Genomic DNA, 57,058 nt, shown 5'->3' on the forward strand with positions numbered 1-57,058 from the left:
CGTCGATCTGGAAGACCTGAACACCTCGGCGATTCCGGCTGACGCGCAGAAGAAGGTCGCCGCGAAGCGCGACGAACTGGCGGGCGGCAAGTGGGATGTGTTCGCCGGTCCGATCAAGGACCAGTCCGGCACGGTGAAGGTGCCGGCCGGCAAGACGCTGACCGATCCGGAACTGCAGCGTCTGAACTGGTACGTGGAAGGTGTGGACGGTTCGTTGCCGAAATAACGCGCTACATTGCGGCGGGCCCCCGCCGCATGAAAAGACTGCCGGAGCCGCGTCCGCTACGGACGCGGCTCTTCCGGTTTCAGTCGGGCGCTGTCCGGCGGCTTTACGTCGCCGGCGTTAGCCGCATCAATCGTCGATGCGCAAGCCCACTTTGATCGTCACCTGCCAGAAGGCGACTTTGTCGTTTTCGATCTGGCCCCGGGTTTCCGTCACTTCGAACCAGTGCAGATTGCGCAGCGTTTTCGACGCCTTCGCAATGGCGGTGCTAATGGCGTCGTCAATCGATTTCGGCGATGAGCCGGTCAGTTCGATCTGCTTGTAGACGTGGTCTGACATGAGGTCTCTCCTTTGATCTTCGTTGGCGTTCAGAAAGTATAGGTAACGCGCGCGGGTAAAACGTCAGTCGCGTGACGATCCGATGTTGCACGGCGCGTGCCCGCTCAACGAGGCCGGAAGGGCCGATGGTCGCTATTTGCTGCGCACCTGGTGCCCGCTGAACGTGTTGAACCGTGCGCCGACAGGCCGACGCAAGCCGGTTTCGGCGTTCATCGACATTTTGCAGACGCCGCGCGCCGTCACCGGCCGGCCACGCATCGCGCGTGGGCTGGATTCGCGATAACCTGCTAAAATATCGGGTTTTTCGCCGATATCACATTCAAAGGGACGCGCCGTGCTGTCTACTGCCAACATCACCATGCAATTCGGGCCAAAGCCCCTGTTCGAGAACATCTCGGTCAAATTCGGGGGAGGGAACCGCTATGGCCTGATCGGTGCAAACGGCTGCGGCAAGTCCACCTTCATGAAAATCCTGGGTGGCGATCTGGAGCCGAGCTCGGGCAACGTGATGCTCGAGCCGAACGTGCGCCTCGGTAAATTGCGCCAGGACCAGTTCGCGTATGAAGACGTGCGCGTGCTCGACGTCGTGATGATGGGCCACGCAGAAATGTGGGCCGCCATGACCGAGCGCGACGCGATCTACGCGAACCCCGACGCGACCGACGACGACTACATGCACGCCGCCGAACTGGAAGCGAAGTTCGCCGAATACGACGGCTATACCGCCGAGGCGCGCGCGGGCGAACTGCTGCTAGGCATCGGCATCGCGATTGAAGACCACAACGGCCCCATGAGCAACGTCGCGCCTGGCTGGAAGCTGCGCGTGCTGCTCGCGCAGGCGCTGTTCTCGAAGCCGGACGTGCTGCTGCTCGACGAGCCGACCAACAACCTGGACATCAACTCGATCCGCTGGCTGGAAGACGTGCTCAACCAGTACAACTCGACGATGATCATCATCTCGCACGATCGACACTTCCTGAACCAGGTCTGCACGCACATGGCCGACATGGACTTCGGCACGCTGAAGGTCTATCCGGGCAATTACGACGACTACATGCTGGCCAGCACGCAGGCGCGCGAGCGTCAGCAGAACGCGAATGCCAAGGCGAAGGAGCGTGTCGCCGACCTGCAGGACTTCGTGCGCCGCTTCTCCGCGAACAAGTCGAAGGCGCGCCAGGCAACCAGCCGTCTGAAGATGATCGACAAGATCAAGATCGAGGAATTCAAGCCGTCGTCGCGGCAGAATCCGTTTATTCGCTTCGAGTTCGAAAAGAAGCTGCACAACATCGCGGTGGTCGCGGACAGCATCTCGAAGAAGTACGAGCGCACCATCTTCAATAATTTCAGCATCAGCGTGCAGCCTGGTGAGCGGATCGCAATCATCGGCGAGAACGGCGCAGGCAAGACCACGCTGTTGCGCTCGCTGCTCGGCAATCTGCAACTCGATCACGGCACGGTGAAGTGGGCCGAGAACGCGAACGTCGGCTACATGCCGCAGGACACGTACGAAGAGTTTCCGAACGACGTCACCCTGATGGACTGGATCGACTCCTATCGCAAGGAAGGCGACGACGAGCAGATGGTGCGCGGCACGCTGGGCCGTCTTCTGTTCAATGCCGACGACATCCGCAAGTCGGTCAAGGTGCTGTCGGGTGGCGAGAAGGGTCGCATGATCTGGGGCAAGCTGATGCTGGGCCGCCATAACGTGCTGCTCATGGACGAGCCGACCAACCACATGGACATGGAATCGATCGAGTCGCTGCAAATCGCGCTCGACAAGTTCGAAGGCACACTGATTTTCGTGTCGCACGACCGCGAGTTCGTGAGCGGGCTGGCCAACCGGATCATCGAAGTGAAGACCGACGGCACGCTGAACGACTTCGGCGGGAATTACGAAGACTTCCTGGCGAGCCAAGGCGTGCAGTAACTGTCCCAAAGCGCCCATTCATGTGACGCCATTGTCCCACGGATTTGTCCCACTGGGACAATGGCTGACTGAGCACGTCCTGCCGTTCCAATCGCATGCTGTCGGAATAAACTAAAAGAGGGCGCGATGATCGCAAACGGCAACGCAGGCGGTAGGACTAGTTGACCCACACACTCAAGTCTGCTTGAACTAGACCAAGTCGGCGGGCATTGGCGTGCGCGACGGCCATACCTACGGCAGTCACGACGACCTGTCTCATGGGTGTCGAATTCCAAAGCCGTACCAGTCGAGCACCGTTCGGTCCCATCCCGGAAACTCGGGCATCGATTTCCGCCTCGGGCATCAAATTTTGGCTTTGCAGTCCTACGAGCTCTACGATTGTTTGTTCAGACAATCCTCGCGCGTTGGCTGCCTCTCGTAGCAGATTCTCATCTCCGCCAGTCACATGTTTAAGCGCCAAATCTGCTGGACATGGAGCGACAAACTGCGCGGCTGCGGGTTCGCGGGCAAGCAGCGCATCAAAATGGTTGGAGTCAAGGCCCCTCGCCAGCATAGTTGGGTAAACTTTATGTAAGAGTTGACTAAAGCGAAATTCGCCTAGCTCAACAGTGACCGCTCCGGTGTAGGCCAGGTACGTGTAGACACCCTGCGTATCGGGAATGCTAGCTGCCAAAGGCAACACAGCATGTCGCAGATACTCCCAGAGCGCTGCTTCGTGTGGAAACTGCCCCCGACAATGTCTCAGTAAGAAGATAAGCGTTAGAAGGGAAAGCTGCTCGGCCGTCAGCCGAGACATAACAATGATCGCTTCGTTTAGCACAACTTGACGAAGGCTTCTGTTCGGTTCGCCAGCCCTTTCCGTCAGAAGACTGACAAGCGTTTCTTCTTGGTTAGCGTCTCCAGATCGCGCGAAGCTCTTCTGCGCTTCGAACAGGGAGTGCTGAAAGTCGGGGTTAGCTACTTCCGGGGGCAGCGCCTCGGCGTGTGCCTTTCGCATTTCGGTCAGGAATCGCTCGACCAAATGCTCTGCCCTTGTTCGAGCGGTCTCTTGCGCAATCCCTTGGAGTTCAAGCGCGTTGGCACGATACACGTCCAGAGCGATCTGACGTGCATCGGCGTACGTGATGCCCTGTTGCACGATGACATCTCGCCCCGCCTGAGCATTTACGGCGTTATCGCCGCCTTGCTGGCTTTGTTCTTTATTCAGCATCGCTCTACCGGTCCTTTCTATTTATGTCCCCGACGTGTGCGTCCCGTCCGGCTTGCACGTTTACGGAATTCGCGCCGCCTCGCTGGCGCTGCGTTGCAGATTCATGCCGCCTAAAAACCCGACTGGCAAGCCAGCCGAGGAGGGCGACCGCAAGTGCCCCGCCAATCCCGTCGAAAAGCCATTGACTGTTATCAGTTATCCACTTGAGCATGTTGGAACTTCAGAGCAAGGTTTTAAGGTAGTTCACGAACCCAGTACAGGCAATCAGGAAGTACTTCGCTTCGTCGGAAGTGAGGTTTTGCTCGTCCATCAGCGCGTGACGAATGCCGTTCGCGTCACTCGTGTAGCCATACAGAGCCGTATAGCCCTTACGTAGTGCGCCGTGCAACTTGCCCGTCTTCTCCAGCGCGCCTAACGCCTCGCCAAGTTCGGCCTTGTCTTTCCCGCTGATGATCTTCGCCATTGACTCAACCGCTGAAATCGACTCCTTTATGGAGTTGCGATAGTCCGGGTTTTGATCCCCATTCTTTTTTCGTGTCCACCAGCCGTCCTGCGCGCTTCTCAAAGTCGATCCCACGTAAGCGCCAGCATCTCCGACTGCCGCATGGCCGTTTCAATGGCGACGATAACGGCGTGCTCCTGATAGGGCGCTCTGGCGGCACGTCACTCGGTGAGCAAGACGGCTTCATCGCCGGAATGTAACCGCCTTTAGCCGGCCGCGCATGCTCAAAGGCGGTTACGTCCCGGCGATGACAGTAGAGACGTCAGTCAAGTTTCTTGGCTAGGTCTTCGGCGCGCAGGTGGGTGTAGCGCCGTAAATGCTTAAGGTTTTTGTGCCCGGTGATCGTTGCCACTTCTATGACATTCAGTCCCTTTTCGAACAGACGGCTCGCCGCCTCGTGGCGCAGATCGTGAAAGTGCAAATTGCCAAGGCCGCATTGCTCTCGCACGCGGCTGAACGCGTACTTCATGGCTGACTGCGTTAGCTTGAACACACGGCCCGTATGCGGAGGCGGGCACCACGTCAAAGCCTCGACGGCACGGGTGGAGAGTGGCACCTTGCGTGCCGTCCCGTTCTTCGTCATTGGTAAGAGAGCGGTGCGCGCTTCCATGTCAATGTTCTCCCACCGAAGCTTCGCGATCTCGCCCTGACGCATGGCCGTCTCGATGGCGAGGATGATGGCCGGAGCGATTTCGCGGTTGAAGTCGATGGCCTTCTCGATCAACCTCTCGTCGTCTCCCGCCAGTAGCCGCATGTCACGCGGCAGGGGCAACTTTGGTCTACGAAGGCCGCGTACCGGGTTTGCGGTCAAGCCCATGTCCCATTCATCGATGGCTACCTTGCACACTGAGGAGATTGCATCGAGTTCACGCCCGACTGTGCTGCCGAGCACTTCTGTCACTCGGCGGTCGCGCCACTCTGCAAGATGCGGCTTACCGAACCCAGTCACCGGGACTGCACATAAGGCTTTCTCTCGCTTGAGGATCCGTTGCAGGACCCGCCGTTCCCATTCTCCCGATCTACGATGCGGCGCTACCTGCGCGATGTACTTCTTGAACAGGTCACCGACTGTCGGCCCAGTGTCAGCTTTCTCATGTTCCGCCGCCCATCTGAGCGCTTCCTGCTCCGTCGCGAACGTTGCGGACAGTTGCGGCTGTCCCTTGCGACGAATCTTTACCTGCCATTTTGTCCCACGCACACTGATTGAGGCCATTCACGTTCTCCAAGTGGTTGATTTTGAACATGAATGGGCGTCGTGTCGCACGACCGCGAGTTCGTGAGCGGCCTGGCCAACCGGATCATCGAAGTGAAGACCGACGGCACGCTGAACGACTTCGGCGGGAATTACGAAGACTTCCTGGCGAGCCAAGGCGTGCAGTAAGCATCTGACAAGCAGGGTTGGCGAAGCCATTGACCGCCGGGTGTGCCCGTCGGAAACATGGCTTCCAAGAACGGCGGTCCGGCATGCCTGTGCATGTCGGACCGCCGTTTTTCATTTGGCCGGCGGCTGGCCCGATGACAGGATTGTGCTTAGTTTCGTGCCACCTATCGATTCGCAATCCGCCTGCCTCGGTTCCGTCCATTGCACGGCGACGCCGCGCACTACGGGGCGGACCATCCGCCACGGCCAGAAGCCGAAGCGCTGCGAACCGCTGTACTCGACGATCGCATCGGCTCCGCGCAGTCGCGCATACTCCGCCATTTTCGGAAGGATGTCCGCGACGCCGCCGTAGGTGCCCTTGCCGATCTTCACATTCTTGATGACCTTGTACTTCTGACTCGCCGGCGGCAGCCGTGCAAAGAAGCAGAAGTTGCCAAGGCCGGCGGGAAGATCGGCCACTGGATGCGCGGCCTCTTTCGTGAGGTCCAGTTCGGCTTCAGATGCCGCGTCCGGCGCGGATTCCGCCGCGCGCGCGGTGCCTGCCGTCACGGCGATAGCAATCAGCGCTGCGATCAGCGAAAGTTTCGGATGTCGTGTGGGGTTCATGTTGGTCTCGACGTCTAACGCCACGGGGCGGGCGCTTTCTTTTGAAGCCGGATAGTAAGCGAGCGCGGCGCTATTGGCTACCCGGATTCCAGACCAGGGCGGCGGCGCGTTCGTCGCGACGCTGATTACAATAGGACCATTAATGTCCGCAGACAGAGGCCGACCATCATGAAGACCTACGACAAACTTTATATCGACGGAAAATGGATTGCGCCCTGTGGCACCGGCACGATCGACGTGGTGGATTCGGGCACCGAGGAAGTCATGGGGCGCATCCCCGAGGGCGTCGAAGCCGATGCCGAAAGCGCGATTGCCGCCGCCCGCGTGGCCTTCGACGGCTGGGCCGCGACGCCCGCTGCGCAGCGCGGCGAGTATTTACGGCGCATTGCCGAAAACCTGAAAGCGCGCACCGATGAACTGGCTGCGCTGATCGCGGGCGAAGTAGGCATGCCGCTGAAGCTCTCGCGTGCCATTCAGGTGGGCAGCCCCGTGTACAACTGGAACGCGTATGCGAAGCTCGCCGGCGAGTTCGAATTCGAGACGCGCGTCGGCAATTCGCTTGTCGTGCGCGAACCGGTCGGCGTGGTCGCCGCCATCACGCCTTGGAATTACCCGCTCAATCAGATCACGCTGAAGGTGGCGGCGGCGCTCGCCGCCGGTTGCACGGTCGTGCTCAAGCCTTCGGAAATCGCGCCTTTGAATGCCTTTGTGCTCGCCGAGGCGATTCACGAAGCCGGGCTGCCTGCCGGCGTGTTCAATCTGGTCAGCGGTTACGGACCGGTCGTCGGCGAGATTCTCGCGAGTCATCCATCGGTCGATATGGTGTCGTTCACCGGTTCCACGCGCGCGGGCAAGCGTGTGTCGGAACTGGCGTCGGCGACGATCAAGCGCGTTGCGCTCGAACTCGGCGGCAAGTCGGCCTCGGTGATTCTCGACGACGCCGACTTCGCCGCCGCGGTGAAAGGCACCGTCGGCGCGTGCTTCCTGAACTCGGGGCAAACGTGCTCCGCACACACACGCATGCTGGTCCCCGAGGCTCGCTACGACGAAGCGCGAGCGCTCGCGAAACAGGTGGCCGAGACATATGCAGCCGGCGATCCGCGCGACGAGAAAACGCGCCTCGGGCCATTGGCATCGGCGGCGCAGCAGGCGCGTGTGCAGCAATACATCGCGAAAGGAATCGAGGAGGGCGCCGAACTGGTGACCGGCGGCGCGGGGCTGCCCGACGGCGTGTCGAAAGGCTTCTTCGTCAAGCCTACTGTGTTCGGCCGGGTGCATCCCAAAGCGACGATCGCGCAAGAGGAGATCTTCGGCCCGGTCTTGTCCATTCTGACTTACAAGGACGAAGAAGAGGCGATTCGGATTGCCAACGATTCGCCGTATGGACTGGGCGGCGCGGTGTGGTCGGGCAGCGACGAGCGGGCCCAAGGTGTTGCGCGCCGCATCCGCACGGGCCAGATCGACATCAACGGCGGCGCATGGAATATGGCCGCGCCGTTCGGCGGCTTCAAGCAATCGGGCTTTGGACGCGAAAACGGCGTCTACGGGCTCGAGGAATATCTCGAACTCAAATCGATGCAATTCAAAGTTTGATCCGGATGACCGGCGTCAAGCACCCGGCGCGCGCGCGAACGTCATTCGCGCGCTGCTTGACCTGACGCAACCCCGGCTGCGCCCGACGGACGATGATCGGCGATTCGCTAATCGTCCGTCGGATCAGTCATGCTCCAGTCTCACTCCTTTTCACCGCTAGTTATCCGCGGCCGCTCGCTACTGCCGATCGTGCAGGGCGGCATGGGCGTCGGTATCTCAGCGCACCGGCTCGCAGGCAGCGTCGCACGCGAGGGCGCGCTCGGCACCATTGCCAGCATCGATCTGCGCCATCACCATCCGGACCTCGTCGAGCGTTGCAGCCGGTCGGCCGACCACGCCACGCTGGAACAGGCCAACCTCACAGCGCTCGCACGCGAAATCCACGCGGCGAAGGAGCTTAGCGAAGGCCGCGGCATGATCGCCGTCAACGTGATGAAGGCGGTCAGCGCGCAGGCCGATTACGTGCGCGTGGCTTGCGAAAGCGGCGCCGACGCAATCGTGATGGGCGCGGGTCTGCCGCTCGACCTGCCGGAGATGACCCAAGGCTGCGATATCGCGCTGATTCCGATCCTGTCGGACAGCCGCGGCGTTGCGCTCGTGCTGAAAAGGTGGATGAAGAAAGGCCGCTTGCCCGACGCTGTCGTAATAGAACATCCGGCGCACGCGGGTGGTCATCTGGGCGTCGCGAACATCGCCGATATGAACGATCAGCGCTTTGACTTCATGCGGATTCTGCAGGAGCTCGACGCCGTATTCGTCTCTCTCGGGCTCGATCGCAAGCAGGTGCCTTTGATCCTCGCGGGCGGCATCAATAGCCATGAGGCCGTGCGCGCGCTGCTCAACGCGGGTGCGAACGGTGTGCAACTCGGCACGCCGTTCGCCGTGACCGAGGAAGGCGACGCGCATCCGAATTTCAAGCGCGTGCTCGCCGATGCGGCGCCGGAAGATATCGTTGAATTCGTCAGCGTGACGGGCTTGCCCGCGCGCGCGGTGAAAACGCCGTGGCTCACGCGCTATTTGCGGCATGAAAGCAGGATTCGCGACAAGGTCGGCGCGCTCAAACACGCGTGCCCGACGGCGCTGGAGTGTCTGAGCGTGTGTGGCTGGCGCGACGGCGTGGAGAAGTTCGGCCATTTCTGCATCGACACGCGGCTCGCGGCGGCCTTGCGTGGCGACGTAGCGAATGGTCTCTTTTTCCGCGGTAAAGAAGCGCTGCCGTTCGGCCCGGCGATTCGCAGCGTGCACGATCTGCTCGAACTGCTGCTGACCGGCGTGACGCGACCGGCTGTCGCAGGGCGCTGTGCTTTCTCGCCCGGTTGACGGGAGTCAACTTGCCGCGCGGCTAGAGCTTCGACAATCCCCGCACATGACCAACAATCGGGGAAGTAGATGAAACTCTCGCTCAACAGGATCAGGACCGCCGCCATTGCATCGAGCCTGCTATGCGCGGCCGCGGTAGCGCCCCGGGCACATGCTGCCGGCGACGACACACTGAGCGGCATTCACGCCGGCGATGTGCTCGTGCGACTACGCGCGATCAGCATCGTGCCGAACGTGGACACGACCGGCACGCTGTCGGCGCTGAACGTCGGCGTCAACAACGCAACCGTGCCTGAACTGGATCTGACCTACATGATTCGCGACTATCTCGGCGTCGAATTGATTCTCGGCACGTCGCGTCATCAGCTCACGTCGAGCGTCGGCGGTCTGGGCGGCGTAAACGTATTGCCGCCGACATTGCTGCTGCAATATCACTTCAATCACGCAGGGCGCGTGCGTCCGTATGTCGGCGCGGGTCTGAACTACACGCTGTTCTACAACAACGGTCTGCACGTCGGCGCGCAGCCGGTGTCGATCAGCAATCACAGTTTCGGTCCGGCGTTGCAGGCGGGCGTCGACGTCCAGGTGACGAAGTCGTTCTTCGTGAACGCGGACATCAAGAAAATCTGGATGCACACGGACGCGTCGCTCAACGGTCAGCCGCTTGGCCGCGTGAGCATTGATCCGGTGGTGGTGGGGCTAGGTGTGGGTATGCGCTTCTAGTCGCTTCTGGGCGCTTCCAGTCGCATCGTGCTGGCATCGAGCAAGCTTTGCCGGAACATTCGGCATGACTATTCCGGTGAAGTTTCAAAGCTTGTCGTTCTGAAAGCGCATGGCTGTGCCTTCCTGCTCGATGCGTACCCACACGGCCCGCTTTTCTTCGTCGCTGAGAAAAACCCAGTTCGACACTTCGCCGGCGGTGCGGCCGCAACCTTTGCAGATGTCGTCGAACAGCGTGGAACACACGCCGATGCACGGGCTGTCGGGAAGAGCGTGGAGATTGGAAGCCATCGGAAACCTTGCAGCAGGGAAGCGGAGTTCCGCTATGTTAACCGATACGAAGCATGAGACCCGCCGAGCCGGGCAGTGCATCGAAAAGTGCAGTCAGTTGCACGTCGACAAGCGTATCGACAAGCACAGCGGCCCAAGCGCGCCGCTGCCTGATCCACAGTGTTACCGCGCAATGCTGTAACCGATGCGCGCCATCCAGTGCTGACGGTTGTTGTAGTCGAGCAGGTCTTCGCCGTAGCCATTGAAGTAGCCAATCCACAAATAGCCGCCCCACGCGCTGTTCAGCAACTTTGCGAGCGGATAGGTGAATTGCGTATCCACGCTGCCGTACCAGTGCTTGGTGCCTTTGCGCAGCGTGGTCGCAAGCTGCCAGCCGTCGGGGCTGCCGTATTTGACGAGCAGATCGACATAGCCCCGATAGTCCGCGATGTCGGGGTTACTTTCCTTGCCGAAGTAATAGTAGATTTTCGGCGACACCGTCAGATGGTTGGCCGTCAGATCGCCGAATTCCCACGTCGGGCGGATGAACGGCATGTTGATGCTGCGCGAATCGGCTCCACCCTTGCCGTTCGATTCATGCGCGACGCCTGCGGCGAAGCCCATCCGCGTAAAGAGCGGACTGCGCCAGCCTGTGTCCGGCACGTAGTAGAACAGTTGCGGCGAGTAGGTGGTGTCGCGGAACGGCCGGGATTCGGCGGACAGATCCCATATCGACGTCTGCGTGTACGCGAAGTACAGATTGTCGATGAACGCCTTCGAGCGCAGGTCGTCGGGAATGCGCAATCGATACTTGAAGCTCAGTTGCAGCCGCGCGTTGGTGTCGCCGTTGTGGCCGACGGCGAAGTACATCGGCTCGTAGTAGGAGACGTGCGCGAACACGCCGCGTCCGGTGGTCGACAGAGAGTCGCCGGGCGGCGAGATGGCGTCGCCCGTGGGGCCGTCGAGCGCCGCCGCCGTCGCCGCAGCCTGCGCGGGCGTGCTCGCCTGGGTCTCGGTGCGCTCGGCCTGCGCAATCGCCTCCTGCTGCGGACCGCGATTGATCACGACGAGCGCCGGCGATGCATCGAAGCCGACCGGATCGATACGCATCTCGCCGCGCGCCGATTCCGGCCACGGCGCTGAAAAACGCACTTTACGAAACTGCCCCGGCCGCAGACGCAGCGTGTCGGGCACGCCCGCTTCCCGCGCGAGTTCGAGCGGCTGCGGCGCTTGTTCGCCGCCGGTCAGATTCACGCGCAAGGTTTGCGGCACGGTGACGGTTAACGGGTGGCCGTCGTCGGCGGAATAGAGCAGCGTGAGCTGCAACGGCTCACGGGCCGCCGCGATGCGCGCCGGTTGCAGCATCGCGACCGTGGCGGCAGCCTCGCCCGGCAACGCGCCTGACAATGCGAAGACGGCGAAAGCCAGTGTGAGTCTGTTGCGGCGTGGCAAGAGATGAGCGCGGCGAATCGTCACGAAGATGCGGCGAGCAAAACGGTCGAATGAAGCAACAAGGTGCATGGGCTGTCGTCCAGGAGCGAGGCTGCGAGCGAAACGGCGCGGCGCGTCTCGAATGAGATCAAGCGCGGCGCCTGCTTTCGCCGCCGCGTCGATGCGAGAGGCGAGGAGGTGGCAAAAGAATGGCTGCCGGGCGGCTACGGGAATCGCAGGCAGCCACCGTGATTCACAGCAGCACGGCGCGGCGCCTCGGCAATCGGCGGCGCCGCACAGGTTGAAATACTAAAAGATTATTTACAAGTTGACTGCAACCGTCGGCGAAGTTGCATTACAAGCGGGTCTAACGCCGAGGCGCCCTCAATTGCCGAACGCGACCTGCCAGAGCAGCGCTCCGTTGAGCATGATGATGAAGGTGGCCGACATCCACGCCAGCACCAGCGCTACGCCGTGCACTCGCCAGCCGCGCATTAGACGTGCATCCGATGCGTAACGGATCAACGGTACGACCGCCAGCGGCAATTGCAGGCTCAGCACGACCTGGCTTGCGACCAGCAGCTGGTTGGAGCCTTCCTGACCGTACATCGTCACGGCCACGAGCGCCGGCCCGATGGCCAGCGCGCGCGTGAGCAGCGCGCGTTTCCAGCGCGGGAGGCGCAGTTGCAGGAAGCCCTCCATGACCGCCTGGCCCGCCAGCGTGCCGGTCACGGTCGCGCTCAGGCCGCACGCCAGCAGCGCCGACGCGAACAGAATCCCGGCCCAGTGCGTGCCCAGCAGCGGCGCAATCAGGCGGTGAGCGTCCGCGAGATCGGTGACGTCGCGATGGCCGCTCGCATGAAACACGGCCGCCGCGACGATCAGCAGCGCCGCATTGATCACGAAGGCAAAGAGGAGCGAGCCGATGGTGTCGATATTGACCACATGCAACGCGGCCTTGATCTGCGCGTCGCTGCTGTCGGGCGCGTGATGCTTGACGAGCGACGAGTGCAAATAGAGGTTGTGCGGCATCACCGTGGCGCCGACGATGCCCGCCGCGAGCCACACCATCCCCGCGTTGCGCAGTAGCTCGATGCTCGGCGCCGTGCCCGCCAGCGCCGCATGCCAGTCGGGCCGCGCGAGCGCCAGTTCGATCACGAAGCACAAACCGACGAAACCGATCAGCGCCGCAATCACCGCTTCCAGCTTGCGGCCGCCTTTCTGCTGAAGCGCGAGCAGCGCGAATGTGCAGACAGCCGACATCAGCACGCCGACAGTCAGCGACACTCCCAGTAGCAATTGCAGCGCGACGGCGCTGCCAACGACCTCGGCGACGTCGCAGGCGATGATCGCGACCTCGCTCGTCAGCCACAGAAAGATCGTGCGCCGCCGCCCCGAATGTTCGCGGCAAACCTGCGCGAGGTCGCGCCCGGTTACGACGCCCAGGCGCGACGACAGCCATTGCAGCAGCATTGCCATCATGCTCGCGAGCACGACCATGCCCAGCAACTGATAGCCATAGCCGGCGCCCGCGCCGAGCGCCGTGGCCCAATTGCCAGGATCGATATAGCCGACCGCGATCAGCGCCCCGGCGCCGACGAACGAGAACCAGTGCGCGGGTCCTTTTTCGGGTAGACGTCGACGGCGGTTAGGGCGCAGCGCGAACGGATTGGTGTTCATGGATGCCTGAGGTCAAAGACTGCCTGTTTCCGCAAGGGCCGTGCCCGCGGGGCTTGTGTGAGCCCCCAAGCCTGCAACGCGGCGAGCCTCGCAGAGAGGCTTGCCGCGCGCTGCCGGGTCTCGCGGACGGCCGCACGCACGCTACCGGGAGTCAGCCGCCGCGATCTGCGCCTGTCAGCCATTGTGCTCCGTCGAACGGCATTGCGCCGCCGGGCGATGCCGCCGTAAAGCCGGCGGCATTGCGGCGTCCGGCCAGGCGGCGCGAAGCGCCCGCGCTGGCCGGCCCGCAGCCTTACTCCGGCGGCAACTTTGCAGCGTGCCGCGCGCCGGGGTTTTTTTCGGGTAGACACGCGCTCATAACCCGCTAAAATTGCGCCCATTTTCCGGCGGCGCGGCATACGCTGTACCGTTTGCGCGACAATGCGGCGTTTTTTTTGGACCGCGCAATAATTGGTGGTAGTTTTCGGGTTTTTCAGGGGAGCCGTGGGGCGCTGCGTTCGCACCGCGCCGCGGCATGCGTGAGGACGGCCGGTTCGGACCGGTCAGGATCGGAGAACGGGATGAAAAGACGGGTAGTGGGGCAAGTGGCTGCGCTGGTCTTGTGCGCGGCGCCGTGGCTGACGGCGGCAGCGAAGGATACGCAGCTCAACGTGTATAACTGGTCCGATTACATCGCCAAGGACACCATTCCGAACTTCACCAAGCAGACCGGCGTCCAGGTCAAATATGACAACTACGACAGCGACGACACGCTGCAAGCCAAGCTTCTGACCGGCAATTCCGGTTACGACATCGTCGTGCCGACGAGCAATTACGCGGGCAAACAGATCGCAGCGGGCATCTTCTCGCCGCTCGACAAATCGAAACTGCCGAACCTGAAGTACCTCGACCCTTCGCTGATGTCGCTCGTCGCGGGCGCGGATCCGGACAACAAGTTCACGGTGCCCTGGGCTTATGGCACGACCGGACTTGGCTACAACGTCACGAAGGCACAGCAGATCCTCGGCAAGAATGTGCCGCTGGATAACTGGGACATTCTGTTCAAGCCGGAAAACATCTCGAAGCTGAAGGCGTGCGGCGTGTCCGTGCTCGACGCGCCGGATCAGATGTTTGCCGCCGCGTTGCACTACATCGGCAAGGATCCGATGAGCACGAACCCGGCCGACTACCGCGCCGCGCTCGCCATGCTCAAGAAGATCCGTCCGTACATCACGCAGTTCAACTCGTCGGGTTATATCAACGACTTGGTCGGCGGCGACGTGTGCTTCGCATACGGCTGGTCGGGCGACGTTGTGATCGCCAAGCATCGCGCGATCGAAGCGAAGAAAGCGTACAAGATCGAGTACTACATTCCGAAGGGCGGCGCGCCCGTGTGGTTCGACGTGATGGCGATTCCGAAAGACGCGAAGCACAAGGAAGCCGCGCTGGAGTGGATCAACTACATCGAAACGCCGCAGGTCCACGCCGCGATCACCAACGCCGTCTACTATCCGAGCGCGAATCTCGAAGCGCGCAAGTACGTGGACAAGGACGTCGCGAACGATCCGGCTGTCTACCCGCCGCCCGACGTCATCAAGACGTTGTTCCTGCTCAAGCCGCTGCCGCCTGAAGTCCAGCGGCTGCAGACGCGGCTCTGGACCGAGTTCAAGTCCGGCCGCTAACCCGGCCAGGTGAATGGGTAAGCATCATCAAGAAGCCCTCGGTGTCCACCGGGGGCTTTGTTCGTCAAACGCCGGAGTAAAGCATTGTGATGAGTAGTGAGCAGTCGGGCGCGCTGGACCGGGTGGCCGCGCCGTCCGCTGGCGGCAACGCCGCGATGAACGACGCAGCCGAGAACTTCGTGCAGATCGTCGACGTCGTGAAAAAATTCGGCGAGACCGTGGCGGTCAAGCAGGTCAATCTGTCGGTGAAGAAGGGCGAGTTGTTCGCGCTGCTCGGCAGTTCCGGCTGTGGCAAGTCCACGTTGCTGCGTATGCTGGCGGGACTCGAAACCGTGACCTCCGGCAAGATCCTGATTGACGGCGAGGACCTTGCGCAATTGCCGCCGTATCGCCGGCCGGTCAACATGATGTTTCAGTCGTATGCGCTTTTTCCGCATATGACGGTCGAATCGAACGTCGCGTTTGGTCTGAAGCAGGAAGGCGTGCCCAAGGCGGAATTGAAGGACCGCGTGCAGACTGCGCTCGAACTCGTGCAGATGGGCCGCTTCGCGAACCGCAAGCCGCATCAGCTTTCGGGCGGGCAGCAGCAACGTGTCGCGCTGGCGCGCTCTCTCGTGAAGCGGCCCAAGCTGTTGCTGCTCGACGAGCCGATGTCCGCGCTCGACAAACAGATCCGTCAACGCACGCAGATTGAACTCGTCAACATTCTCGACACGGTCGGCGTGACCTGCATCATGGTGACGCACGATCAGGAAGAAGCCATGACGATGGCGGGCCGCCTCGCGGTGATGAGCGAAGGCGAGATCGTGCAGCTCGGCACGCCGCACGAGGTGTACGAGTATCCGAATAGCCGCTTTTCGGCGGAGTTCATCGGCTCGACGAATCTGTTCGAAGGACATACGGTCGAAGACGAGCCCGATCACGTCTTTATCGAAACGCCCGATCTCACTTGCCGCCTGTATGTCAATCACGGCATTACCGGTCCGCTCGGCATGCCGGTGACGATTTCCGTGCGGCCCGAGCGCATTGCGCTGACGCGCAAGCCGCCTGAGGGTGCATACAACTGGGGCAAGGGCGTCGTCACCAATATTGCTTACATGGGCGGCTATTCGCTGTACCACGTGAAGCTCGACAGCGGCAAAACGGTGATCGCCAATGTGACGAGCCTCGCGCTCACCGAGATCGATCCGCCGACCTGGGGCGACGAGGTGTACGTGCGCTGGAGCGCTTCGGCCGGTGTGGTGCTCACGTCATGAAGCGCCAGTTCAATTCGTTGTTCAACTGGCCGGTGCGGCGCTTCAACCTGACTGGCCGCACCGCGGTCGTGGCCGGTCCGTTCGTCTGGCTGCTGCTGTTTTTTCTCGTGCCGTTTCTGCTGGTCGTCAAGATCAGCTTTGCCGATCTGCAGCTTGGCATTCCGCCGTACACCGAACTGACGAGTTTCGTGGACGGCGCGATCAACCTCAAGCTCGACCTGTCGCATTACGCGTTTCTCGTCACGGACAGCCTGTACTTTGCGACGTACGTGAATTCGGTGGTGGTTGCCGCGATCTCGACGCTGCTGTGTCTGCTGATCGGCTATCCGATGGCGTATTACATCGCGCGTTCGGATCCGGCGCGCCGCAATCTGCTGATGATGGCCGTGATGCTGCCGTTCTGGACGTCGTTCCTGATTCGCGTTTATGCGTGGATCGGCATTCTGAAGAACAACGGCTTGCTGAATAATTTTCTGATGTCGACCGGTCTGATTCATTCGCCGATCGAGCTGTATCACACCAATACCGCCGTCTATATCGGCATGGTGTATTCGTATCTGCCGTTTCTCGTGATGCCTCTGTATGCGCACCTGGTGAAAATGGACATGACTTTGCTGGAGGCCGCATACGACCTCGGCGCGAAGCCCTGGAAAGCGTTCTGGCAGATTACGTTGCCGCTCTCGAAGAACGGCATTATCGCCGGTTGCCTTCTCGTGTTTATTCCGGCGGTGGGCGAGTACGTGATTCCGGAATTGTTGGGCGGCGCGAATACGCTGATGATCGGCCGCGTGATGTGGAATGAGTTCTTCGACAATGCGGACTGGCCAATGGCTTCCGCTGTGACGTGTGCAATGGTGCTGCTGCTGTTGGTGCCGATGGCGTTTTTCCAGTATGCGCAGGCGAAGGCAATGGAGGAAAGACGCTAATGAAGCCGAACCGGATTTTGCAGTTCACCGCGTTGGCGTTGGGCTTTCTGTTTTTGTATGTGCCCATTGTGAGTCTGATCGTCTACTCGTTCAATGAATCGCAACTGGTCACCGTATGGACGCGCTTTTCGACGCGCTGGTACGCGGCGTTATTGCAGGACGACGAGTTGATCGCTGCGGCGTGGCTCTCGTTGAGGGTGGCGGTGCTGACGGCGTTTGCGTCGGTGATTATCGGCACATGGGCGGGCTTCGTGCTCGCGCGCATGGGGCGTTTTCGCGGCTTCACGCTTTATACCGGCATGATCAACGCGCCGCTGGTGATTCCCGAGGTGATTCAGGGTATTTCGTTGCTGTTGCTGTTTATCGAAATGGCGAAGTGGCTCGGATGGCCGGCCGGGCGCGGCATATTCACGATCTGGATCGGACACGTGATGCTGTGCATTTCGTACGTGGCGATCATCGTGCAGTCGCGCGTGAAGGAGTTGCATCCTTCGCTGGAGGAAGCGGCGCTCGATCTCGGGGCGACGCCGCTTCGCGTGTTTTTCTCGATCACGTTGCCGTTGATTTCACAGGCGCTGGTGTCGGGGTGGCTGTTGTCGTTTACGTTGTCAATCGACGATCTGGTTTTGTCCGCGTTCCTGTCGGGGCCTGGGTCGACGACTTTGCCGCTGGTGGTTTTCTCGCGCGTGAGGCTCGGCTTGAATCCGGAGATGAATGCGTTGGCGACGCTGTTTATTGCGGTGGTTTCCGTTGGGGTCGTGGCGGTTAATTATTTTATGCAGCGGGCGGAGAGGAGGAGGGTGCAGGTTGCCGTCTAGCGTTTGCCTGTGTCTGATTTTTTGTTGGCCTTTCCTTGAAGACAAGGAAAGGCCGGGAACAACGGTAAGCACAAAGCGAAGGCGCCTGAATCCTAGACCCTATACCCGATCCTGACTCCTCCCCAATGCCGCCCGCGGACGAAAACGGGCGCCGACGCATCTTTCATCAAAACGAACTCTCCGCCTCCCATATCGCGCCGATAAGTCTGAAGCAGAAACTTCTTTGTATGCGATCCGGCAGCAAGTCCCGTCCGGTCATTGAAAATGCGCCGGTTGCGGCAATTGGCCATGTTCCAGACGACATCGTCGCGTTGCGGCAAGGAGAACTTCAGATTGTGTGTCGGCAGGTAACCGCGCACGTCGATTGCCGCAGAGAACGCCACGCGTGGATCGAGATCGAGTAACGGCTCCTGAATCGCCGGCAAAACGCGATCGGTGAACGCAGTGAAACGCGTCATGAACTGTGGCGGATTAGTGCCCGGCACGGGCACGTAGTGTTGATCGAAAAGATCGTCGAGAGAAATATCGCCGTGCGCGACAGCCGCCTCGAATACCTTGCTTACTTTGGCCGCTGCCTCCTGAACGGCTTCAATAAAGCGTGTGTCAGCGGTTTCGACGCCCGCCGCCGCTGTCAACTCGATCAACGTCTCCGACACGCCCAGCAAGTTGCCGAGACGATTCTTCGCCTGCACGAAGTTCTCGCTCGAATCTTCGACTCCGGTCGCCATTTCGAGCACTTGCGCCTCGAGCCCGTCGCACTGCGTTTCGATCTCGCCGGTCAATGCCGCGATCTGCTCGGCCTCGTTGTTCAGATGCGCGATGGCGTCGCCCGTTGCATGCACGACGTCACCGATCTTGCGCGTGCCCTCACGCACCCGGTGCGCGCGCTCCGTATTCACCGAGCCTTCGTTGATCAGCTGTTCGGTCTGCTGCGTGAGTTGCGCGAGCGTCGTCTCGATCTGACCGGTTGCCTGCGCGGTCTTTGCCGACAGGTTCTTTACCTCGGCCGCCACGACGGCGAAACTGCGACCGGACTCGCCGGCGCGCGCCGCTTCGATCGCGGCGTTCAGCGCGAGCAGATGCGTCTGCCGCGCGATCAAGGAGATTTCCTCCGAGACGCGGCTCACGTGTGCAAGCGCGCTGCGCAGCGCGCCGATCTGGCTTTCGATCACGGTCACCCCTTCCACCAGGCCGTGGATGTCGGCGAGCGATGCCTCCAGCGTCTCCTGCGATTCCTGCACGCCGGTTGCCGCATGCGCCGAGACTTCGCGCATGCCTCGCGCAGCGGTCGCTATCCGATGATTGCCCGCGAGCGTCCGCGCGGCGGACTCGCGCAACGCCTTGCAGACTTGGGCCTGATGCTGCACGCGCGCGGCGACTTCATCGACGTGGCCGGACACATCGCAAATTTCGATACCCAGTTTGCCCGCCTGCGAGGCAATATCGCCGACCACCGCCTCGGAGCGGGCCGGCCGGCGAAAGCTGAAACGCGACATGGACGTCTCCTTTGACGCTAACGGCGCTGGCGGTTGGCGCACAGCGTCTTCTCAACGCGTTTACGGCGGGCTTTCGGTGGACTTGATACGGGGTATCCCGCAGTCGCTATCATGTGCGGTTTGGCGTCGCGACAGCCGCAATCAGGCGTGCGGCCGTGACCATCCCTTTTTTCGACGGTAACGATGTACGACTCCTTAGCGCGCGTTTCGGGCTGGCAACAGCTTTATCATTTGTGGGAGCTGATCGTCATGCTCTGCAAGTTTCTTTGGAGCTTGTTGCGCTTTCTTGGGGGTGGGGGGTAGGGGTGTGCGGGGGGAACGGAGGTTGTGAGAGTGGGAAGACTGGATTGGTGACTGCCGGGATTGTCCGTTCGGCGAATCGACGGCGGGGCGATTTATCTGCTATTAGAAGACGCCAAGTTGCTGGTACATGGTAAGCGTGGCACCAGCGACGTCTTGACGGGGATCGTGATTGTCAGGCTGGACTGCGGAGCTGATCGGCGACGACCCACGGTGTGAGTTCGTGAACGCGATTGATCGCATGGTCAGCGATGCGTGCGAGCACGTAGCGCAGATACGCCTCAGGATCGATGCCATTGAGTTTTGCGGTGCCAACCAGGCTGTAGATGGCGGCGGCACGTTCGCCGCCAGAGTCTGCTCCAGCGAACAGATAGTTGCGGCGCCCGATGGCCACTCCGCGTAGCGCGCGCTCGACTGGCAGGTTATCAATTTCGAGCTGGCCATCATCGCAGTAGCGTGTGAACGCTTCCCATCGGTTCAACGCATAGAGGATCGCCCGACTCGTGTCAGATTTGCGCGAGAGCGTTTCGAGAGTCGTCGTGAGCCACGCATGGAACTGGTCAAGTAACGGCCGTGCGTGCTCGTGGCGATAAGCGCGGCGCTCGTCGGGCGGTTTGCCTCTGATCGTTTCCTCAATCCGGTATAGCGCGCCGATACGCTCGAGCGCTTCGGTGTTCAACGCATTGGGGCGCGCTGCGTGTAGTTCATAGAACTGTCGTCGGGCGTGCGCCCAGCAAGCTGCCTCCGTGACACACCCGGTTTCGTAGATGGCCTGGTAGCCACCGTATGCATCGGCTTGCAGTGTGCCGTTGAACGATCTGAGGTGCTGCTGCGGATGGATACCCTTGCGATCCGGCGTGTAGGCAAACCAGACCGCCGGCGGCGTGATGTCGGCCGATGCACGATCATCGCGCACGTACACCCACAAGCGACCGGTCTTCGTCTTGCCGTTGCCCGGAGCAAGCACGGGAACCGGCGTGTCGTCGGCATGCAGTTTCGTCGCCGACATCACGTGAGCACGCAGTGTTTCAACGAGTGGCTGCAGCAGCGTCGCCGCGTGACCGACCCATTTCGCAAGCAGCGAGCGATCAAGCTCGACGCCTTCTCGCGCGTACATGACTGACTGCCGGTAAAGCGGTATGTGGTCGGCGAACTTCGAGACCAGCACGTGCGCCAGCAGCCCTGGGCCGGCGAGACCACGCTCGATGGGACGGCTCGGTGCAGGTGCCTGAGAGATGTGGTCGCAACACACGCAGGCAAACTTCGGACGCACATGACGGACGACCCGGAAGCTTGCCGGTACGTACTCAAGTTGTTCGGCGACGTCTTCGCCCAGCGACTTCATCAGGCCACCACACTGCGCGCACTTCCCGGCGGATTCGGGCAAGTGCGTCTGGATCTCGCGCGGCAGATGCTCGGGCAGTGGCTTGCGCGGTGTCTGTTGCACAGCCGTGCGCGGTGTCTTCGGGATTTCGACCGGTGCCGCGCCTTCATCAGTCTCAAGCTCTTCGAGACGCAGTTCCAGCTGCTCGATCTGACGATCCAGCTTCTCCGACTTGCGACCGAACTGCATACGGCGCAGCTTGGCAATAAGCAGCTTCAGGTGTTCGACTTCGGCTGCGCGCGAAGCCAACGCGGCTTGTTGCGAGTCGACTGTTTCTTGCAGTGCGAGCACCTGAGCGTCACGCGCGCGAAGTGCCGCCTCCTGGCTGAGCAGCATGGCCTTCAGCGTTTCGACATCGTCGGGAAGTGGGTTCGCGCGCGTCATGCAGGCAGTTTACGCGCCGGCAACGACGTTTACAACGCTGAGGTCGGTCGTGCTGTTCTCGTCGGTTGCCGCCAGTCGATGCCTTCCAGCAGCATTGATAGTTGTGCCGGACTCAGGCAAATAACGCCACCGTCGGCTTGAGGCCATACGAAGCGCCCCTTCTCGAGTCGCTTCATCAGCAGGCACATGCCATCGCCGCTCCACCACAGCACTTTCAGCAGGTCGCCGCGCTTGCCGCGAAACACGAAGACATGTCCGCAGAAGGGATCTCGCTCAAGCACGGTCTGCACCTTGGCGGCGAGACTGTTGAATCCGGCCCGCATGTCGGTCACGCCGGCAGCCAGCCACACACGCGTGCCGACAGGAAGACCAATCACGTTTCAGCCTCCACGGCGGCACGCAAAGTACGCAACACAACACGCAGCGTGGCTGCGTCGAGCGTGCCCTCAATCCGCACGCGTGCGATGCCGACGCAAATCTCGATCACTCCCGCGACGACGGGCTGGGCCTTGCTCTGCGACTGAACGGGCAATGCAGCCACGTTCTCAATCGTGCGTCCCTCGGGCGCCACTTCTACCGGCAACAGTATCGGCGGCTCATACTGTCCGGCCTGATAGGCTCGGCGCCATTTGAACAACAGATTCGTGTTGAGCCCGTGTTCCAGAGCCAGTCGCGCGACCGAGACACCCGGTTCACATGCCAGCTTTGCGAGTTCTCGCCGGAACTCGATGGGATGGTTGGGGGTACCTTTACGTGTCCGTCTGGCTGCTGTTGCAATCTCAGGTGACAAAGTAGTCTCCACCACTCGTTTGGTGGGGCCTACTTTGTCCACTTTGGCGCCATCGGTCTAGACGGTGCGCAAGCAACGCTTACGGTACATGACCAGCAGGGCAGTGACGTACTCACGGATGCAGGTCTTGCGGTGGCGGAACGAGTCAAACCGACCCGAAGCGACAGTCGCGCCGACTGGATACGGTCATTGGCTATTCGTTGACTAGTCAACGTGTTAGCAGTCGTCGGCCAGATGGAAGCGGGCACGCATTAGCTCCGTTGCGATGACCGCCGCATTCTCATCCTCTCCTTGATCTCGAATGCTTGTAGTTCGCGAACGCGCTGTTGGCCCCACCACGTTGAGAAAGCCGGAGAATCTTTCGCGCGCTGCAGCCATACGCGGAGAAGTTCGAGAATCGGTTCGAACTCAGTATCCGAGGGACTGAGCTTGTGCAAAAGCTGTTTGGTTGTCGCGAAAAAGCTTACGTATGGGTGTTCGTATGCGTTGCCATTATCGACAGCCAGGTTGCATGCAGTTGTCAATGCCTCTTCGGCTTCGAAGTAGTACTTCAACGCTTCTATCCGGTTCCTCTCGAATAGCTTCAGGCTGTGACGCATGCATATTGTGCCCAAGCTCGTATATGCAAAGGCATGCTGCTCGAGCGAAATCGCCTTCTGTGAATACGAATACGCCTTGGAAAAGTGGCTTTCGACGCGAGATTCAAGTAAAGCCCGTTGATCCCAATAACGGGAACTCCATCCGAGGTAGGGTTCGTGCTCTTCGTAGAAGTCCAAGGCTTTGCTGCCAATACTCTTTGACACATGCTCTTGGTCGAGCACCTCGCGAAGGATCAGATGCTCAATGCCTTTTGCACGAATTACGGCCGGGTTGACAAGCGGAGCAAGGGCCGCAACGATCGCCGACATTGCATCGTAGCGTTCTTGCTCCGTGAAGAAGTCGGTCCACGCATATTCACTTAAAATGCGGTGACGCAAACGAAGTCCTCGGGGCTCACGGACGAGAATGCCTTCGGCTTTTAGCTGATCTGTAATTAGATTGCCGAGCTTATCGAGTTGCACACCCGTTGCCATGAGAGTCACACGCATCGGAAGAGCAAAACCAAACCGGTGGACGCAGACAATTCGAGCGAGAAGCGTTCTCAATTCGCCGGTTGACATTGCCGCGAGCACAATCTTTCGCACCCGTTCCCGAAGCGGTTCCGAAAACTCGATGTAGGAAACGGTCTCCAGCAGTTCTGATCTGCACCTATCCTTGATATCTCGAATGATTTCCGAGTCCTTTCTTCCAACGTGTTTTCCTAATCGTGACGCAAGCCGCCGCTTTTGGACAAAGTGAGCAGCATCGCGAAGTGGCAATGGACCGAGTTTGAATTCATGACGGAACTCGTCCGCGACATCGATCCGAAAGCCGCGGACCCTAGCGCTACGAAGGGTTAAAAAGATCCTTGCGCCTTTTTTAGACGCCTTGCAGTGCTTAAGCACCTTTCCGATGGCTTCGAGATAGTTCGACGCATCATCGATAAACAAGATCGCACGATCATCCTCCGATAGATAATCTGCGACAACATCTGCGTTGATTCCCTCTTCATGTCGGAACCAGAAGGGCTTAAAGCCCTTAATCAGAGCGAGCCGGGCCAACCGCAACAACCCCACAGTTTTTCCAGAGACACGATCCCCGTGCAAGAGGACTGCGTAACACTCAGACGGATGATCGAGCAGAGTGGACGCCTGCTCTGTTGCAGTGAAAGTTGTGTCAAGATTGTCGAGAATATCTTTCCAGGTGGGTTCATCACCACCGTAGAAGTCTGTTCCCTCGATCGCGTTCGTCGAATCGTCGCGGATATCAAGTCGACGGAACTCACCAAGAAAACGTTCGTAAGTACCGGGTTTCAGTCGCGATGCAACTGCTTCAGCCGTCTTTTTATACTCCCCGAGTTCTCTGAGAACGGCCGCAAAAAACTCGTCTAATGGGCAAACGATCGGCACGAGGTTGAAACGTCGCATGCGTTCTTTTTGAGCGTCGTCAAGCGAGAACGACACGATAAATGACGGAAACCCGTTCGCACGCGAAAGATTCTTTGTTCGGATCGCATCGGCCAGATCAACTTCTTCGGCAAGGCTAGCGCCGCACACGATGAATGGCTTTTCCAGGTAGTGCGTCCGAAAACTTGTATGCCACTGCTGAGGCGAGCGCGTAGCGTGCGCGTATTCGGGTATGGAAAACACCAGTCCGTCTAACTGCCGCCCCAAATCTCGGGCTCGCCCATGCAGATGCACGAGTTGCAAGGCATTTGGCGTGGCGTCGAGAGGTTCAACTTTCTCCTTCCAGTCGCGGCTTGCAAGGTACTTGAAAACGCTTTTCGAGTCTCCCTTCTCGAATGCGTTATCTAGGACGTCGTCTATATTGAACGTCCATATGCGCTCCCAGTGGATTTGGAAAAGTAGATGTTGCCAAGTTGACTGGCATCCGACGAAGCGCGCTCGCAGCCAACTGCGAAGAGCCGACCTGTTCGTGCTTTCGGCTTCCTCGTATGTAAGCGGTAGCTTTTCGGCCTCACTGTCATTCAACCCAAGTCTGAAATGTGCGTTGATCTCAGTTGATAGTGTTGCCCCGTCCCTTAATTCCTGGCCATCGCCGCCCGCGCATCCGTAGCTCGCCCCCGCACCGAGAAGCAGATTGTATTTACCTTCATGCAATCCACTTAAAAGGCGGTCTCGATCTTCTTGCGAAATTCCAAGCTCGACTAGCGTTTTCATCCGACTCCCCGTACCAGACCTATTAGCTGTTAACTTTCACCACTAAGTGTTGTTGCTCTCGAATTGTCGACGATTTGGATCCATTGGTCGATCGTCCGCTCCTGGCCGCACTCCGCCTTCCACCAACCGGCGCAACCCGGGCGCACACTCCGGCAAAACCAACCAATTCGCGTCACAGATCCGCTGAGTCGAGTTTATCCGGTTCCGCGTCAAAGACGCATGACCGAATTCGTTACTAAGTCCGTGACCTCGCAATCAGGCCGATTCCAACCCACCCCGTTTCCCCCCAGCGCGCCGTCCCGCTGCCCCTACACCGACGCGCGTCGCGAGCCTCCTTCTCGGAGCAGCAACTCGTCACCGTTGCTCGCATTCCCGCCAAGAAAAGCCCGCAAATCGGCAAGCACGCGCTCGGGCGCTTCTTCCATTGGAATGTGTCCAAGACCCGGATACATGACCGACTTCGCGCCCGGAATGCGCCGGGCGAATTCGGCGGCGTGCGCAGTGGGAATCCAGCGGTCCTTCGCGCCCCACAAGACAAGCGTGGGAACCACGAGCGTAGTCAGCACGTTTGTATCGAGTTTTTCGAAATCGAGCGTCGGCACCATCTTGCCGATCGCGGCGCGCGTGCCTTCGCCGTGAAAAAAGTCCACGTAGCGCCGCAGCGTGATGGCGTCGAGCTTGCGCGGATCGCCATACACGTTGCGCACGGCGCTTTTGATGATGATTTCCGGCAGCCATCGCGGCGAACTCGCGCGGACCAGCGCGTGATTGAATAGATCGATGTAGATGGGTAGCTTCATCGGGAAGCCGGCCGAGTCGATCAGTACCAGTCGCTCGACCGCGTCGCGATGACGCACCGCGTAGTCCCACGAAATAAGCCCGCCAAGCGAATTGCCGATGAATACCGCACGTGAGACGCCGAGCGCCTGCAGGAACGTATCGATGAAGCGCCGGTAGGTCGGCAGGTTCATCGTTTCAATGATGCCTGTACTGGAGCGCAGCGGTCCTGTCACGCCAAACGGCGGCAGGTCGAGACGAATCACGCGGTGGGCGTGCTTGAGTTCATCGGCGACACGGTTCCAGGTGTGCAGCGAAGACGCGAAACCATGAATCATCACGATGGTGTCGCCACTGCCTTCGTCGACGTAATGGACATCTGCGCCCATGATCTGGACGAACCTGGAGCCGCTTTGCGTGTAGCGCCGCCGCAATTCGTCGCGCGGCACACTCGTAATGCCGAGGCGAGCGGCGAGCGAGCGCGGCGGTAGCGCGGCAGAGTTCGATGGTCTCGTAGATGACGAGACCGAAGACCGAGGTTCTCTACTTGCCATGTTGTGCGTCTCCCTTTTTGTTCGAATCGAAACTGCAAACGGACATCGAACCAACCCCAGCCGCTATTGAATCAAGGCAAGAAACGATAATCCCGCGGCCGCACGCGCCGCGTCCGTTTGCGAAAGCTGAACGTGAAGCCCGGCCACAGCGCGGTCACCTTGCCGCTTCCTGTCTGATACCAGCTATGGCAACCGCTCGACCACACGGAGCGCTGCATATTCTTCTGCAGGCGCGCGTTGTATTCGCGTTGCACGTCGGGGCGCAGGTCCATCGCGCGTACGTTGCGCTCGCGTAGCACGCGCAGGCAATCGCCGATGTACTGCACTTGCGACTCGATCATGTAGATCATCGAGTTGTGGCCGAGAAAGGTGTTCGGACCAGCGATCATGAAGAAGTTGGGAAAGTCGGCGATGCTCGTGCCGAGATACGCTTCTGGACCGTCGCGCAGCCATAGCGCACGGAGATCCGCGCCACCGATGCCCGTCACCTCGAACGGCGCGCCGAAGCCGTTGAACTGAAAGCCGGTGCCGCAAATGATCGCGTCCGCCGCGTGATGTGCGCCGTCTTGTGTCACGATGCCGTCCGCGACCACTTCACGAATGTCCGCTGTAATCACGTTCACGTTGGGTTCGACGAGCGCGCGATAGTAGTTGCTCGACAGCAGAACCCGCTTGCAGCCGAGGCGGTAATTCGGCGTGAGCTTCGCACGCAGTTCCGGGTCTTTCACGCGCCGTGCGAGGTAGCTGAGACACAGCTTCATCGGGCGCTTCATCAGTTGCGGATGCCTCACGAAAGCAATGGCCTGCGATTCGAGCTTCCAGTAGATCGCACTGCGTACAACTCGCTGCGTGAACGGCACATGCTCGAAGAGCCAGCGCGCGCGTTCGCTAATGCGCTTGTTGGGCTTGGGCATGATCCAAGGCGCGGTGCGCTGGAACAGATCGAGTTGCGCGACGCGCGGCTGGATTTCCGGCACGAACTGGATCGCGCTCGCGCCGGTGCCGATCACCGCGACGCGTTTTCCTTCGAGCGGATACGTGTGGTCCCAGCGCGCGGAATGAAACAGCTTGCCTTTGAAACTATCGAGCCCCGCAATTTGCGGCATGGAAGGGCGGGATAGTCCACCGCTTGCTCCGATCAGCACATCCGCCTCGACGTTCTCGCGCATGCCGTCGACATCCAGTTCGATGTGCCACACGTGACGCGCTTCATCGAACCGCGCGGCCACGACGCGTGCATTGCAACGCACGTAACGATCCACGCCGTACTTGCGCGCGCAGTGCTTGAGGTAGGCGAGAATTTCCGCCTGGCCGCTGAACTCGCGCGACCACGCCGGGTTCGGTTCGAAAGAAAACGAATACAGATGCGAAGGCACATCGCACCCGGCGCCCGGATAGGTGTTGTCGCGCCAAGTGCCGCCGATGTCGGCGGCGGCCTCGTAGAGCGTGAACGACGTAATGCCCATTTTTAGCAGACGCACGGCCATGCCGATGCCGGCGAAGCCGCTTCCCACGATTGCAATGCGCGGCGCGGCGGCTTGTGCGAATGCGGCGGATGAAGCGGGCGTCACAGCAATCTCCGGCAATGAAGTTCGGGCCGTGTCGTCATTCAGGAGACGCGGCGTGGCCGCGAACAGGCGGCCGCTCGAACGTTACGCGCAGGGTAGACAACTGTGCACCTCGCGTCAAGATCGTTTAGAGTACGTCTATTAAACGCGCGTGCTGCGCGGTGATTCAAAACCCATCACCAAGGCCATGACATCCGTATTCGAAGCCGTGCCGAATGTCGGCGACACTGCGGCCACTCAGGAATTGCCGGTCGGCAAACGCAAGCTGATTGAAGCCGCGCTGCGGTTGACCGCGGGCGGGCGCGGCTTCGCGAGCCTCGGTCTGCGCGAACTCGCGCGAGAGGCGGGGCTGAACCCGAACACGTTCTATCGTCATTTCGATACGCTCGACGACCTCGCGCGCGAAGCCGTCGATTCGGTAAGCCGGCGGTTGCGGCCGATGCTGCGCCGCGAGCGCTGGCTCGCCGCGCACGACGAACCGCACAGCGTGCCACGGCGCGCATGCGTGGCGTTCTTCGCGTTCGCGTTGGAAAACCGCGAGGCGTTTCTGAGCGCTTTAGCTGAGTATCACGGCACGTCGCCTGCGCTGCGCGAAGCCGTGCGCGCGACGCTTCATGCGGTGTCGGCGGAAATGGCGGACGACGTCGTGCAGTTGCAACTGATGCCGGCACTGCCGCGCGATGTCGTCGACGAAGTGTGCACGCAGATCGTGCTGCAACTGTTCCATCTGTCAGCGGAGTTCATCGGCGCAGATGCGGACGTGAACGAAGAAGACAACGCTAACGCAAGCGCCAACGTCGCCCGTCGGGATGCGCTCGTGAGTTATGCCGAGCGCTTTGTCGTGCGGCTGTTTGCGGGCGCGATGTCGCTCGCGCGGCACGAGGAAGTGCAGGCGGCCGTATCGAAGCGTGCGTGATTCGTCGAGTGTGCAAAAAAAACAGGCTCCATGCAGGGAGCCTGTTTTGCATCGTATCGTCAGGTGCACCACGGTGCACCGCGCTTTGACCGGCGCGGCGGGCGAGGGCTACGTGTTGTCGCTCCAGCCGCCGGAATCGTCGCTGCTGCCCATGTCGATGCCGCCGCCGCTGTTATCGTTCCAGTCGTTCGAACCTTGGCCGAAGTCGAGGCCGCCGCCGTTGTCGACATCGTTGCCGCGCCGGCGCGTTTCATCGTCGACGATCACGTCACGCTCAACCACGCGTTCACGTCCGGAGTTCAGCGCTTCTCCAAGCAGAACGCCGGTGAGCAGCCCACCCATGCCGCCGCCGAAACCGCCGCCTTGCTGCACGATAACCGGCGGTTGCTGCTGTTGATAGGGACCTTGCTGTTGATAAGGCGGCTGCGACGGATACGGTCCTTGCTGCGGATTGCCAAAGCGCTCGGCTTCGCGTGCATACGGCGATTGCGCGCTGTCAGCCGCGGCGCTTGCCTTCGGATCGGGCCGGCCATCGGCTCGGGCGCGCAGACTGCCGATGCGCTGCTCCAACTCGTCGAGTTGATACGGCGGCACCGGATTCTTGCTGTTCGATAGCGCTTCAACGAGCGTTCGCAACTGGTCCTCCGTTGCTTCGACTTCTTTCTCCAATGCTTCGTGCCCGGGCGCCGTGGAGAGCTTCACGTCGAGCTTGAGCGAGCGCACTGAGTTGAGCAACTCGGTCGCACGCTTGAGTTGCACGCGACGGTCGTCGTCCGCGCGCGTATCGTCCTGCGAGCGCGCGCGGCGCAAGGTCCAACGCAGCACCAGCGCGATCACGCCAACGAGAATCAGAATACCGACCCACATGCCGATGCCAGGACCATGGCGCTCAGGCGCTTGCTGCACGGCCGGCGTGTTCTGCTGGCCGAACGGATTGGTCGTGCGGTTCGTCAACGCGCCAATCCCGCTTTCACCACCGTTGCCGCTCGTGCTCGCAGTGCGTTCGGCGTCGCGGCGAATGCGTGCCTCGACTTGCGCGAAGCGCGTCGGGTCGGTGAAGCGGATCTGCGGATCGAGCGTCTTGGCCTGCTGGACTTGCGCGAGCGCGTCGCCATAACGACCTTCACGGTCGAGCACCTGGCTGTACAGGTAGTGCGCATGTGCGTTGTTCGGATGCGCCTTCAGCACTTCGGACAGGCCGGCATCGGCCTGCTGCCAGTTGCCTTGCGACATTGCCGATTCGATCTGCTGAACCGTGGGCACGGCAAACGCTGCCGTGGATACGAGCATCAGCGAGACGAACGCACTTGCAATAACTTTTTTCATTTGCAGACCGGGCGCCACGCGCCCGTCTCCTTCAGTCGATTGCGGGGGCCGGCTTACCGGGGGCCGGCCAACCGGGGCCGCCTTACCGCACACTGCGACGCAATTACTGAGCCGGCGAGTTGATCTGCTTTTTCAGTGCTTCCAGACGGTCTTCCACCGACGGGCCGCGGTTCAGGTCTGCCAACTTGTCGTCGAGCGCCTTGCCGCTTTTGACGTCGGCGGAATTCAGACGTGCGTCCGAACGGGCATTCGACAACGCGACCTTGTCTTCGAGCTTCTGAAAATCCTCGGACAGGTTTTTCCCGCCGATGCCGCCCAACGCCGTTGCAGCGACGTCTTTCGCTTCGGCGATCTGTTGCTTGGCTTGCAGAATGTTCGAACGCGCATTCAGATCGTTGCGACGGCTGCGCATGTCTTCGATCTGGCTCTTGAGCTGCGCGACCGACGGCTCCAGCGTAGAGAGTTCCTTGGTCAGCGCATCGCGTTCTGCTTCGGCCGTGGCTTGCGCGCCGAGCGCTTCGCGAGCCAGCGCTTCGTCGCCGGATTGCAGCGCGCGCTTTGCGCCGTCTTCGTACTTCTTCGCCTTGTCGGCGGCAACATCGCGCTTGCTTTGCTGTGTGGCCACTTGCGCCTGGATCTCGATCAGCGAATTCTCGGCGCGGCCGATGCTCTCGTCGAGTTCGCGTACGATCTGGCGCGAATCGCGGGACGGGTCTTGCACCGAGTCCGCAGCGTCGTTGAGGAGACCTTTTAGCGTGCGCGAAATGCTGTCAAAAAGCGACATGAAAACCTCCAGAGAATGGTGTCGGCGCTGAATATTCCTGCGCACTCAACTGCTTGTCACTACTACTTTACGCCGCCGCGCGAGAAGCTGCGCAGCGTTCGGACCGGAGGTCGGGGCTTGCTCGCCGATTGCAATAGCGCAACAGCAAATTGTCGGTTTCGCCTGTGCACGTATCGCATGACAAAGCGAAAGGTTTTCGGCGATGAGCGCACCGACCTGTCCCTCAGTAGCTCGCGGATATTACACCACGGGCTCTCTTAAAATGGGCTTAAAGGGCGCGATGAGCGAGCTGCTCAGTGTGCTCGCGGCGAGTGTCGCGAACGTGAACGGCGCAAGCCGCTAGCAAGCAAGCGAGTGAGAATGTGCGCAGTCGACCGCTTACAAACCCGTGCAAGCCGCTTGCATCGACGTTGCGCGTTCCATTGCTGCCCGCTATCGCGATAGTTACGCGAAGCGGCCGCCTTCGGGGCCAAGATCGCTGTGCGGATCGTCTTCATCGCGCATGGGGTCGAGACGAGGGCGCTTCAGCACGCTTTTCACGTGAGTCTGCACCGTCACGGCGGCGGGCAGCAGTTCCTCGATCGCGGCAGCGCGTGCCGCCGCCATTCTCGCGACAGCCTCGGCGGTTGCCACGGCGTCTTCGTCGACTTCGGCGGTAAGCGCCGCCAGCACGTCAGCAGGCAGCAGCGGGGCAGGTGCAGGCACGGGTGGCACATTTTCAGCCGGAGTTGCAGCGGCCGACGTTGTCGAATCGCCCGGAATACCCGCACCATTGGCCTCCGAACCGGTCCGGAGGCTTACGCGCGTTTGCAGCGCGGCCGGCAGCGCGTCGCGCGCAACCTTCGCGTCGTGCGCGACACGCTGCAGCGCCGCGTCGAGCGCGTCAGGCGCGCGGGGCACATTGAGCCGATCGACGATACTCGCTGCTTTCACCTGCTCGCTGGTCGCGCTGAAACTCAGCACTGCGCGCCGCATGAGCTCGCTGACGCTAATGCGGAGTTCGTCCGCAGTGGCGGCGATCGCGCGTTTCTGCGCGGGCGTGACGAATACGACGATGCGTTCGCTGGGCTTTGTCATGATCGGCTCGCATACTTGTTGGCATGGCGCCTGACGGCGCGCATCGGCGCACATCGGCATGCGCGGAGTCCATCATATGACGAGTTGCGCCGATCGCAAACGGGCGCTTCATGAAAATGCCGTGACATCAACGAGTTGTCGCGCTTTTTGTGGTCTTGTCCACAGGCCTTTCAACAAAAACTGGGGATAACTTTGCGAACGTGCGCAAGCGCCTCGCAAGCCTGCCGAATCTACCCACGGTCTGCCGCCGGGACTGGAAGCGAAGGGAATTCTTACAAAAAAACTCCGTTGAGCGCCGCTTGATTTCTTTAAAATGCGCTGTTACGTTGCGCCGGACAATGTCCCGGGTGCGCCGTGGCGACTCGCCGGGGCACAGAGTCGCACGGCGGTCTGCGCCCAGACTACGCCGCTCACGATTCATGCGCGCCTGACGCGCGAGAACAAGGCGTTGAGTTACGCGCCCACTATTCCAGTCATGCCAATCATCAAACGACCGCATTCCTCGCAATCTCCGGCCGGTCAAGACCGGGACTCCTACCACCGCACGCAGGGACGCAACGCCGCTTCGCGCGACGCCGAAGAGGGCGGCCGCTCGATCGGCGCGACGGTTGCGATCTGGTTCGCGAGCCTCGTCGCGATTGTCGCCGTGGTGGGCGCGCTGATCGTCGGCTACGCACTTGTGGTGATGGGGCCGCAACTGCCTTCGCTCGACGCGCTGACCGACTATCGTCCGAAAGTGCCGCTGCGTGTCTATACGGCGGACCATGTGCTGATCGGCGAATTCGGCGAGGAACGGCGCAGTCTCGTGCGCTTCCAGGACATTCCCGACCAGATGAAGAAAGCGGTGCTCGCAATTGAAGACTATCGCTTCTACGAGCACGGCGGCGTCGACTTCCTCGGCATTCTGCGGGCCGGCTTTGCCGACCTCGCTCACGGCGGCGCGTCGCAGGGCGCGAGCACGATCACGATGCAGGTCGCGCGCAACTTCTTTCTGTCGAGCGAGAAAACGTATACGCGCAAGATCTACGAAATGCTGCTCGCGTACAAGATCGAGCGCGCGTTGACGAAGGACCAGATTCTCGAGTTGTACATGAACCAGATCTATCTGGGCGAGCGCGCTTACGGCTTTGCCGCGGCAGCGCGCGTGTACTTCGGCAAGGATCTGAAAGACATCACGCTAGCGCAGGCCGCGATGCTCGCGGGTCTGCCGAAAGCGCCGTCCGCGTATAACCCGGTCGTGAATCCGAAGCGCGCAAAAATCCGTCAGGAATACATTCTCAGGCGCATGCTGGAGTTGCGCTACATCAGCCAGGATCAGTACGCTCAGGCGGTGAAGGAAGAGATTCACACGCGGAACCCCGGCAACGAATACAGCGTGCACGCCGAGTACATTGCCGAAATGGTTCGCCAGATGATGTACGCGCAGTACAAGGACGAAACGTATACGCGCGGCCTGAACGTCACGACCACCATCGATTCCGCCGACCAGGACGCCGCGTATCGCGCGGTGCGCAAGGGTGTGATGGATTACGAGCGGCGCCACGGTTATCGCGGGCCGGAAGGCTTCGTGCAATTGCCCACGCCTGGCGACGACCGCGATCAGACGATCGACGACGCACTCAACGATCATCCCGATAACGGCGAGATCATCGCCGCGGTCGTCACGGACGCGAGCCCGAAGCAGGTGAAGGCGCAACTGGTGGACGGCACGCAGGTGACTATCGCCGGTGATGGCTTGCGCTTTGCCGCCAGTGCGTTGAGCGCACGCGGCGCGGCGGCAACGAAGATCAGGCCGGGATCGATTGTGCGCGTGATGAACGACGCCAAGGGCAACTGGCAGATCACGCAGCTCCCGCAGGTGGAGGGCGCGCTCGTGTCGCTCACGCCGCAGGACGGTGCGATTCGCGCGCTCGTCGGCGGGTTCGACTTCAACAAGAACAAGTTCAATCACATCACGCAAGCCTGGCGTCAGCCCGGTTCGAGCTTCAAGCCCTTCATTTATTCGGCGGCGCTCGACAAGGGGCTTGGACCCGCCACGATCATCAACGACGCGCCGCTGTACTTCCCGTCGAGCACGCCGGGCGGCGACGCGTGGGAGCCGAAGGACGACGATCAGCCCGACGGGCCGATGCCGATGCGCCTCGCGTTGCAGAAGTCGAAGAACCTGGTTTCGATCCGGATCCTGTCGTATATCGGCACGAAGTACGCGCAAGACTTCGTTACGCAACGCTTCGGTTTCGACGCCGACAAGACTCCGCCTTACCTGCCGATGGCACTCGGCGCGGGGCTCGTGACGCCGTTGCAGTCGGCGGGTGCGTATTCGGTCTTCGCGAACGGCGGCTATCGCATCAACCCGTATCTGATCAACGAAGTGACGGACGCACGCGGCGAGCCGCTGTCGAAAGCGCAGCCGCTTACCGCAGGTCGCGACGCGCCGCGCACGCTTGAGCCGCGTAACGCGTACATCATGAACAGCCTGCTGCATTCGGTCGCGACTGCAGGCACGGGCGCCGGCACCAACGTGCTGCATCGGTCGGACCTGCAGGGCAAGACCGGAACGACCAACGACGCGAAGGACGGCTGGTTCGCCGGCTATCAGCAATCGCTCGTCGCGGTCGCGTGGATGGGTTACGACCAGCCGAAGACGCTCGGCAGCCGCGAATTCGGCGCACAGCTCGCGCTGCCGATCTGGGTCGAGTACATGCAGCGCGCGTTGCGCGGCGTGCCGCAGAGCGAGCCGGCGCAGCCCCAAGGGGTGACTTCCGTCGACGGCGAACTGTTCTACTCGGACATGACGCCGGGCAACGGTTTTGTCGCCAGCATCGGTCTCGACTCGGCGAATCCGACGGCGGGTGTGAACGACGCGGTCGGAGGCGTGGGGCCCGCGGGCTTGACGCCGCCGGCAGTGCCGCCGCCGAGCGTGTCGTCCAATGAGAAGAAGCAGATCATGGATCTGTTCGAATCGAACAAACCTTGATGAACAATGCGCGTGCTGGCCGATCGGCCGCGCGCGCAACGCGGTGCCCGCAGCGGTGACACGTGCGGGCTTCACGCTTTCCGGCGACGCTCGGCCGGTAGCTAGCCTGCCGATTCTGTTTGCGAGACGCACGCTGTGTTTTAATCACGCCTGCGATGCTCGATCGGGGTCCATTAGCAGGCTGGATTCGTTAGCTGTTTCTATCTCGAGCATGGCTGCGTCTTGCGGCGAGCAAGGCGTCACCATCCCTCAAGCGCGCCCGGACCCGGCCGGATGCGCGCACATGCCACGTTGAGCGCTGGCGGCACAAGAGCCGCAGCCGCCGACGTATTTGCCTTCCAGCATCCACCGGGTTCCGCATTGAAAAGTCGAATTCTCATCTGTCTGATGACGGGGCTGCTGCGCGCCTTCGCAATATTGCCGTATGGGCTCGTCGCGCGGTTCGGCAACGGCGTCGGCGCTCTGCTGTACCGGATTCCGAGCACCCGCCGGCGGGTGGTGCACACCAACCTGAAATTGTGTTTCCCCGACATGAGCGACGCGGCGCGCGAACGTCTCGCGCGCGCGCATTTCTGCCACGTGATCCGCAGTTATGTCGAGCGTGGGCCGCAATGGTTCGGCAATGCGCAGGCGCTGGCCCGTCTCGTCGAAGTGGAAAGCGCAATCGATCTCGCGGAGGTTCGGTCTCAACCGACGATCTTCGTCGGCTTCCACTTTGTCGGCATCGAGGCCGGCTGCATGATGTATTCGACGCGGCATCCGGTGGCGTCGCTTTACACGCCGATGTCGAACCTGTTGCTCGACGCGATGGCGAGGCGCCAGCGCGGGCGTTTCGGCACCGAGATGATTCCGCGCAGCGACAGTGTGCGGCGCGCGTTGCGGGCCTTGCGCGACGGCACGCCGGTGATGCTCGCGGCAGACATGGACTTCGGTTTGCGCGATTCGGTGTTCGTGCCGTTTTTTGGCGTCCAGGCCTGCACGCTCACATCGGTCTCGCGGATGGCGCGCGCGGCGAACGCCCGGGTCGTGCCGTTCGTGACGGAGGTGCTGCCGGGCTATCGCGGCTACAAGCTGAGTATCTTCGAGCCGCTAGCCGGTTTTCCGTCGAACGACGTAACGGTGGACGCACGACGGATCACCGAGTTTCTCGAGACGCAGGTGCGACGGATTCCTGATCAATATTATTGGGTGCACAAGCGCTTCAAGAATCGTCCGGAAGGGGAGGCGGGCGTTTATTGACGCAGCGTGCGCCTGTATGTGCGTGCTGTCGTTGCGCGGGCAGTGGCGGCAAACGCGTCACGAGGGCAAACGCTTGTGCGTTCAAGCACTTGGCTGTTGTGTCCTACGGTTATCCACAAAGCTGTGAACAAAGTCTGTGGATAGATCGGTTCGGCAAGGCATTGGGCGAAAAACCATAGGGCTACCAACGTCCGATCCGACGGACGCTTCCCATCCTGTCGACCCATGCTTCATTCCACGCCGCCACCCATAACACCAGCCGGCTCAATGAGTTAGCCCGCTTGTCAGAAAGTTTTCAACAGCCTATTCAACATCAACTGGGGATAAGTGCGGGGCGTCAATTCGGATTGCCTGGTTCGGCCCCGGACGCGTGCGCAGTTGCCCTTGATGTTGCCTGCGCGGTCACACCTTGACTTGCTCCCGAGCCCGCCGCCTCGACGGGCGGATTGCCCATCGCCTGAAATAGCGCCGCCGTGTCCGTCAGACGCGCGCTCGTATAGCGAATCTCGTCGAGTTGCGCGTTGCGAAATTGCTGCTCGCTCGTGCGGGTGGACGATACAGGTACGGCGCCGAGCCGATAGCGGCCGGAGGTTTCATCGAAGATTCCCTGAGCGGAACGCGTCGCTGTATTCGCGGCGTCCAGCGCCTGCGCGTCGTGTTCGAGCGCGGCCAGCGTGTCGGCGACATTCTGAAACGCGGCAAGCACCGTCTGCTTGTATTGCGACACTGTGGCCTCATAGGTGTTCATAGCCGCGCGACGCTGTGCAACCAGCGCGCCGCCGTGAAATAACGGCTGCGATAAAGAGGCGCCGATGCTCCAGATGGCGCCCGCGCCGGAGAGCGCGACGGGCCAGCTGAAGCCGCCTTGTCCCATCGATGCGCTTAACGACAGGCTCGGGTACATCTGCGCGGTCGCTACGCCCACATCGGCGGCCGCAGCTTTTAGCGCGGCGTCGGCAGCCTGAATGTCGGGCCGAGCCTGTAACAGTTCGCTCGGCACCACCACCGGCACCTGCTCGGGCAGATGCAAGCCCGCGAGTTCGAGATCGGCTGGCGCGGCGTCCGGGGTACGGCCAAGCAGCACGGCCAACGCATGACGTGTGGTTTGCCATTGCTGCCGCAACCCCGGCAGGCTCGCGGACAAGCTCGCCGCACTCTGTTGCGCGCTCAACTGATCGGCGTGCGACACGGCCCCGAGCGCATAGCGTCGTTGGGTGTCGCGTGCCTGATCGTCGGCAAGCGTCACGAGCCGTTCGGTGGTGTCGATCTGCGCGCGCAACGCGGCGCTCGTAATCGCGGCGCTCACGATGTTCGCCGCGAGCGCGCGACGGGCAGCATCCAGCTGATACGCCTGCACGTTCACGCGTGCGGCCAGCGCAGCGTCGGCGAGGCGCGAAGCGCCGAACAGGTCGATCGTGTAATGCGCCTGCAATTGGCCTACGAAGATGTTGTACAGGAACGTGTTTGGACCAATTTCCGGAATCGCGAGCGCGCGATTGCGCGTCGCCTGGCCGCCTGCGTCGATGGTGGGCAGCATCGAACTGCCAATCTGGCCGCGCAGCTGTTCGCGCGCGGCGGCGAGACTCTGCTCGGTCGCCGCGAGAGTCGGGCTGTTGCGTAGCCCTTCGTCGACGAGCGCATTAAGCGCGTCCGATCGATACAGCTTCCACCATTCGGGTACCGGCTTCGCGCCGACCACGAACTGCTGCGCGACGCCTTGCGCCAGGACCGTCTGCGCCGGTTGCGCTTCGCTGCCGTAGTGGACTGGCTGCGGCATCGCCGGCGGCTGGCCGTTAGGCCCGAACGAACAGGCCGCCAAGACAAACGCGGAGCCCGCGAACGCAACGCTCGACGGCAGGTGTGCCGCCTTCAAACCGCCGAAGCATCGAACGACGCAGGAACGTGCGAAGTGGATCATGCTCAATTCCCCGTATGCGCCGCGCCGGACGCGGACGGCGTTTGCGGCTCGCGCTCGTCGTTGCGTACTCTGAACGACATGGCGTAAAGAGCCGGCAGATAGAACAAGGTGAGGACGGTCGCGCTCGTGATGCCGCCCATCAGCGCGGTCGCCATCGGACCAAAGAAGTTGGAGCGCAAGAGCGGAATCAGCGCGAGGACGGCGGCCGCCGCGGTCAGCGTGATCGGGCGGAAACGCCGCACCGTGGCGCCGACGATCGCATCGAAACGCTTATGCCCCGAAGCAATGTCCTGCTCGATCTGGTCGACCAGAATGACCGAGTTACGCATGATGATGCCGAACATCGCAATCACGCCGAGCATTGCGACGAAGCCGAACGGCTGGCCGAACAGCAGCAGCGTGAAGACGACGCCGATCAGGCCGAGCGGCGCGGTGAGCACCACCATCAGCACACGCGCGAAGCTCTGCAACTGGATCATCAGCAGCGTCAGCACGGCGATGATCATGATCGGCATCTGCGCATTGATCGACGTCTGGCCCTTGCCGCTTTCCTCGACCGAGCCGCCTATCTGGATGCGGTAACCAACGGGCAAGTTCGCCCGGATCGGACCCAGCGCCTTGTCGACAGCATGCGTGACGTCGATGCCTTGCGCGCCCGGCGCCACATCTGACTGCACGGTGATAGTGGGCTGCCGGTCGCGTTCCCAGATCACGCCATACTCCAGATCGTTGCGCAGATGCCCGAGCGTACCGAGCGGCACCGCGCCGTTCGGCGTCGGCATGGCGAGCGTAAGCAGCTTCGCCGGGTCCACTCGCTCGGCCTTCGGCGCACGCAGATCGACGCTGATCAGCTTGTCGCGCTCGCGGTATTGGGTGACGGTGTAGCCCGACAGTGTCATCGCAAGGAAGCTCGAGATGTCGTCGGAACTCACGCCGAGTTCCCGGGCTTTCTTCTGGTCGACTTCAAAGCGCACCGAGCGCTCGGCCGGCTCGTCCCAATCGAACTGCACGTTGCGCGTGCCGTGGTCGCTGCGCAGTGTCGCGGCAACGCGTTCCGCGATCGAGCGGACCGTCGCGATGTCGTCGCCGCTCACGCGGAACTGCACCGGATAACCGACGGGCGGCCCGTTTTCGAGGCGCGACAGGCGCGTGCGAATGGCAGGGAAGTTGTTGCGCAATTCGGGTTCGAGCCATTGCGCGAGTTTCTCGCGGTCCTTCACGGATTTCGCCGTAATCACGAACTGCGCGAAGTTGGGCTGGGTCAACTGCTGGTCGAGCGGCAGGTAAAAACGCGGCGCACCGGTGCCGACGAAATCCACCGTGTGATCGATTTCGGGCCGGCCCACCAGGACTTTTTCGAGCCGCTGCGCCTCGCGCAACGTGGCATTGAAGGAGGCGCCCTCAGGCAGCCGCACGTCAACCAGCAATTCGGGCCGATCGGAGCTCGGGAAGAACTGTTGCGGCACGAGCGTGAAACCCGCCATCGCGAGAACGAACAATACGACGGTGATGGCGAGCACGATAAAACGCCGTTCGATACACCAGCCGATCCAGCCACGCAGACGTGAGTAGAAACGCGTGTCGTAAATGTCGTGCTCGTGGTCGTCGGCTTCGTGCGCCGCGCGCTTGCGCTCGGGCAGCAGGTGATAGCCGAGCAGCGGAATCAACACGACCGCTGCGAGCCACGACGCAATCAGCGCGATGGCGGAGACTTCGAAGATCGAGCGCGTGTACTCGCCCGTGCTCGACTTGGCCAACGCAATCGGCAGGAAGCCCGACACGGTGACGAGCGTACCGGTCAGCATCGGAAACGCAGTACTGGTGTAGGCAAACGCCGCGGCACGCGTGCGGCTCCAGCCTTGTTCCAGTTTCACCGCCATCATTTCCACAGCGATGATCGCGTCGTCGACGAGCAGGCCGAGCGCGAGCACGAGCGTGCCGAGCGACACCTTGTGCAGCCCGATGTCGAACAGATACATGCACAGCGCGGTGACGGCGAGCACGACCGGAATCGAGATCACCACCACCATGCCGGTGCGCACGCCGAGCGACACGAGACTCACCACGAGCACGATGGCGACGGCTTCGGCCACGGCTTCCAGAAAGTCGTCGACGGAATGGGCGACCGCGTGCGGCATGCTGGACACTTCGGTCAGTTGCAGGCCAACGGGCAAGGCTTTGCGCAGGCGGACCATTTCCGCGTCGAGCGCCTTGCCGAGACGAATCACGTCGCCGCCCGGCTGCATCGTCACGCCGATGCCGAGCACCGCCTTGCCGCCCGCACGCATCTGGGTGACGACCGGATCGTCATAGCCGCGCTTGATCGTCGCGATGTCGCCGAGACGGAACGAGCGGCCGTTGATGCGGATCAGCGTGTCGGCGAGCGCGGCCACGTCCTTGAACTGGCCGCTCGGGCGCACGAACACGCGGTCGTCGGTCGTGGTGAGCGTGCCCGCTTGCGACACCGCGTTCTGCGAGTTGATCGCCTGGCCGAGTTGCTGCGGCGAAATGCCGAGACGCGTCAACTGCGTGTTCGTTATTTCGATGTAGATGTGCTGATCCGGATCGCCGAAATAATCGACCTTGGCAACGCCGGGCACGCGCAGCAGAACAGTGCGCAACTGATCCGCGTAATCGTGCAGTTGCGCGGGAGAAAAGCCGTCGCCTTCGAGCGTGTAGATGTTGGTGTAGACGTCGCCGAACTCGTCGTTGAAAAACGGCCCCTGGATGCCTTGCGGCAAAGTCGCCGCGATATCGCCGACTTTCTTGCGCACCTGATACCAGGTTTCGGGCACGTCCTTCACCGGCGCCGAGTCTTTCATCGTGAAGAACATTAGCGACTCGCCGGGGCGCGAGTAACTGCGCACGAAGTCAATTGCGGGCGTTTCCTGCAGCTTGCGGCCGATGCGGTCCGTGACCTGTTCCTGCACCTGCCGCGCGGTCGCGCCGGGCCAGAACGTGCGGATCACCATGACGCGGAACGTGAAGGGCGGATCTTCGGATTGCGCAAGCCGCGTGTAGGCAAGGATGCCGAATGCGGTAGCAAGCGCAATCAGGAAGACGACCAGCGCCTGATGACGCAGCGCCCACGCGGACAGGTTGAAGCGTCCCTCTTCATGCGTCGTGCTCATGAAGCGAAGTCCTCGGGATGCAGCGGTGCGATTGCGCGGACTTTCTCGCCGGCGCTCACGGTGTGCACGCCTTGCAGCACGACATGTTCGCCGTCTTTGAGGCCCTGGCTGATGACGATCGTGCGTTCGTTATAGCGCGCGACGGTGACGCGTCGCAGTTCGAGCATGCTGTCCGCGGCACGCACGACCCACACGGCCGGCTGCGTGCCGTCATGGAAGAGCGCAGTGGCCGGCAACACGATAAAGCCGTGCTGGCCTTGCGCGCCGCTTGCCGACGACGGCGCCGGCGCGGACAACGCGATGTCCGCGGTCATGCCGAGGCGTACGTCGGGGCCCGGATTGTCGAGTGTGAGTTTCGCGCGATAGGTGCGGCTCTGCGGATCGGCGGCGGGCGAGAGTTCGCGCACACGCGCCGTGAACTTGCGCCCCGGCAGCGCGCCGAGCGTGACGTTTGCCGTCTGCCCGACCGCAAGTCCGGCCAGCGCGCTTTCCGGCACGTCGCAGACTACGTCGACTTCGCCGCTCCACGCGAGGTTGTAGACCGCCTGGCCTGCCGACACATTCTGGCCCGTGTCGGCCTGCTCAGCGGTGATCACGCCGGCGTGATCGGCGACGAGGGTGGTGTATTGCAACTGGTCTTTCGATAAGGCCGCCTGCTGCGCCGCCTGATCGCGCTGCGCGGCAGCCGATGCATACGCATTCGTAGTCTGTTCGAGTTGCGCGGGTGCGATCAGATTCTCTTTTGCCTGCGCCTGATCGCGGTCCAGTTGCTGCTTCGCGTATTTATAGCTGTGCTCGGCGGCGGCAAGTTGGGCCTGCGCGCTGGCTGCGTTCTTCTGCGCATCCGCCGGGTCGAGCCGCGCGACGACCTGGCCGTTCCTGACCACGTCGCCAAGACGCACGCGCCGCTCGACGATCTTGCCGCCGACCCGAAACGACAGCGGCGTCGAATAGCGCGCCTGCACTTCACCGGGCAACGACGTGACGGGCGCCGCATTGCCGTCCGCATGAACCGCGACGGCTACCACCGGACGCGGCTCGGGCGCGCCTGCTTCTTTCTTCGAACATGCGTTCAACGCGACGACGCCTGCAAGGGCGAGCGCGAGCGCGGCGCGGCGCACAGGCCTTGGCCGCGCGAGACGATGGGACTGCTCGCGCATCGCCGACGATGCGGGAAAACCGGGACGCTTCACAATTACCCCAACAGGAGACAGCGAACGAACACGGCAAGCCGCAGCGGCTCGCCAGCGAAGAGCGCATGCCGGTTCATGCAACTGGCATACGTGTCTGACTTCCAATGATGATTCGCATTCTAATACACACCTGTATTTGAATGTGGAGGCGAATTGGAATTCTTTTAGGTGCTAGACTCTTGCCCATGAAACGGCAACGATTGACACGCGAGCAAAGCAAAGACCAGACACGTCAGCGTCTGCTCGACGCTGCGCAAGCAATTTTTATGAAGAAGGGCTTTGTCGCGGCGAGTGTCGAAGACATTGCCGGGGCGGCAGGCTATACGCGCGGCGCGTTTTATTCGAATTTCCGCAGCAAGAACGAGTTGTTTCTCGAGCTACTGCGGCGCGACCACGAAACCATGCAGGCGGGTTTGCGGGCCATTTTCGAAAACGCGGCCACACGGGAAGTGATGGAAGAGCGCGTGATGCGCTATTACAGCAACCTGCATCGTGAGAACAAATGCTTTTTGCTGTGGGTGGAGGCGAAGCTTCTGGCTGCGCGAGACGGGCGCTTCAGGCTGCGTTTCAACGCGTTCCTGCACGAGAAGCTCGAACAACTGGCCGCCTACGTCCGCGAATTTTCGGCGCGGGTCGGCACGCCGCTGCTATTGCCGCCGGAGATGCTGGCCATGGGCCTGATGGGCTTGTGCGACGGTGTGCAGTTCTTCTATACCGTCGATCCGCAGAATGTGCCGAGTGAAATGGCAGAAGCGGTGTTGGCGGGATTCTTTTCGCGCGTGGTGTTCGGCCGCAGCGCATAACGCCGCAAGGCGGCCCGTGCGGCCGCCTTGCGCGCGACGATGGCTCAATCAGTTGGTCGCGAGTTGCGTGCAGCTATCCGCAACCGGGCTCGCGCAGACGAACGAATACTCCCCGCTGGTGCGCAAAACTTCCTCGCCCGCATGCAGGACGACCTGAATATCCGGGCAGCGCTCATAAGCGATGAAAGCCGAGCAGGCCGCGGCGGACCAGCAGACCAGAGAAAACGCGATTTTTTCGAAAAGTTGGAAACGATGTGGCATGGCAGTTGGCGAACGGTATAGCGATGAATTTCTTCCGGTCGCCATCTTACCAGCGGCTAAGGGTTTATACCTAGCCAAAAACCGCAATAATGCTTGAAACAATGGTGCGTGCGTATCGGTAAAGCTGACGTGATTGTCATGTACAGGTCAGGGTTGGGACAGGTCGGGTCGATACAATCGATTCGTTGGGCAAATCCGCGCGAGCCTTGCCGCGCGGGGTGATACAGGCGGCAACGCTGCGCCGGCCCGGCATCTCGAGGCAGGAGTCGTCCCATGAATCAATTGCAGTCGATGCGCGTGTTCGTCAAGGTGGCGGACCTCGGCAGTTTCGTCCGCGCGGCGGGCGCGCTGGATCTTTCCACCGCTGTCGTCACCCGCCATGTGGCGGATCTGGAGGCGCGTCTCGGCACCCGCCTGCTGAATCGCACCACTCGGCGTCTTTCGCTGACGGAATCGGGCACGACTTATCTGGAGCGCGTGCGCCACATTCTCGACGACCTCGACGGCGTCGAGCAGATGGTGGTCGCGCGTCATCACGAGCCCGTCGGCACGTTGCGCATCGTGGCGCCGGTCGTCTTCGGGTTGCAGAGCCTCGCGCCGGCCGTCCAGTCGTACACCGCGCGCTATCCCGAGGTGCTGCCCGACGTGACGCTCGCCGACCGTCACGCCGATCTGGTCGAAGAGGGCTTCGACGTGGGTATTCTGGCCGGGCGCCCGGCGCGCAGCGCGAGTATCGTCACGCGGCGGCTGACTACGTGTCAGCTGACTGTCTGCGCGACGCCTGCCTACCTGACCCAGCATGGCGCGCCGACGCGGCCGGAAGATCTGCTGGATCATCCGTGCCTGAGCCGGCCACCCGAGCAGGGGGGCGAGGAGCGTGTGTTCAGCGGGCCGGAAGGGCTCGTTCGCGTGAGGCCCGCGACCGCGATTGCCGCGAACAATAGCGAAATGCTGCGGCAATTCGCGCTGCTCGGCATGGGCGTGGCTATTCTGCCGAGCTATCTGATCGCGCGCGACCTCGCGTTTGGACGGCTCGTCGAACTGCTCGGCGACTACCGCCTGCCGGAGATCGAGATCACGATTGCTTATCCAAGCCGTCTGCACCTGCCCGCGAAGGTGCGCACTTTCGTCGATCACCTCGTCGAGCATTTCCAGTCGGACGCGACGGCGCCCGCGCGCGATTCTCGACGCGCGAAGCCTGCGCGCCCAACTGCCGGCGCGGTCTGTCAGCCGTGGCCGCGCCCGCCTGCAAACGCGCCGCTATCGGCTCCGTTACCTGCATAAGGGCTAGTCGCGCTCAGATCCACAGGTCGTTGGCGGCCGTGCGTTCGTTGGTTTCGTCGCCGGTATTTTTGACGCCGCGCGGCTCGATGAGCAGCAGCTTGACCTCGCGTTCGGCGAACGGCTTGTGCTCGGTGCCTTTCGGCACGACGAACATTTCGCCCGCGGACAGCATCACAAAGCCGTCGCGCATGTCGATGCGCAACTGGCCGTCCAGCACGATGAATGTTTCGTCCGTGTCCGCGTGCTGGTGCCACACGAAATCGCCCTCGATGCGCACGACCTTGAACTGGTAGTCGTTCATTTCCGCGACGACCCGCGCTTGCCATTGATCGCTGAACAGCGCGAGCTTGTCAGCGAAATTGATCGCGCGGTAGGTTTGCTGGGTTGCCTGAATGTCCGACATGCTGTGCTCCTTCTCCAAAGATGATTGACGTCTCTGGAACGAGCGTACTGCGCGAAATGCCGGCGAGTCTTGAACGTTTGTGGGCGAGCGCCTCGCGCGACGCGCGGCATTCTCGCGCCTAGCGCGTGGCTGGCGATGTAGCCCCGAGCATGTTGAGCCACTGTGCGGGCGCCACGCCCCATGTGCGTTTGAAGTGCCGCGTCATGTGACTCTGGTCTGAGAAGCCGCTCGCGGCGGAGGCCTCGGCGAGCGGCATGCCGGCCAGCGCGAGTTGGCGCACGAGATCGAGACGCCGCATCGTGAGGTAACGGTGCGGGCTCGTGCCGAACAGCGCGCGGAAATCGTGCGACAGGCTCCATCGGTCGCGTCCCGCGGCCGCCGCGAGTTCATCGAGCGTCACCGTGTGTTCGAGCGACGCCAGCAAATACTCGCGGGCACGACGGGCAGCGGCGTAATCCACCGGGCGGCGCACGGGCCGGGTGCCCGCTGCCGCGTCGAGCGCCGTGGCCAGTTCGTAGAGCCCGTCGTCCTGTTCCAAGGGGTCCATCGCGCGATCCATGCTGCGCAGCAGATTCTCCGTGGCCGCGAAAAGACGCGGGTCGTTCGACAAGCCGCCTTGCACGAAGGGCAGGGGCTTGCCGCCGAGCGCCTGCTGGAAGAGAGCCGGGTCGACATAGACCATGCGGTAACGGAAACCTTCGCCGGTGCCGGCCTGGCCATCGTGCGGTTCGTCCGGATGCAGCACCATGGTGCCGCCGGGCAAACTGTGGCGCAGGCTGCCGCGATAGCGGAAGCTTTGCACGCCGGCCAGCGTGCGGCCGATCGCGTAGGTATCGTGACGGTGCATCGCGTAGCCCGCACCGTGGAAAAACGCCTCGATTCTTTCGATGCCGCCTGCGCCATGTTTGGCGCCGCGGCCCGAGGCGCCGGGCGGGTCGCCGGTGGGGCCGGATTGCGGCGAGCGATAGATCCAGTCCGCGCCGCGCCGTTCCAGCGGTGCGGCGAGGCGCCGGGGCGCCTTTGCGAGTTCGCTCACGCGCTCAGACCCGGCCCGTAATTGCCGCCGATCAGTTTCGTGACCGACGCGACGTCGGCGTAATCCTGTTCAGGCAGGCCGTCGAGCATCGACAGCACCTCGTTGCTCGCGCCGGCTTCGCGGGCGGCATCGACCAGAGCGTCCTTGTTCGCCGGGAAGTGGACGTCGCTGAGCACGTCGGAGATCTGCAAGTCGATGGATTCCCCGGGGATGGACGATGTCGTCATGCAAGCTCCTGTTGGTACGGTTGGGAGGGATTGGCGGCGGTCGGGTGCCGGCTTGGTTGGCGTTCGATCGGCGTCTGTTGTTGCGTATTGTCGCCGGATTGGCGGGTGACTGTCGCTGCTTGCCAATCGAGGGCCCGAAATTTTTCGCGTCGTATCGAGTCCGATCGATCTCTTCGGGACGCTCGGAGGCTGTCAAAGCCGGTCGAGCAGGACGCTAGTTGAACCTTCGCGCGCCTGGTTCCGCCCAGTCCCGCTTAGCCGCGCCCAGCCACGCTTTTTCGCGGTTCTCACGACCAGCCAGACAAGCGCACAGCTCAAACGCCGCTCTCAGGTTTGCAGTCGCTCGCTGTGCGCCGCGAAGCCTCGTTCGGGATGTCGCGACTTCGGCAACACGATGTGCTGCCATTCCTGTGGACGATTCTCGTCCGTGACCGCCACCTCCGGCGCCGGCGGGGCGACGGGTGCGGCGTTGGCAGTTTCGGCAAGGGCGTTCGCGGGCATGCCGTCCGGCGCCGTATGAACCGGCGCGGCAAAGCACGAAGCGGACAGCGTCACCATGGTCAACAGTGTCGAGGTTTTCATGCCCGACCTCCTAAGCTCATGCGGCGCTAACGGTTGAGCAAGTGCTGTGCCGTCCACGCACCAAAGAATGGCGCAAGCCGCGCATGGCCCGGGCTTGCAGGCCGCGCGCTTTCGTCATGCCCGACGCGCAAATCCTGCAATGCGCGCTTCGCGACCACTCATTGTAGATCGCCGATAATGGCGCGGGAATGGCAGCCCGATTGCGGATTCGCCCCAAGTTCCAACCCGCGCCGAAACTGGCGCCCCAGCTAGCGCAAAATCTCAAACCGGGTCCACGGCCATGACGGCCGGTCCCGCATATAGCCGTTCAGCCAGTTCCACTGCGGATGCCGTTTCATGAACGCCTGGGCGTCGAACGGCCGCCCGCACGGATGACCCCAGCGCGCGGCGAACGCCATTTCGCGCGCCATCTCGCTGTCGACCACTTTGCCGTCGTTCGCGCCCCAAGGGTTGAAAGGCCCGTGATCCGAGCCGCCAAAGCGCGCGTCATCCAGTTCGAGATGCCCGCAGATCGTGCGCGAGCAGGGGTTGTCGCTGCGATCCAGATAGACGTCGTGATGGTCGGCGATCATCGCCTTGGCGAGTTCCGCGTCGATCTTGCCGCGGTGCATCTCCTCCAGCTGCATGAAGCGCAAACGTCGCGCGCCGTTTTTGCGCACGTCCGTATAGTCTTCGCCTTCGCCGATGCATTCCTGATTGCGGATCTTCAGATCGGTCGCCGTGTTGTAGCCGCTGTAAAAACCGTTCTTCGTGCTTTCGAAGCCGGAATAGTGCAGCCCCAGTTCGTAGCGCGCGATTTCGCCGGTCTTCGTGTCGCCCAGCAGCCAGCTGTTCGCGTAGCCGCCGTTGTTCGCAATCGAGAACATCTCGCACCATTCGCCGATGCTGTTCGCGTACTGCGACGCCCGCCGCGAGCGGTAGAACTCGGGCGCGCCTGCCGCGTTGTAGCCCACGAAGTTCGATATGGTGGTTTCGGTCACCATCAATCCGGCTTCCGTCACCCAGAAATCGGTGAGGCTCGAAATGCAGCCTGGCACGCCCTGCATCAGAATCCGGTTGCCCTGATCCGGCACGATGTCGAACACGACATTGAACGCGTCGCCGGCGGCATAGCGGTCCCAGGAATTGTGCGCCATGACGATGCGGCCGTCGCGAGTCGCATTGCCCGTTGCGATGAACGCGCTGCAATGATGTCCGCGCCGGCCGCGCCACGGTTTGAGCCCGAGGCTCGGTTTCTGCTCGGCCGCGTGCGCGGGCCACCAGCTTTGGAGTAGATCCATGTAGCCGTTCCAGGCGAGCACTTCGGCGAACGGCAGCTTTGCGCCGTCGGCAATGCCCTGGATTTCATCGGCGAATTCGGTGTCGAGCTTGCTGGCGAACTGGGAGACGGCGGCTTCGACGAACGTGTCGAAATCTTCCCCTGTGTCCCACTTTGCGAGGTAGCGGGCGGTTCGGATAGCGTTGTGAATTTCCGCGGAAAGCAACTGGCCGTGCTGTTCGCCGCGATCGTACGGCTCGCCTTCGATATGCAGGAAAATCCAGCCCGCCTGGTCGCGGCGTACGGCGTCGAGGGACGGTTCGCTCATCTTCGCTCCGATCGAATGGCGGGCGTCCCGGCGCGCCCGTCCTCGCGTGACCGCACTGCGGTGCGTGACCGCAGCGTCTTCCCATTGTAGAGAATTTGTCGTGCTTTGCATGGCGCGGCCCGCGCCCGCGCCTGGTCCGCGCCGACTGGCGTCAGCGCGTCGGATTCATGCGGAAATACGCGTCGAGCAGCGACGTCTTATAGACCACACCCGCGAGGCGCGGATGCGCGGCGCTTTCCACAACCGGCAGCCGCTCGCCCTGGAAAGCCATGAAGTGCTGCAGCGCGACGCCGAGCGGCATGTCCGGCGTGAGCACGTCGAAATGCGGCTGTAGATAGTCGGCGGCCGTTCGTGTCGAGGTGTCGCGCTTGTCGAGCAGGTCGGAGGTGATGTCCTTCAATGCGACCACGCCCAGAAACGCGCCCGATTCGTTCGCCACATACAGATACTTCACCGGATATTCGAGAAATACCCGCGTCATGTCGTGCACGGTCGCGTTGGGCGGCACGACGGTTTGCGCGGGACGGATCAGCTCGCGCATCTGCGTGGCGCGCAGGCGAGTGCGCTCCATTTCTTCCTGATTGCGACGCAGCGTGATTTCATACATCGACGTCTTGCCGATCGCGCGCGACACGAAATACGCAACCACGCACGACAGCATCAGCGGCAGCACGACCTGGTAGCTGAGCGTCATCTCGAAGATCATCAGAATCGCCATGAGCGGCGCCTGCGTCGCGCCGGCGAGGAAGGCGCCCATGCCGACCATTGCATACGCGAACGGCGCCGAGGTGCCGTGCGGCCACAGCGCATGCATGGCGAGGCCGAACAGCGAGCCGACCACGGCGCCGACGAAAAGCGTCGGCGTGAACACACCGCCTACGGCTCCGGAGCCCGCGGTGGCCGCCGTTGCCACCAGCTTGAACACCAGCACGACGACGAGCGCGGTCCACGTCCACGGCGAGTGCAGCACCGAGTTGACGACGCTGTAGCCATTGCCCCAGACCTCCGGCGTCCAGACCGACAGAATGCCGACGACGAGCCCGCCAAGCGCGAGCCGCGCGGGCAGCGGCAACGGCAGCTTGCGAAACATTTTCTTCGAGCCGTCGAGCAGTCGCAAAAACTGCGGCGCCGCCGCGCCGCACAGCAGACCGAGCGCGACGAACAGCAGCACTTCGATGCCCGCCACCGGCGGAAACACCGGCATTTCGTAGGGCGGCTTGTAACCAGCGAACTCGCGCATCGTGATATTGGCGACGACGGCGGCGACCACGACCGGCCCGAAGCTCTCCATTGCGATCGAGCCGAGCACGATTTCAGTGACGAAGAACGCGCCCGCGATCGGCGCGTTATACGCCGATGTAATGCCCGCCGCCGCGCCGCACGCGACCAGCAGGCGCAGCCGCGGCGGATCGAAGTGGACCCAGCGTCCGATCAGCGACGCAGCAAGTGCGGCAAGCTGGACCATCGGACCTTCGCGGCCGATCGATCCGCCGCTCGAAATCGTGAACAGCGACGAGAGGCTGCGCCACAGGCTCAGCTTCACGGGCACCACGCCGTCGCCGATCGCCACCGCCTCCATGTAGTCGATGTGATTGCATTTGTCCGCGTGACGCTGCGCGATCAGCAGCAGGAAACCGGCGACGAGCCCGCCCGCCGCCGGCAACCAGATCCGCACCGTCCACGGCAGGCTGCGCGCCATTTCCACGAAGCTGCCGGACTTGCCGGCCACCAGCAGTTGCAGCAACTCGATGCCCTGCCGGAATGCGATCGTCGCAAAGGCGCCCGCGACGCCGACGACCACGGACCAGACCAGCATCGTGTGGGCATCGGAGAGACGGAAAAGGTCATGAGCGCGGGTGCGCAGCTTCAGCAGGAATGAGAGCACGTCGACGGTACGGGGCGTGATGAAAAGTTACAAAAGCGCGCACGACAACGGCAGCGCGCCCGCTGGACGAAGCGGGCGCGCTGCCGGGCATGAGCGGGGAATCGCGACGCGGGTCAAGCCGCCGCCTTGTCGAGTTCGGGATAGTGCCGGAAGATGCACGCCTCGTTATGTGCGAGCCGGCGCTCCGATTGCAGGTACGCGGCGATGTTCGGCCGCTCCTTCACAGCCGCGTGCAATGCGGCGAGCCGCGGGTAGTGCTCGCCGAAGCGCTTCAACGCGCGAGGGAACGCATACAGCAGCCCGTCGATCAACTGGAACATGGACAGATCGACGTAGGTCAGCGAGTCGCCCACCATGAATGTATCGCCGGCGGGATTCTGCTTCAGCACGCGCTCGAAGTACTTCATGAACTTGGGAATCCGGTTGTCGATAAAGTCGTGCGCACGCACCTTCGCCGCGTCTTTCTGATCTTCGTAATAAAGGTTGCTTGCGAGCGGATGATGCGTGTCGTGCGCTTCCGTGACCACGTCGGCGATCGTCAATTGCAAGCCGTTTGCCACATAACGCAGGCTCTCCACCGAAGGCGCCAGGTTCAGGCGCGGGCCCAGATAGAACAGGATGTTCGCGGTCTGCGAGATCACCAGGTCGCCGTCTTTCAGGAACGGCGGCGCAAACGGCGGGTATGGTTCGTCCTTGCTCTTCATCACTGCCATCATCGCGCCGGTGCCGAGACCTTCGGACGCGTCGCCGCGCGCTACTTCGACATAGTCGGCGCCGGCTTCTTCCAGCGCCAGCCGCACAAATTCGCCACGGCCTTGCAGGCCGTCCCAGTAGTAAAGTTCCAGGCTCATCGATTGGTCCTCATTCCGGTTGCATGAACGCTCGTTCAACGCAGCGCGCACGGCTCGTGCGCCGCTCGGGCAGCCAGTATGCCGCGCGAGCGCGCCGCATGCTCGCGCATAACGCACAAAACCCCGCGCGCGGCGGGGTTGGCATCTGAGACGAGGGGCTCAGCCGAGGAAATGCTGGACAGTCCATGTGATTCCGAGTCCGCCCGCGATCAGCCACACGTAAAGGATGAAGCCGGTGGTCAGCGCGCGAGGGCCCGCTTGACGAATCTGCGAGAGCCGCGTTTCGATGCCGAGCGCGGTCATGGCCATGGTCAGCGCGAAGGTATCCAACGTATTCAGCGTTGTGGTGGCGGCTTGCGGCAGCACATGCAGCGAGTTGATCACGACGAAAGCCAGGAAGCCGAGTGCGAACCAGGGAATCGCAAGCTTGCCCTGGTGAACGGCAGCGCCTTGCTGCGTACCTGCGGCTGACGCGTCGCGGCGCGCAGCGCGGTTCACCCACAGGCCTACCAGAAGCAACACCGGCACGAGCAGCATCACGCGAGTCATCTTGACGATGGTGGCGATATGCGTGGCTTCCGGGCTCACGTTGCTCGCCGCGCCGACCACCTGCGCGACTTCGTGAATCGTGCCGCCGAAAAAGAGCCCCGCGCCGACCGTGTCGAGGTGCAGCCAGCCCGCCTTGAACAGAACCGGGTAAAGGAACATGGAAAGCGTTCCGAACAGAACCACGCTGCCGACGGCCATCGCGCTCTTGTGCGGCTTGGACTGCAGCGTGGACTCGAACGCGAGCACGGCCGCCGCGCCGCAAATCGCACTGCCGGCAGCCGTAAGGAGCGCCGTGTCGCGGTCCAGCTTCATGATTTTCATGCCGGCCCAGGTGCCGATCAGCAGCGTGCTGACGACGATCAGTACCGATTCCGCAAGACCGGGCAGGCCGACCTGGGCGATCTCCTGAAGACTCACTCGCAGTCCGAAGAAAGCGACCGCAATACGCAGCAGCTTGCGCGCCGAGAAATTGACGCCGGCGGCCCAGCTTGCCGGCATGCCGTCGCGCAACGCGTTGCCGTAGATTGCTCCCGCGACGATGCCGACGATCAGCGGGCTCAGGCCCAGCCCCGCAACGGCCGGGATTTCGGCAATGCGCGTGACGGCTGCGGCGAACAGCGCGACGAACAGGATGCCGTTGAGTTGCCCGCGGGTTGACGGCTGTTCGGAGGTAGCGGCGGTGAGTCGAGCGGTGGTCATGGTTGCAGCCTCTGGGACTGACTGGATCGGATAGGTCTAATCCTAATTTAGATATATGGATATGAAAAATCGTCATTTAGAATGACAAGTATCAGCCAATCCGATATTTTCGTACGATGACCCCTGATCAGCTTATAACGTTTGCCGCAGTCGCCGAGCACCTGAACATCAGCCGCGCGGCAGTGGCTTTGCATCTGTCGCAGCCCGCGGTGTCCGGGCAGCTGCGCCAGCTTCAGGATGAGTTCGGCGAGCCGCTCTATCAGCGCGAAGGGCGCGGCGTGCGCCTGACCCCGGCCGGCGAGCAACTGGCGAGCTATGCCGCGCGGCTACGGGACACGTGGCGGCAAGCTCATGCGTACAGAGACGCGTTGCGCGGTCTGGAGCAGGGCACGCTGCGGATCGGCGCAACCACGACGCCTGCGAGCTACCTGCTGCCGTATCTGATCGCTGATTTCCACCGGCGATATCCGGACGTGGCGCTGCATACAGCCGACGGCAATACGACCGACATCGTCGGCGCGCTGGGATCGGTGGATATTGCGCTGATCGAAGGTCCGGTCGGCGCAGATCTGCCGCCGGACACCGCAGTCCACGCGTGGCGCGAAGACGAGATCGTCGCGATCATGCCGCGCGCGCATCCGCTTGCAGCGTCCGCGTCGGGGGCTGGCGTCGATCTCGCGGCGCTTGGTGCGGAGCCGCTGATCGTGCGCGAGGCGGGGTCGGGCGTGCGCCAGATTGTCGAGCGCGCGTTCGCCCGCGCGGGCGTGCCGATGCGCGTGGCGCTGGAAATAGCGGGTGTTGAAGGCGTGAAGGAAGCAGTGCGGGCCGGTATGGGCATCGGCTTCGTCTCGGCGATGTCGATGCGGCACGAAGACGGCGCATTGCGCGTGTTTTCGCTCAGCCCCGAGCCGTTGACGCGGCGGCTGTCTATCGTCGTGCCGCACGCGAGCGCGCCGTCACGCGTGGTCCAGCAGTTTCTTGCGCTTTGCTTGGCAGATGGCGCTTGAGTCATCGAACCGGGTGGGCACGCTCTCACCGCCGCCTGGGGATTTCCACTATGGTGCGCGGTGCGAGCCTCGGCGCAATATTCGGGCATCGCAAGCGCTTCGGCGCTTTTTTGAAACCTGCTTTTGGAACCGGTTCCAAGACGCAGAAGCAGGGCAAATGACGGTATCCACAGATGACAGATGCGGTAGACGTAACGATTGTCGCGAGCGCCTTTGGCGTCGACGCAGTGCGCACGGCGGGTCATCGCAAGTGGGCGGAGGCGAGCAAGCGCGCCGGCGCGGCCGGTTTTGAGGTGCGCCGGGAGTTGTTCGGTTACGAGGCCGACGCCTCGCTGTCGCGCCTGCGGGAACTGGGCAAGCAGATCGCGGAATTGGGTTTGTGGTCCGTATATTCGACGCCGGCGTCGCTGTACGTGGAAGGCGGCCGGCTCGACGGCGCCGCGTTGCGCCTTGCGCTGGACGAAGCGCTCGCGCTCGGCGCGCGCCTCGTGAAACTGCAACTCGGCGGTTTTGCTAGCGAGGCGCACGGCGATGCAATCGCCGCGCAGTTGCAAGGCGCGGACGTGCGGCTCGTCGTCGAAAACGGGCAACTGGCGCAGGGTGGCTCGTTGTCGCAATTCGTGGGCTTGTTCGAGGCACTCCAGCGTGAAGGCCGCGCAGATGTCCTCGGCATGACTTTCGACGTCGGCAACTGGGCGTGGTGCGGCGTGTCGTCCCTGAGCGCAGCCGCGGCGCTGGCGCCTTACGTCGAGTATGTGCACTGCAAGGTTGCGGCGGGCGAGGGTGCACGGCGGTTTGCGGCGGCGCCCGCCGTCGACGACGCCCGCTTTGCCGACGTGCTGCACCGACTGCCGCGCGACGTACCGCGCGGCATCGAGTTTCCATTCGACGCCGCCTGTATCGACGAAGACGCGGCGCGCCGCGTCGCGTGGCTGGCTGCCGCGTGAGCGGCGAGTAGAACCTGAGAGAAGCAGCAACGAGCGCGGAAAGAAACCGGCACCAGCGACAAGCCCGACGTACACGCAGGAGCGAAGCATGAGCAACACAAGCGCAGCACTGGACATCATCACCTACGGCGAAGCAATGGCCATGTTCGTGGCGACCGAGACTGGCCCGCTGGCGAGCGTCGGCCATTTCACGAAGCGCATTGCGGGCGCCGACCTGAATGTAGCGATCGGTCTTGCACGGCTCGGTTTCAAGGTCGGCTGGATGAGCCGCGTGGGCAACGATTCGTTCGGCCAGTATGTGCGCAACACGCTGACGAAAGAAGGCATCGACCAGCGCTGCGTAAGCACCGACGAGCGCTACCCGACCGGTTTCCAGTTGAAGTCGAAGAACGATGACGGCAGCGATCCCGCTGTCGAATACTTTCGCCGAGGCTCGGCGGCGAGCCATCTGTCGGTCGCCGACTATGTGGCCGACTATGTGTTGTCCGCGCGTCATCTTCATCTGACGGGAGTCGCGCCCGCGATCTCGGCGAGTTCGCGTGAACTCGCTTTTCATCTGGCACGTGAAATGCGCGCGGCCGGCAAAACCATCTCGTTCGATCCGAACTTGCGCCCGACGCTGTGGCCGTCGCGTGCTGCGATGGTCGAAGGTCTGAACGCGCTCGCCGCGCTCGCCGACTGGGTACTGCCCGGCATCGGCGAGGGTGAGATTCTGACCGGCTATACGAAGCCCGACGAGATCGCGAAGTTTTATCTGGAGCAGGGCGCGCGTGGCGTGATCGTCAAGCTCGGCGCCGAGGGCGCGTACTTTCGCACCGCCGATGATGCCGGCGTGATTGCCGGCCAGCCGGTCGCGAAGGTCGTCGATACGGTCGGCGCGGGCGACGGCTTCGCGGTCGGCGTGATCAGCGCGCTGCTCGAAGGCAGGACGTTGCCGCAGGCCGTCGCGCGCGGCAACCGCATCGGCGCGCTGGCGATTCAGGTGATCGGCGATTCAGAAGGGCTGCCGGTTCGCGCCGAACTCGATGCGCTTGAACGCGCCGACCTGTCGAACGCGAGCCTGACACGCGCAGCTTGAGGCACATGCATTGGCAAGCACCGCCGAAAAAAGCATTACGTAGCCCAGCAGCATATCGGTTCTGAACGGAGCCGCATGCCGGGCTGCATCGATAACAGCAAGAGCGCTTGGCAAGCGCCGCACAAGCTCAGCTCATCATTGTTTCGGGAAGCCGTTAAGGAGACACCCATGACTTCATCTCTCGCCATTCGCCGTTGGTGGACGATCATGCCGATCGTATTCATCACCTACAGCCTTGCTTACCTCGATCGCGCAAACTACGGTTTCGCGGCAGCGGCCGGCATCAACCAGGACCTCGGCATCAGCAAGGGACTTTCTTCGCTGATCGGCGCGCTGTTCTTCCTCGGCTATTTCTTCTTTCAGATTCCGGGCGCGATCTACGCCGAGCGCCGCAGCGTCAAGAAGCTCGTGTTCTGGAGCCTCGTGCTGTGGGGCGGTTGCGCGGCGCTGACCGGCATGGTCAGCAATATTCCGTCGCTCGTGGTGATCCGCTTCGTGCTCGGCGTGGTCGAAGCCGCGGTGATGCCGGCCATGCTGATCTTCATCAGCAACTGGTTCACGAAGAGCGAGCGCTCGCGCGCCAACACGTTTCTGATTCTCGGCAATCCGGTTACGGTGCTGTGGATGTCGGTGGTATCCGGCTATCTCGTGCATTCGTTCGGCTGGCGCAATATGTTCATCGCCGAAGGCATTCCCGCGATCCTGTGGGCGGTGTGCTGGTGGTTCATCGTGCAGGACAAGCCGCAGCAGGTGTCATGGCTCACGCAGCAGCAGAAGGACGACCTTGCGCAAACACTGCGCGCCGAGCAGGCCGCGATCAAGCCGGTGCGCAATTACAGCGAAGCGTTCCGCTCGTCGGCTGTAATCAAGTTGTGCGCGCAGTACTTCTGCTGGAGCATCGGCGTCTATGGTTTCGTGCTGTGGCTGCCGTCGATCCTGAAGAACGGCTCCACGCTCGGCATGGTCGAAACCGGCTGGCTGTCGGCGCTGCCGTATCTCGCCGCGACCATCGCGATGCTTGCGGCGTCGTGGGCATCGGATAAACTCAACCGCCGTAAAGTGTTCGTCTGGCCGTTCCTGCTGATCGGCGCGATCGCGTTCGCGGCGTCGTATGCGCTCGGCTCCACGCATTTCTGGCTTTCGTATGCGTCGCTCGTGATTGCAGGCGCCGCGATGTACGCGCCATACGGTCCGTTCTTCGCGATCGTGCCGGAGCTGCTGCCGAAGAACGTCGCGGGCGGTGCGATGGCGTTGATCAACAGCATGGGCGCGCTCGGTTCGTTCGTCGGCTCGTATGTGGTCGGCTATCTGAACGGCGCGACAGGGTCGCCCGCGGCATCGTACGCATTCATGAGCGTGGCGCTGATCGCCGCAGTGATCCTCACGCTGATCGTCAAGCCGCAACAGCAGACCGTTGAAACGCC

General features: G+C 62.2%; 50 protein-coding genes (2 of these 50 only partly in view). 19 read left to right on the forward strand and 31 right to left on the reverse strand.

Annotated elements, in window-relative coordinates:
- A protein-coding gene (locus ACTJLB_RS05415; protein ID WP_087753197.1) for a BMP family ABC transporter substrate-binding protein crosses the window boundary here: on the forward strand, positions 1-226 show its 3' portion. The gene continues 869 nt to the left of window position 1, outside the view; the window shows 226 of its 1,095 coding nt (coding positions 870-1,095); its start codon lies beyond the left edge, outside the window; the stop codon is at positions 224-226.
- Positions 227-352: 126 nt separating this feature from the next.
- On the opposite strand, the gene ACTJLB_RS05420 is transcribed toward ACTJLB_RS05415, so the two are convergent.
- Positions 353-562: a dodecin gene (locus tag ACTJLB_RS05420; protein WP_020070181.1), complete on the reverse strand. Its 210-nt coding sequence runs from the start codon at positions 560-562 to the stop codon at positions 353-355.
- 132 nt (positions 563-694) lie between these two features.
- Positions 695-922: a hypothetical protein gene (locus tag ACTJLB_RS05425; protein ID WP_440782690.1), complete on the reverse strand. Its 228-nt coding sequence runs from the start codon at positions 920-922 to the stop codon at positions 695-697.
- On the opposite strand from ACTJLB_RS05425, the gene ACTJLB_RS05430 reads away from it, so the two are divergent.
- Entirely contained in the window at positions 897-2,489 is a 1,593-nt protein-coding gene (locus tag ACTJLB_RS05430) for an ABC-F family ATPase (RefSeq protein ID WP_027804968.1), read from the forward strand. The genes ACTJLB_RS05425 and ACTJLB_RS05430 overlap by 26 nt on opposite strands.
- A gap of 157 nt (positions 2,490-2,646) precedes the next feature.
- On the opposite strand, the gene ACTJLB_RS05435 is transcribed toward ACTJLB_RS05430, so the two are convergent.
- From ACTJLB_RS05435 to ACTJLB_RS05445, 3 genes are all read right to left on the reverse strand, one after another.
- Entirely contained in the window at positions 2,647-3,699 is a 1,053-nt protein-coding gene (locus ACTJLB_RS05435; RefSeq protein WP_440782691.1) for an LPO_1073/Vpar_1526 family protein, read from the reverse strand.
- A gap of 220 nt (positions 3,700-3,919) precedes the next feature.
- Positions 3,920-4,162 carry a hypothetical protein gene (locus ACTJLB_RS05440; protein ID WP_440782692.1) on the reverse strand — a complete coding sequence of 81 codons (243 nt, stop codon included), beginning with the start codon at positions 4,160-4,162 and terminating at the stop codon, positions 3,920-3,922.
- Between the two features lie 301 nt (positions 4,163-4,463).
- The gene (locus ACTJLB_RS05445) at positions 4,464-5,414 is read right to left on the reverse strand and encodes a site-specific integrase (RefSeq protein ID WP_440782693.1); all 951 of its coding nucleotides are present in this window, start codon (positions 5,412-5,414) and stop codon (positions 4,464-4,466) included.
- A 33-nt stretch (positions 5,415-5,447) separates the two neighbouring features.
- On the opposite strand from ACTJLB_RS05445, the gene ACTJLB_RS05450 reads away from it, so the two are divergent.
- On the forward strand, positions 5,448-5,582 hold the full coding sequence (locus ACTJLB_RS05450; RefSeq protein WP_025598622.1) for an ABC transporter ATPase: 135 nt from the start codon (positions 5,448-5,450) through the stop codon (positions 5,580-5,582).
- Between the two features lie 111 nt (positions 5,583-5,693).
- On the opposite strand, the gene ACTJLB_RS05455 is transcribed toward ACTJLB_RS05450, so the two are convergent.
- Entirely contained in the window at positions 5,694-6,188 is a 495-nt protein-coding gene (locus ACTJLB_RS05455; protein WP_440782694.1) for a hypothetical protein, read from the reverse strand.
- A 168-nt stretch (positions 6,189-6,356) separates the two neighbouring features.
- Between ACTJLB_RS05455 and ACTJLB_RS05460 the strand changes: the two genes are divergently transcribed.
- The 3 genes from ACTJLB_RS05460 (at position 6,357) to ACTJLB_RS05470 (ending at position 9,824) form a co-directional block, all read left to right on the forward strand.
- Positions 6,357-7,781, forward strand: coding sequence for an aldehyde dehydrogenase family protein (locus tag ACTJLB_RS05460; RefSeq protein ID WP_440782695.1), 1,425 nt, complete (start codon positions 6,357-6,359; stop codon positions 7,779-7,781).
- Between the two features lie 129 nt (positions 7,782-7,910).
- Positions 7,911-9,101, forward strand: coding sequence for an NAD(P)H-dependent flavin oxidoreductase (locus ACTJLB_RS05465; protein WP_440782696.1), 1,191 nt, complete (start codon positions 7,911-7,913; stop codon positions 9,099-9,101).
- A gap of 69 nt (positions 9,102-9,170) precedes the next feature.
- Positions 9,171-9,824 (forward strand): OmpW/AlkL family protein, encoded by a 654-nt coding sequence (locus tag ACTJLB_RS05470; protein ID WP_440782697.1) that lies wholly within the window; start codon positions 9,171-9,173, stop codon positions 9,822-9,824.
- A gap of 84 nt (positions 9,825-9,908) precedes the next feature.
- Here ACTJLB_RS05470 and ACTJLB_RS05475 read toward each other — a convergent pair whose 3' ends face one another.
- The 3 genes from ACTJLB_RS05475 to ACTJLB_RS05485 all read right to left on the reverse strand — a co-directional run bounded on the left by ACTJLB_RS05475 (position 9,909) and on the right by ACTJLB_RS05485 (position 13,202).
- Positions 9,909-10,112: a DUF1289 domain-containing protein gene (locus ACTJLB_RS05475; RefSeq protein ID WP_020070188.1), complete on the reverse strand. Its 204-nt coding sequence runs from the start codon at positions 10,110-10,112 to the stop codon at positions 9,909-9,911.
- A 162-nt stretch (positions 10,113-10,274) separates the two neighbouring features.
- Positions 10,275-11,612, reverse strand: coding sequence for a phospholipase A (locus ACTJLB_RS05480; RefSeq protein WP_440782698.1), 1,338 nt, complete (start codon positions 11,610-11,612; stop codon positions 10,275-10,277).
- Positions 11,613-11,906: 294 nt separating this feature from the next.
- A complete protein-coding gene (locus ACTJLB_RS05485; protein ID WP_020070191.1) occupies positions 11,907-13,202 on the reverse strand; it encodes an Nramp family divalent metal transporter in 1,296 nt (431 codons plus the stop codon).
- A gap of 560 nt (positions 13,203-13,762) precedes the next feature.
- Here ACTJLB_RS05485 and ACTJLB_RS05490 point away from each other — a divergent pair.
- The 4 genes from ACTJLB_RS05490 (at position 13,763) to ACTJLB_RS05505 (ending at position 17,863) form a co-directional block, all read left to right on the forward strand.
- Complete coding sequence (locus tag ACTJLB_RS05490; RefSeq protein ID WP_027804970.1) at positions 13,763-14,863, forward strand: polyamine ABC transporter substrate-binding protein; 1,101 nt, start codon at positions 13,763-13,765, stop codon at positions 14,861-14,863.
- 155 nt (positions 14,864-15,018) lie between these two features.
- Positions 15,019-16,119 carry an ABC transporter ATP-binding protein gene (locus ACTJLB_RS05495; protein WP_087753247.1) on the forward strand — a complete coding sequence of 367 codons (1,101 nt, stop codon included), beginning with the start codon at positions 15,019-15,021 and terminating at the stop codon, positions 16,117-16,119.
- On the forward strand, positions 16,116-17,045 hold the full coding sequence (locus tag ACTJLB_RS05500) for an ABC transporter permease subunit (RefSeq protein WP_440782699.1): 930 nt from the start codon (positions 16,116-16,118) through the stop codon (positions 17,043-17,045). Before ACTJLB_RS05495 ends, ACTJLB_RS05500 begins: the two co-directional genes overlap by 4 nt.
- Positions 17,045-17,863 (forward strand): ABC transporter permease subunit, encoded by an 819-nt coding sequence (locus ACTJLB_RS05505; protein ID WP_088176975.1) that lies wholly within the window; start codon positions 17,045-17,047, stop codon positions 17,861-17,863. Before ACTJLB_RS05500 ends, ACTJLB_RS05505 begins: the two co-directional genes overlap by 1 nt.
- A gap of 92 nt (positions 17,864-17,955) precedes the next feature.
- Here ACTJLB_RS05505 and ACTJLB_RS05510 read toward each other — a convergent pair whose 3' ends face one another.
- The 7 genes from ACTJLB_RS05510 to ACTJLB_RS05540 all read right to left on the reverse strand — a co-directional run bounded on the left by ACTJLB_RS05510 (position 17,956) and on the right by ACTJLB_RS05540 (position 27,878).
- A complete protein-coding gene (locus tag ACTJLB_RS05510; RefSeq protein ID WP_440782700.1) occupies positions 17,956-19,359 on the reverse strand; it encodes a methyl-accepting chemotaxis protein in 1,404 nt (467 codons plus the stop codon).
- Between the two features lie 475 nt (positions 19,360-19,834).
- Positions 19,835-21,427 (reverse strand): IS66 family transposase, encoded by a 1,593-nt coding sequence (gene tnpC / locus ACTJLB_RS05515; protein WP_006052681.1) that lies wholly within the window; start codon positions 21,425-21,427, stop codon positions 19,835-19,837.
- A gap of 29 nt (positions 21,428-21,456) precedes the next feature.
- Positions 21,457-21,804, reverse strand: coding sequence for an IS66 family insertion sequence element accessory protein TnpB (gene tnpB / locus ACTJLB_RS05520; protein WP_035991869.1), 348 nt, complete (start codon positions 21,802-21,804; stop codon positions 21,457-21,459).
- On the reverse strand, positions 21,801-22,217 hold the full coding sequence (tnpA, locus tag ACTJLB_RS05525) for an IS66-like element accessory protein TnpA (RefSeq protein ID WP_408426686.1): 417 nt from the start codon (positions 22,215-22,217) through the stop codon (positions 21,801-21,803). Before tnpA ends, tnpB begins: the two co-directional genes overlap by 4 nt.
- 251 nt (positions 22,218-22,468) lie before the next feature.
- Entirely contained in the window at positions 22,469-24,976 is a 2,508-nt protein-coding gene (locus ACTJLB_RS05530) for a P-loop NTPase (protein WP_440782701.1), read from the reverse strand.
- Positions 24,977-25,284: 308 nt separating this feature from the next.
- Positions 25,285-26,307 (reverse strand): alpha/beta fold hydrolase, encoded by a 1,023-nt coding sequence (locus tag ACTJLB_RS05535; RefSeq protein ID WP_440782702.1) that lies wholly within the window; start codon positions 26,305-26,307, stop codon positions 25,285-25,287.
- 71 nt (positions 26,308-26,378) lie between these two features.
- Positions 26,379-27,878: a flavin-containing monooxygenase gene (locus ACTJLB_RS05540; RefSeq protein WP_440782703.1), complete on the reverse strand. Its 1,500-nt coding sequence runs from the start codon at positions 27,876-27,878 to the stop codon at positions 26,379-26,381.
- Between the two features lie 184 nt (positions 27,879-28,062).
- Between ACTJLB_RS05540 and ACTJLB_RS05545 the strand changes: the two genes are divergently transcribed.
- Positions 28,063-28,791, forward strand: coding sequence for a TetR family transcriptional regulator (locus ACTJLB_RS05545; protein WP_440782704.1), 729 nt, complete (start codon positions 28,063-28,065; stop codon positions 28,789-28,791).
- Between the two features lie 108 nt (positions 28,792-28,899).
- Here ACTJLB_RS05545 and ACTJLB_RS05550 read toward each other — a convergent pair whose 3' ends face one another.
- The 3 genes from ACTJLB_RS05550 to ACTJLB_RS05560 all read right to left on the reverse strand — a co-directional run bounded on the left by ACTJLB_RS05550 (position 28,900) and on the right by ACTJLB_RS05560 (position 31,978).
- A complete protein-coding gene (locus tag ACTJLB_RS05550) occupies positions 28,900-30,117 on the reverse strand; it encodes a tetratricopeptide repeat protein (RefSeq protein WP_440782705.1) in 1,218 nt (405 codons plus the stop codon).
- Positions 30,118-30,220: 103 nt separating this feature from the next.
- Positions 30,221-30,901: a PspA/IM30 family protein gene (locus ACTJLB_RS05555; RefSeq protein WP_020070205.1), complete on the reverse strand. Its 681-nt coding sequence runs from the start codon at positions 30,899-30,901 to the stop codon at positions 30,221-30,223.
- A 444-nt stretch (positions 30,902-31,345) separates the two neighbouring features.
- Positions 31,346-31,978 carry a hypothetical protein gene (locus tag ACTJLB_RS05560; protein ID WP_088176712.1) on the reverse strand — a complete coding sequence of 211 codons (633 nt, stop codon included), beginning with the start codon at positions 31,976-31,978 and terminating at the stop codon, positions 31,346-31,348.
- A 475-nt stretch (positions 31,979-32,453) separates the two neighbouring features.
- Between ACTJLB_RS05560 and ACTJLB_RS05565 the strand changes: the two genes are divergently transcribed.
- The gene (locus ACTJLB_RS05565) at positions 32,454-34,955 is read left to right on the forward strand and encodes a penicillin-binding protein 1A (RefSeq protein WP_440782841.1); all 2,502 of its coding nucleotides are present in this window, start codon (positions 32,454-32,456) and stop codon (positions 34,953-34,955) included.
- Positions 34,956-35,315: 360 nt separating this feature from the next.
- Entirely contained in the window at positions 35,316-36,194 is an 879-nt protein-coding gene (locus ACTJLB_RS05570) for a lipid A biosynthesis lauroyl acyltransferase (protein ID WP_027804975.1), read from the forward strand.
- A 337-nt stretch (positions 36,195-36,531) separates the two neighbouring features.
- Here ACTJLB_RS05570 and ACTJLB_RS05575 read toward each other — a convergent pair whose 3' ends face one another.
- The 3 genes from ACTJLB_RS05575 to ACTJLB_RS05585 are packed head-to-tail and all read right to left on the reverse strand — an operon-like array spanning position 36,532 to position 42,403.
- Complete coding sequence (locus ACTJLB_RS05575) at positions 36,532-38,112, reverse strand: efflux transporter outer membrane subunit (RefSeq protein ID WP_440782706.1); 1,581 nt, start codon at positions 38,110-38,112, stop codon at positions 36,532-36,534.
- A 2-nt stretch (positions 38,113-38,114) separates the two neighbouring features.
- Positions 38,115-41,243: an efflux RND transporter permease subunit gene (locus ACTJLB_RS05580; RefSeq protein WP_088176705.1), complete on the reverse strand. Its 3,129-nt coding sequence runs from the start codon at positions 41,241-41,243 to the stop codon at positions 38,115-38,117.
- The gene (locus ACTJLB_RS05585; protein WP_440782842.1) at positions 41,240-42,403 is read right to left on the reverse strand and encodes an efflux RND transporter periplasmic adaptor subunit; all 1,164 of its coding nucleotides are present in this window, start codon (positions 42,401-42,403) and stop codon (positions 41,240-41,242) included. The genes ACTJLB_RS05580 and ACTJLB_RS05585 overlap by 4 nt, the downstream gene beginning before the upstream one ends.
- Positions 42,404-42,621: 218 nt before the next feature.
- Between ACTJLB_RS05585 and ACTJLB_RS05590 the strand changes: the two genes are divergently transcribed.
- Positions 42,622-43,239 (forward strand): TetR/AcrR family transcriptional regulator, encoded by a 618-nt coding sequence (locus ACTJLB_RS05590; protein WP_020070212.1) that lies wholly within the window; start codon positions 42,622-42,624, stop codon positions 43,237-43,239.
- 48 nt (positions 43,240-43,287) lie between these two features.
- Here the strand turns inward: ACTJLB_RS05590 and ACTJLB_RS05595 are convergent, their stop codons facing one another.
- Positions 43,288-43,500 carry a hypothetical protein gene (locus tag ACTJLB_RS05595; protein WP_020070213.1) on the reverse strand — a complete coding sequence of 71 codons (213 nt, stop codon included), beginning with the start codon at positions 43,498-43,500 and terminating at the stop codon, positions 43,288-43,290.
- Positions 43,501-43,773: 273 nt separating this feature from the next.
- On the opposite strand from ACTJLB_RS05595, the gene ACTJLB_RS05600 reads away from it, so the two are divergent.
- A complete protein-coding gene (locus tag ACTJLB_RS05600; RefSeq protein ID WP_440782707.1) occupies positions 43,774-44,784 on the forward strand; it encodes a LysR family transcriptional regulator in 1,011 nt (336 codons plus the stop codon).
- A gap of 13 nt (positions 44,785-44,797) precedes the next feature.
- On the opposite strand, the gene ACTJLB_RS05605 is transcribed toward ACTJLB_RS05600, so the two are convergent.
- The 8 genes from ACTJLB_RS05605 to ACTJLB_RS05640 form a co-directional block, all read right to left on the reverse strand.
- Positions 44,798-45,187 (reverse strand): cupin domain-containing protein, encoded by a 390-nt coding sequence (locus ACTJLB_RS05605; RefSeq protein ID WP_020070215.1) that lies wholly within the window; start codon positions 45,185-45,187, stop codon positions 44,798-44,800.
- Positions 45,188-45,305: 118 nt separating this feature from the next.
- Positions 45,306-46,223: an AraC family transcriptional regulator gene (locus ACTJLB_RS05610; RefSeq protein WP_440782708.1), complete on the reverse strand. Its 918-nt coding sequence runs from the start codon at positions 46,221-46,223 to the stop codon at positions 45,306-45,308.
- Positions 46,220-46,450 (reverse strand): DUF2795 domain-containing protein, encoded by a 231-nt coding sequence (locus ACTJLB_RS05615; protein WP_087752555.1) that lies wholly within the window; start codon positions 46,448-46,450, stop codon positions 46,220-46,222. The genes ACTJLB_RS05610 and ACTJLB_RS05615 overlap by 4 nt, the downstream gene beginning before the upstream one ends.
- 327 nt (positions 46,451-46,777) lie before the next feature.
- A complete protein-coding gene (locus tag ACTJLB_RS05620) occupies positions 46,778-47,032 on the reverse strand; it encodes a hypothetical protein (RefSeq protein ID WP_020070220.1) in 255 nt (84 codons plus the stop codon).
- A gap of 248 nt (positions 47,033-47,280) precedes the next feature.
- Entirely contained in the window at positions 47,281-48,618 is a 1,338-nt protein-coding gene (locus ACTJLB_RS05625) for a C45 family peptidase (protein ID WP_310065077.1), read from the reverse strand.
- A gap of 151 nt (positions 48,619-48,769) precedes the next feature.
- Complete coding sequence (locus ACTJLB_RS05630) at positions 48,770-50,503, reverse strand: ClcB-like voltage-gated chloride channel protein (RefSeq protein WP_440782709.1); 1,734 nt, start codon at positions 50,501-50,503, stop codon at positions 48,770-48,772.
- Positions 50,504-50,616: 113 nt separating this feature from the next.
- Positions 50,617-51,354 (reverse strand): glutathione S-transferase, encoded by a 738-nt coding sequence (locus tag ACTJLB_RS05635; RefSeq protein WP_131318962.1) that lies wholly within the window; start codon positions 51,352-51,354, stop codon positions 50,617-50,619.
- Positions 51,355-51,513: 159 nt separating this feature from the next.
- On the reverse strand, positions 51,514-52,602 hold the full coding sequence (locus ACTJLB_RS05640) for a YeiH family protein (RefSeq protein WP_440782710.1): 1,089 nt from the start codon (positions 52,600-52,602) through the stop codon (positions 51,514-51,516).
- Between the two features lie 116 nt (positions 52,603-52,718).
- Between ACTJLB_RS05640 and ACTJLB_RS05645 the strand changes: the two genes are divergently transcribed.
- The 4 genes from ACTJLB_RS05645 to ACTJLB_RS05660 form a co-directional block, all read left to right on the forward strand.
- Entirely contained in the window at positions 52,719-53,609 is an 891-nt protein-coding gene (locus ACTJLB_RS05645; RefSeq protein WP_087752551.1) for a LysR family transcriptional regulator, read from the forward strand.
- Positions 53,610-53,782: 173 nt separating this feature from the next.
- Positions 53,783-54,556: a sugar phosphate isomerase/epimerase family protein gene (locus ACTJLB_RS05650; RefSeq protein WP_440782711.1), complete on the forward strand. Its 774-nt coding sequence runs from the start codon at positions 53,783-53,785 to the stop codon at positions 54,554-54,556.
- A gap of 88 nt (positions 54,557-54,644) precedes the next feature.
- Positions 54,645-55,634 carry a sugar kinase gene (locus ACTJLB_RS05655; protein WP_440782712.1) on the forward strand — a complete coding sequence of 330 codons (990 nt, stop codon included), beginning with the start codon at positions 54,645-54,647 and terminating at the stop codon, positions 55,632-55,634.
- Between the two features lie 168 nt (positions 55,635-55,802).
- Positions 55,803-57,058, forward strand: partial view of an MFS transporter gene (locus tag ACTJLB_RS05660; RefSeq protein WP_440782713.1) — the 5' portion only. 34 nt of this gene lie beyond the right edge of the window; the window shows 1,256 of its 1,290 coding nt (coding positions 1-1,256); its start codon is at positions 55,803-55,805; its stop codon lies beyond the right edge, outside the window.

This window comes from Paraburkholderia sp. 22098 (genome assembly GCF_052045935.1).
Taxonomy (GTDB): domain Bacteria; phylum Pseudomonadota; class Gammaproteobacteria; order Burkholderiales; family Burkholderiaceae; genus Paraburkholderia; species Paraburkholderia caledonica.

Coding starts and splice junctions, on each gene's coding strand:
- ACTJLB_RS05420 (WP_020070181.1), bottom strand. CDS start 562: ATGTCAGACCACGTCTACAAGCAGATCGAACTGACCGGCTCATCGCCG.
- ACTJLB_RS05425 (WP_440782690.1), bottom strand. CDS start 922: ATGGTGATGTTGGCAGTAGACAGCACGGCGCGTCCCTTTGAATGTGAT.
- ACTJLB_RS05435 (WP_440782691.1), bottom strand. CDS start 3,699: ATGCTGAATAAAGAACAAAGCCAGCAAGGCGGCGATAACGCCGTAAAT.
- ACTJLB_RS05440 (WP_440782692.1), bottom strand. CDS start 4,162: ATGGCGAAGATCATCAGCGGGAAAGACAAGGCCGAACTTGGCGAGGCG.
- ACTJLB_RS05445 (WP_440782693.1), bottom strand. CDS start 5,414: ATGGCCTCAATCAGTGTGCGTGGGACAAAATGGCAGGTAAAGATTCGT.
- ACTJLB_RS05450 (WP_025598622.1), top strand. CDS start 5,448: ATGGGCGTCGTGTCGCACGACCGCGAGTTCGTGAGCGGCCTGGCCAAC.
- ACTJLB_RS05455 (WP_440782694.1), bottom strand. CDS start 6,188: ATGAACCCCACACGACATCCGAAACTTTCGCTGATCGCAGCGCTGATT.
- ACTJLB_RS05460 (WP_440782695.1), top strand. CDS start 6,357: ATGAAGACCTACGACAAACTTTATATCGACGGAAAATGGATTGCGCCC.
- ACTJLB_RS05465 (WP_440782696.1), top strand. CDS start 7,911: ATGCTCCAGTCTCACTCCTTTTCACCGCTAGTTATCCGCGGCCGCTCG.
- ACTJLB_RS05470 (WP_440782697.1), top strand. CDS start 9,171: ATGAAACTCTCGCTCAACAGGATCAGGACCGCCGCCATTGCATCGAGC.
- ACTJLB_RS05475 (WP_020070188.1), bottom strand. CDS start 10,112: ATGGCTTCCAATCTCCACGCTCTTCCCGACAGCCCGTGCATCGGCGTG.
- ACTJLB_RS05480 (WP_440782698.1), bottom strand. CDS start 11,612: ATGCACCTTGTTGCTTCATTCGACCGTTTTGCTCGCCGCATCTTCGTG.
- ACTJLB_RS05485 (WP_020070191.1), bottom strand. CDS start 13,202: ATGAACACCAATCCGTTCGCGCTGCGCCCTAACCGCCGTCGACGTCTA.
- ACTJLB_RS05490 (WP_027804970.1), top strand. CDS start 13,763: ATGAAAAGACGGGTAGTGGGGCAAGTGGCTGCGCTGGTCTTGTGCGCG.
- ACTJLB_RS05495 (WP_087753247.1), top strand. CDS start 15,019: ATGAACGACGCAGCCGAGAACTTCGTGCAGATCGTCGACGTCGTGAAA.
- ACTJLB_RS05500 (WP_440782699.1), top strand. CDS start 16,116: ATGAAGCGCCAGTTCAATTCGTTGTTCAACTGGCCGGTGCGGCGCTTC.
- ACTJLB_RS05505 (WP_088176975.1), top strand. CDS start 17,045: ATGAAGCCGAACCGGATTTTGCAGTTCACCGCGTTGGCGTTGGGCTTT.
- ACTJLB_RS05510 (WP_440782700.1), bottom strand. CDS start 19,359: ATGTCGCGTTTCAGCTTTCGCCGGCCGGCCCGCTCCGAGGCGGTGGTC.
- tnpC (WP_006052681.1), bottom strand. CDS start 21,427: ATGACGCGCGCGAACCCACTTCCCGACGATGTCGAAACGCTGAAGGCC.
- ACTJLB_RS05530 (WP_440782701.1), bottom strand. CDS start 24,976: ATGAAAACGCTAGTCGAGCTTGGAATTTCGCAAGAAGATCGAGACCGC.
- ACTJLB_RS05535 (WP_440782702.1), bottom strand. CDS start 26,307: ATGGCAAGTAGAGAACCTCGGTCTTCGGTCTCGTCATCTACGAGACCA.
- ACTJLB_RS05545 (WP_440782704.1), top strand. CDS start 28,063: ATGACATCCGTATTCGAAGCCGTGCCGAATGTCGGCGACACTGCGGCC.
- ACTJLB_RS05550 (WP_440782705.1), bottom strand. CDS start 30,117: ATGAAAAAAGTTATTGCAAGTGCGTTCGTCTCGCTGATGCTCGTATCC.
- ACTJLB_RS05555 (WP_020070205.1), bottom strand. CDS start 30,901: ATGTCGCTTTTTGACAGCATTTCGCGCACGCTAAAAGGTCTCCTCAAC.
- ACTJLB_RS05560 (WP_088176712.1), bottom strand. CDS start 31,978: ATGACAAAGCCCAGCGAACGCATCGTCGTATTCGTCACGCCCGCGCAG.
- ACTJLB_RS05565 (WP_440782841.1), top strand. CDS start 32,454: ATGCCAATCATCAAACGACCGCATTCCTCGCAATCTCCGGCCGGTCAA.
- ACTJLB_RS05575 (WP_440782706.1), bottom strand. CDS start 38,112: ATGATCCACTTCGCACGTTCCTGCGTCGTTCGATGCTTCGGCGGTTTG.
- ACTJLB_RS05580 (WP_088176705.1), bottom strand. CDS start 41,243: ATGAGCACGACGCATGAAGAGGGACGCTTCAACCTGTCCGCGTGGGCG.
- ACTJLB_RS05585 (WP_440782842.1), bottom strand. CDS start 42,403: ATGCGCGAGCAGTCCCATCGTCTCGCGCGGCCAAGGCCTGTGCGCCGC.
- ACTJLB_RS05590 (WP_020070212.1), top strand. CDS start 42,622: ATGAAACGGCAACGATTGACACGCGAGCAAAGCAAAGACCAGACACGT.
- ACTJLB_RS05595 (WP_020070213.1), bottom strand. CDS start 43,500: ATGCCACATCGTTTCCAACTTTTCGAAAAAATCGCGTTTTCTCTGGTC.
- ACTJLB_RS05600 (WP_440782707.1), top strand. CDS start 43,774: ATGAATCAATTGCAGTCGATGCGCGTGTTCGTCAAGGTGGCGGACCTC.
- ACTJLB_RS05605 (WP_020070215.1), bottom strand. CDS start 45,187: ATGTCGGACATTCAGGCAACCCAGCAAACCTACCGCGCGATCAATTTC.
- ACTJLB_RS05615 (WP_087752555.1), bottom strand. CDS start 46,450: ATGACGACATCGTCCATCCCCGGGGAATCCATCGACTTGCAGATCTCC.
- ACTJLB_RS05620 (WP_020070220.1), bottom strand. CDS start 47,032: ATGAAAACCTCGACACTGTTGACCATGGTGACGCTGTCCGCTTCGTGC.
- ACTJLB_RS05625 (WP_310065077.1), bottom strand. CDS start 48,618: ATGAGCGAACCGTCCCTCGACGCCGTACGCCGCGACCAGGCGGGCTGG.
- ACTJLB_RS05635 (WP_131318962.1), bottom strand. CDS start 51,354: ATGAGCCTGGAACTTTACTACTGGGACGGCCTGCAAGGCCGTGGCGAA.
- ACTJLB_RS05640 (WP_440782710.1), bottom strand. CDS start 52,602: ATGACCACCGCTCGACTCACCGCCGCTACCTCCGAACAGCCGTCAACC.
- ACTJLB_RS05645 (WP_087752551.1), top strand. CDS start 52,719: ATGACCCCTGATCAGCTTATAACGTTTGCCGCAGTCGCCGAGCACCTG.
- ACTJLB_RS05650 (WP_440782711.1), top strand. CDS start 53,783: ATGACAGATGCGGTAGACGTAACGATTGTCGCGAGCGCCTTTGGCGTC.
- ACTJLB_RS05655 (WP_440782712.1), top strand. CDS start 54,645: ATGAGCAACACAAGCGCAGCACTGGACATCATCACCTACGGCGAAGCA.